51 protein-coding genes, 1 tRNA gene and 1 pseudogene (2 of these 53 running past the window's edge) are annotated in these 57671 nt (G+C 42.1%); 39 read left to right on the top strand and 14 right to left on the bottom strand.

Going from position 1 to position 57671, the window contains the following annotated elements; all coding sequences use genetic code 11:
• The 3 genes from GRQ40_RS09480 to GRQ40_RS09470 all read left to right on the top strand — a co-directional run.
• Positions 1–1339, top strand: the 3' portion of a protein-coding gene (locus GRQ40_RS09480) for a heavy metal translocating P-type ATPase (protein ID WP_159719848.1). The gene continues 1046 nt to the left of window position 1, outside the view; 1339 of the gene's 2385 nt are visible here — the last part of the coding sequence; its start codon lies off the left edge, out of view; it ends in the stop codon at positions 1337–1339.
• A 22-nt stretch (positions 1340–1361) separates the two neighbouring features.
• Positions 1362–1568 carry a copper chaperone CopZ gene (gene copZ / locus GRQ40_RS09475; protein WP_066149004.1) on the top strand — a complete coding sequence of 69 codons (207 nt, stop codon included), beginning with the start codon at positions 1362–1364 and terminating at the stop codon, positions 1566–1568.
• Positions 1569–1696: 128 nt separating this feature from the next.
• Positions 1697–2248, top strand: coding sequence for a DJ-1/PfpI family protein (locus GRQ40_RS09470; RefSeq protein WP_066149757.1), 552 nt, complete (start codon positions 1697–1699; stop codon positions 2246–2248).
• A 224-nt stretch (positions 2249–2472) separates the two neighbouring features.
• Here GRQ40_RS09470 and GRQ40_RS09465 read toward each other — a convergent pair whose 3' ends face one another.
• From GRQ40_RS09465 to GRQ40_RS09445, 5 genes are all read right to left on the bottom strand, one after another.
• Positions 2473–3381 (bottom strand): DMT family transporter, encoded by a 909-nt coding sequence (locus tag GRQ40_RS09465; RefSeq protein ID WP_159720837.1) that lies wholly within the window; start codon positions 3379–3381, stop codon positions 2473–2475.
• Between the two features lie 176 nt (positions 3382–3557).
• Entirely contained in the window at positions 3558–4055 is a 498-nt protein-coding gene (locus GRQ40_RS09460; RefSeq protein WP_159719847.1) for a DinB family protein, read from the bottom strand.
• Positions 4056–4164: 109 nt separating this feature from the next.
• The gene (locus GRQ40_RS09455) at positions 4165–5382 is read right to left on the bottom strand and encodes an MFS transporter (RefSeq protein ID WP_066149763.1); all 1218 of its coding nucleotides are present in this window, start codon (positions 5380–5382) and stop codon (positions 4165–4167) included.
• Positions 5383–5406: 24 nt separating this feature from the next.
• Complete coding sequence (locus GRQ40_RS09450; RefSeq protein WP_066149766.1) at positions 5407–5847, bottom strand: MerR family transcriptional regulator; 441 nt, start codon at positions 5845–5847, stop codon at positions 5407–5409.
• A 269-nt stretch (positions 5848–6116) separates the two neighbouring features.
• Complete coding sequence (locus GRQ40_RS09445) at positions 6117–7121, bottom strand: LLM class flavin-dependent oxidoreductase (protein WP_159719846.1); 1005 nt, start codon at positions 7119–7121, stop codon at positions 6117–6119.
• 528 nt (positions 7122–7649) lie between these two features.
• Between GRQ40_RS09445 and GRQ40_RS09440 the strand changes: the two genes are divergently transcribed.
• The 3 genes from GRQ40_RS09440 (at position 7650) to odhB (ending at position 12191) form a co-directional block, all read left to right on the top strand.
• A tRNA-Gln gene (locus GRQ40_RS09440) sits at positions 7650–7721 on the top strand.
• Positions 7722–8023: 302 nt separating this feature from the next.
• A complete protein-coding gene (locus GRQ40_RS09435) occupies positions 8024–10882 on the top strand; it encodes a 2-oxoglutarate dehydrogenase E1 component (RefSeq protein WP_159719845.1) in 2859 nt (952 codons plus the stop codon).
• A gap of 43 nt (positions 10883–10925) precedes the next feature.
• On the top strand, positions 10926–12191 hold the full coding sequence (odhB, locus tag GRQ40_RS09430; RefSeq protein WP_159719844.1) for a 2-oxoglutarate dehydrogenase complex dihydrolipoyllysine-residue succinyltransferase: 1266 nt from the start codon (positions 10926–10928) through the stop codon (positions 12189–12191).
• Positions 12192–12704: 513 nt separating this feature from the next.
• On the opposite strand, the gene GRQ40_RS09425 is transcribed toward odhB, so the two are convergent.
• Together GRQ40_RS09425 and GRQ40_RS09420 are read right to left on the bottom strand one after the other, a co-directional pair.
• The gene (locus tag GRQ40_RS09425) at positions 12705–14123 is read right to left on the bottom strand and encodes an amino acid permease (protein ID WP_159719843.1); all 1419 of its coding nucleotides are present in this window, start codon (positions 14121–14123) and stop codon (positions 12705–12707) included.
• Between the two features lie 249 nt (positions 14124–14372).
• Entirely contained in the window at positions 14373–14864 is a 492-nt protein-coding gene (locus tag GRQ40_RS09420) for a QueT transporter family protein (protein WP_080861187.1), read from the bottom strand.
• Positions 14865–15077: 213 nt separating this feature from the next.
• Between GRQ40_RS09420 and GRQ40_RS09415 the strand changes: the two genes are divergently transcribed.
• The gene (locus tag GRQ40_RS09415) at positions 15078–15830 is read left to right on the top strand and encodes an NAD-dependent protein deacylase (RefSeq protein ID WP_159719842.1); all 753 of its coding nucleotides are present in this window, start codon (positions 15078–15080) and stop codon (positions 15828–15830) included.
• Positions 15831–16038: 208 nt separating this feature from the next.
• Here GRQ40_RS09415 and maa read toward each other — a convergent pair whose 3' ends face one another.
• Positions 16039–16608: a maltose O-acetyltransferase gene (gene maa / locus GRQ40_RS09410; RefSeq protein ID WP_159719841.1), complete on the bottom strand. Its 570-nt coding sequence runs from the start codon at positions 16606–16608 to the stop codon at positions 16039–16041.
• Positions 16609–16927: 319 nt separating this feature from the next.
• Between maa and GRQ40_RS09405 the strand changes: the two genes are divergently transcribed.
• On the top strand, positions 16928–17665 hold the full coding sequence (locus tag GRQ40_RS09405) for an N-acetylmuramoyl-L-alanine amidase (RefSeq protein ID WP_159719840.1): 738 nt from the start codon (positions 16928–16930) through the stop codon (positions 17663–17665).
• A 215-nt stretch (positions 17666–17880) separates the two neighbouring features.
• Here the strand turns inward: GRQ40_RS09405 and GRQ40_RS09400 are convergent, their stop codons facing one another.
• Complete coding sequence (locus GRQ40_RS09400) at positions 17881–18756, bottom strand: LysR family transcriptional regulator (RefSeq protein ID WP_183186830.1); 876 nt, start codon at positions 18754–18756, stop codon at positions 17881–17883.
• A 128-nt stretch (positions 18757–18884) separates the two neighbouring features.
• Between GRQ40_RS09400 and GRQ40_RS09395 the strand changes: the two genes are divergently transcribed.
• The 23 genes from GRQ40_RS09395 to GRQ40_RS09290 all read left to right on the top strand — a co-directional run bounded on the left by GRQ40_RS09395 (position 18885) and on the right by GRQ40_RS09290 (position 43970).
• Positions 18885–19463 (top strand): DMT family transporter, encoded by a 579-nt coding sequence (locus GRQ40_RS09395; RefSeq protein WP_236546450.1) that lies wholly within the window; start codon positions 18885–18887, stop codon positions 19461–19463.
• Positions 19464–19510: 47 nt separating this feature from the next.
• Positions 19511–21069 (top strand): IS3 family transposase gene (locus GRQ40_RS09390; protein WP_370514155.1). Its coding sequence is split into 2 segments (ribosomal slippage): positions 19511–20153 and positions 20153–21069, totalling 1560 coding nucleotides; the frame shifts between segments, so codons are not numbered across the junction.
• 59 nt (positions 21070–21128) lie between these two features.
• Complete coding sequence (locus GRQ40_RS09385; RefSeq protein WP_255458409.1) at positions 21129–21308, top strand: EamA family transporter; 180 nt, start codon at positions 21129–21131, stop codon at positions 21306–21308.
• Between the two features lie 125 nt (positions 21309–21433).
• Positions 21434–21598, top strand: coding sequence for a hypothetical protein (locus GRQ40_RS18310; protein ID WP_183186832.1), 165 nt, complete (start codon positions 21434–21436; stop codon positions 21596–21598).
• 527 nt (positions 21599–22125) lie between these two features.
• Positions 22126–22266: a YrzI family small protein gene (locus GRQ40_RS09380; RefSeq protein WP_080861200.1), complete on the top strand. Its 141-nt coding sequence runs from the start codon at positions 22126–22128 to the stop codon at positions 22264–22266.
• Between the two features lie 136 nt (positions 22267–22402).
• The gene (locus tag GRQ40_RS09375) at positions 22403–24163 is read left to right on the top strand and encodes an ABC transporter ATP-binding protein (RefSeq protein ID WP_159719839.1); all 1761 of its coding nucleotides are present in this window, start codon (positions 22403–22405) and stop codon (positions 24161–24163) included.
• Positions 24160–26181, top strand: a complete 2022-nt coding sequence (locus GRQ40_RS09370) for an ABC transporter ATP-binding protein (RefSeq protein ID WP_159719838.1) — start codon at positions 24160–24162, stop codon at positions 26179–26181. Before GRQ40_RS09375 ends, GRQ40_RS09370 begins: the two co-directional genes overlap by 4 nt.
• Before the next feature lie 349 nt (positions 26182–26530).
• Positions 26531–27721 (top strand): N-acetylglucosamine-6-phosphate deacetylase, encoded by a 1191-nt coding sequence (nagA, locus tag GRQ40_RS09365; RefSeq protein ID WP_159719837.1) that lies wholly within the window; start codon positions 26531–26533, stop codon positions 27719–27721.
• Entirely contained in the window at positions 27708–28463 is a 756-nt protein-coding gene (gene nagB, locus GRQ40_RS09360) for a glucosamine-6-phosphate deaminase (protein ID WP_159719836.1), read from the top strand. The genes nagA and nagB overlap by 14 nt, the downstream gene beginning before the upstream one ends.
• Complete coding sequence (locus GRQ40_RS09355) at positions 28460–29182, top strand: GntR family transcriptional regulator (protein WP_044742512.1); 723 nt, start codon at positions 28460–28462, stop codon at positions 29180–29182. The genes nagB and GRQ40_RS09355 overlap by 4 nt, the downstream gene beginning before the upstream one ends.
• Before the next feature lie 58 nt (positions 29183–29240).
• Entirely contained in the window at positions 29241–30617 is a 1377-nt protein-coding gene (gene nagE, locus GRQ40_RS09350) for an N-acetylglucosamine-specific PTS transporter subunit IIBC (protein ID WP_159719835.1), read from the top strand.
• Between the two features lie 77 nt (positions 30618–30694).
• Positions 30695–31294 (top strand): SIS domain-containing protein, encoded by a 600-nt coding sequence (locus GRQ40_RS09345; protein WP_159719834.1) that lies wholly within the window; start codon positions 30695–30697, stop codon positions 31292–31294.
• Between the two features lie 26 nt (positions 31295–31320).
• Positions 31321–32471 (top strand): IS3 family transposase gene (locus GRQ40_RS09340; RefSeq protein ID WP_201295951.1). Its coding sequence is split into 2 segments (ribosomal slippage): positions 31321–31576 and positions 31576–32471, totalling 1152 coding nucleotides; the frame shifts between segments, so codons are not numbered across the junction.
• Between the two features lie 84 nt (positions 32472–32555).
• Positions 32556–32696, top strand: a complete 141-nt coding sequence (locus tag GRQ40_RS09335; RefSeq protein ID WP_159719833.1) for a hypothetical protein — start codon at positions 32556–32558, stop codon at positions 32694–32696.
• 748 nt (positions 32697–33444) lie between these two features.
• Positions 33445–34680, top strand: a complete 1236-nt coding sequence (locus GRQ40_RS09330) for an EAL and HDOD domain-containing protein (protein WP_159719832.1) — start codon at positions 33445–33447, stop codon at positions 34678–34680.
• Between the two features lie 351 nt (positions 34681–35031).
• Positions 35032–36765: a methyl-accepting chemotaxis protein gene (locus GRQ40_RS09325; protein ID WP_159719831.1), complete on the top strand. Its 1734-nt coding sequence runs from the start codon at positions 35032–35034 to the stop codon at positions 36763–36765.
• Positions 36766–37196: 431 nt separating this feature from the next.
• The gene (locus GRQ40_RS09320; protein WP_080861223.1) at positions 37197–38075 is read left to right on the top strand and encodes a GNAT family N-acetyltransferase; all 879 of its coding nucleotides are present in this window, start codon (positions 37197–37199) and stop codon (positions 38073–38075) included.
• A 106-nt stretch (positions 38076–38181) separates the two neighbouring features.
• Positions 38182–38985 carry a DUF2935 domain-containing protein gene (locus GRQ40_RS09315; RefSeq protein WP_066149832.1) on the top strand — a complete coding sequence of 268 codons (804 nt, stop codon included), beginning with the start codon at positions 38182–38184 and terminating at the stop codon, positions 38983–38985.
• Positions 38986–39133: 148 nt separating this feature from the next.
• Positions 39134–39361 carry an alpha/beta-type small acid-soluble spore protein gene (locus tag GRQ40_RS09310; RefSeq protein WP_044742520.1) on the top strand — a complete coding sequence of 76 codons (228 nt, stop codon included), beginning with the start codon at positions 39134–39136 and terminating at the stop codon, positions 39359–39361.
• Positions 39362–39915: 554 nt separating this feature from the next.
• Positions 39916–40737, top strand: a complete 822-nt coding sequence (locus GRQ40_RS09305) for an ABC transporter ATP-binding protein (RefSeq protein ID WP_159719830.1) — start codon at positions 39916–39918, stop codon at positions 40735–40737.
• A 105-nt stretch (positions 40738–40842) separates the two neighbouring features.
• On the top strand, positions 40843–41697 hold the full coding sequence (locus GRQ40_RS09300) for a 5'-nucleotidase, lipoprotein e(P4) family (protein ID WP_159719829.1): 855 nt from the start codon (positions 40843–40845) through the stop codon (positions 41695–41697).
• 323 nt (positions 41698–42020) lie between these two features.
• Entirely contained in the window at positions 42021–42914 is an 894-nt protein-coding gene (locus GRQ40_RS09295) for a DMT family transporter (RefSeq protein ID WP_159719828.1), read from the top strand.
• Positions 42915–43103: 189 nt separating this feature from the next.
• Positions 43104–43970, top strand: a complete 867-nt coding sequence (locus tag GRQ40_RS09290) for an oxidoreductase (protein WP_159719827.1) — start codon at positions 43104–43106, stop codon at positions 43968–43970.
• A gap of 69 nt (positions 43971–44039) precedes the next feature.
• On the opposite strand, the gene GRQ40_RS09285 is transcribed toward GRQ40_RS09290, so the two are convergent.
• Both GRQ40_RS09285 and GRQ40_RS09280 read right to left on the bottom strand, forming a co-directional pair.
• Entirely contained in the window at positions 44040–46139 is a 2100-nt protein-coding gene (locus GRQ40_RS09285; protein ID WP_159719826.1) for a DNA topoisomerase III, read from the bottom strand.
• Between the two features lie 441 nt (positions 46140–46580).
• Positions 46581–47078: a YhcN/YlaJ family sporulation lipoprotein gene (locus GRQ40_RS09280; protein WP_159719825.1), complete on the bottom strand. Its 498-nt coding sequence runs from the start codon at positions 47076–47078 to the stop codon at positions 46581–46583.
• Positions 47079–47537: 459 nt separating this feature from the next.
• Between GRQ40_RS09280 and GRQ40_RS09275 the strand changes: the two genes are divergently transcribed.
• The 4 genes from GRQ40_RS09275 (at position 47538) to GRQ40_RS09260 (ending at position 51364) form a co-directional block, all read left to right on the top strand.
• On the top strand, positions 47538–48158 hold the full coding sequence (locus GRQ40_RS09275) for a nitroreductase family protein (RefSeq protein WP_159719824.1): 621 nt from the start codon (positions 47538–47540) through the stop codon (positions 48156–48158).
• 24 nt (positions 48159–48182) lie between these two features.
• Positions 48183–48578, top strand: coding sequence for a DoxX family protein (locus GRQ40_RS09270; protein WP_159719823.1), 396 nt, complete (start codon positions 48183–48185; stop codon positions 48576–48578).
• Positions 48579–48737: 159 nt separating this feature from the next.
• Complete coding sequence (locus GRQ40_RS09265; protein ID WP_159719822.1) at positions 48738–49793, top strand: FUSC family protein; 1056 nt, start codon at positions 48738–48740, stop codon at positions 49791–49793.
• A gap of 311 nt (positions 49794–50104) precedes the next feature.
• Entirely contained in the window at positions 50105–51364 is a 1260-nt protein-coding gene (locus GRQ40_RS09260; RefSeq protein WP_159719821.1) for an MFS transporter, read from the top strand.
• 318 nt (positions 51365–51682) lie between these two features.
• Here GRQ40_RS09260 and GRQ40_RS09255 read toward each other — a convergent pair whose 3' ends face one another.
• Entirely contained in the window at positions 51683–52915 is a 1233-nt protein-coding gene (locus GRQ40_RS09255) for an MFS transporter (RefSeq protein WP_044742469.1), read from the bottom strand.
• A gap of 53 nt (positions 52916–52968) precedes the next feature.
• The gene (locus tag GRQ40_RS09250) at positions 52969–53190 is read right to left on the bottom strand and encodes a hypothetical protein (protein ID WP_159719820.1); all 222 of its coding nucleotides are present in this window, start codon (positions 53188–53190) and stop codon (positions 52969–52971) included.
• A 454-nt stretch (positions 53191–53644) separates the two neighbouring features.
• On the opposite strand from GRQ40_RS09250, the gene GRQ40_RS09245 reads away from it, so the two are divergent.
• The 3 genes from GRQ40_RS09245 (at position 53645) to GRQ40_RS09225 (ending at position 56552) form a co-directional block, all read left to right on the top strand.
• The gene (locus GRQ40_RS09245) at positions 53645–54706 is read left to right on the top strand and encodes a PQQ-dependent sugar dehydrogenase (RefSeq protein WP_159719819.1); all 1062 of its coding nucleotides are present in this window, start codon (positions 53645–53647) and stop codon (positions 54704–54706) included.
• A gap of 75 nt (positions 54707–54781) precedes the next feature.
• Positions 54782–54952, top strand: coding sequence for a hypothetical protein (locus GRQ40_RS09240; protein WP_159719818.1), 171 nt, complete (start codon positions 54782–54784; stop codon positions 54950–54952).
• Positions 54953–55535: 583 nt separating this feature from the next.
• Positions 55536–56552, top strand: a complete 1017-nt coding sequence (locus GRQ40_RS09225; protein ID WP_159719815.1) for a S66 family peptidase — start codon at positions 55536–55538, stop codon at positions 56550–56552.
• A 158-nt stretch (positions 56553–56710) separates the two neighbouring features.
• Here the strand turns inward: GRQ40_RS09225 and GRQ40_RS09220 are convergent.
• Positions 56711–57209: pseudogene (locus tag GRQ40_RS09220) on the bottom strand (NUDIX hydrolase).
• A 370-nt stretch (positions 57210–57579) separates the two neighbouring features.
• On the opposite strand from GRQ40_RS09220, the gene GRQ40_RS18990 reads away from it, so the two are divergent.
• Positions 57580–57671, top strand: the 5' portion of a protein-coding gene (locus tag GRQ40_RS18990; protein WP_370514154.1) for a hypothetical protein. 79 nt of this gene lie beyond the right edge of the window; the window shows 92 of its 171 coding nt (coding positions 1–92); its start codon is at positions 57580–57582; the stop codon falls past the right edge of the window.

The raw sequence follows: 57671 nt of genomic DNA, 5'->3' as shown, positions 1-57671 counted from the left end.
TCCTGTTGATAAAAAAGAAGGAGATGTTGTCATCGGAGCTACTATTAATCAACAAGGGGCACTAACGATTCGGGCAGAAAAGGTCGGAAAAGATACGGCACTTGCCAATATTATACGAATTGTTGAAGAAGCGCAAGGCTCCAAAGCACCCATCCAGCGCCTTGCGGATGTGATTTCGGGAATCTTTGTTCCCATTGTGGTCGGCATTGCTTTAGTAGCGTTTGTCATCTGGTATGCTTGGGTGATGCCGGGAGATTTGCCAAAAGCGCTTGAAGTAGCGATTTCTGTACTTGTCATTGCGTGTCCATGCGCTCTCGGTCTTGCTACTCCGACGTCCATCATGGTCGGGACAGGTAAGGGAGCAGAGCAGGGCATTCTTTTTAGAGCGGGAAAATCATTAGAAATGGCTCATAAGATCCATACCATTTTGTTAGACAAAACAGGAACCGTGACAAAGGGAAAACCGGAGGTAACCGATATCCTTGTGCTGCAAAACGAAATGATCAGCTATGCCGCTTCTGCTGAAGGTGTTTCTGAGCATCCATTAGCGCATGCTATTGTCGAATATGCGAAGCAGCAACAGATTTCGCTGAAGCATGTGGACTCTTTTTCCGCTATTGTCGGCCATGGTCTGAAGGCGTTGGTCGAGGGGAAAGAGGTAATCGTCGGAACGCGCAAACTGATGAAGGAATACGGAATTGCGTTTTCCATGTATGAAGAAAAGCTAGTTGAATTTGAAAAGCATGGAAAAACAACAGTGATGGTTGCCATCGAGGGACAGTTGGCTGGTGTAATTGCCGTCGCTGATACTGTAAAAGCAAGCTCAAATGAAGCGATTCAAGCACTAAAGCAGCTCGGTCTGGAAGTATGCATGGTGACAGGAGATAATCAACGGACAGCAGAATTCATTGCTCACCAAGTGCAGATCGATCATGTATACGCAGAAGTGCTTCCAGAAGAGAAGGCGGATCTTGTCGCGAAACTGCAAAAACAAGGGAAGCAGGTGGCGATGGTCGGTGACGGCATCAATGATGCGCCGGCTCTGGCGAGAGCGGATATTGGCATAGCGATTGGCACCGGTACCGATGTTGCCATTGAAACAGCGGATATCACATTAGTTGGTGGAGATTTGCGCCATATTCCGAAAATGATCCAGCTGAGCCGCAAAACAATGAAAAATATTCGTCAAAACTTATTTTGGGCTTTATTCTACAATTCAATCGGCATTCCGATTGCGGCGTCCGGTCTATTGGAGCCATGGATTGCCGGCGCCGCCATGGCATTCAGCTCCGTTTCAGTTGTGGCGAACGCGCTTCGCTTGAAGCGTGTGAACATATAAAAATAAAAGGGAGGAATTCATCATGACCGTTACATTGCAAGTAAAGGGAATGACATGCGCACATTGCAAAGCCGCTGTGACGAATGCTTTGCGCGAGCTTGAGGGCGTGCAGCGCGTGGAGGTACACCTTGAGAAAGGAACAGTGGATGTTGAATATGATGAAGCAACAGTGAAGCTTGAAGCGTTAAAAGAAGTGATTGAAGAACAAGGATATGATGTAGAATCATAATTTTGCGCGGCATCTTCTCATTTGAGAAGATGCTTTTTTATGCTATTATTAGGACATTTTTCTTTTTCTTTTTTTGTTTTTCTATTATGATAGAGATGTAAAGAAAAAAATGGTAAGGAGGAAGGATCATGAGCAAAAACGTATTAATTGTCGCAGGTGATGCGGTGGAGGCGCTAGAAATATACTATCCGTACTACCGGTTGCTGGAAGAAGGATATCAAGTAACGATTGCGGCTCCTAAGAAAAAGAAATTGCACACCGTTGTCCACGATTTTGCTAATTGGGATACGTATGTGGAAAAGCAAGGATATTTGATCGAAGCGCAAGCTGCCTTTGCTGATATTGACCCAAACGATTATGATGGATTAGTGATTCCAGGCGGACGTGCTCCTGAATATATTCGGCTTGATGCGGATCTTCAGCGAATTGTTCGCCACTTTTTTGAAGCAAACAAGCCCATTGCTGCTATTTGTCACGCTTCGCTTATTTTTGAAACGATGCCAGATGTGGTCAAAGGTCGCAGTTTGACAGCTTATATTGCCTGCAAGCCAGGGATGGAGGCATTAGGGGCAACCTATGTATCCGACCGTACGATTCATGTTGATCAAAACCTTGTTTCTGCTCATGCTTGGCCAGACTTACCAATTTTTATGCGCGAATTTATCCGTTTACTTCAATAGAAAAAGCAGGATTCTAGATTGTAGACAAAGCCAAAAGACAGGCTTTGTCTACAATTATACATATTCAGCATCCCGCATAAAAGCGTTTGTCAGAAGTCTGAATCCCCCTTATCTTAAAGGGGGATTGTTATGGGAAACCCATATCGTAACATCCAATTCGTCTGCTTTGCATGGTGATTGCGAAACAGAGCTTGATGCCGGGCGGCGTGAGAACTTTCCTTTTGTTAATGTCCAGATGAGACGGTTGCGTCTGTTGAACGAGAAGCTTTTGTCTTAGGAATAGCGGTTGCTAAATATACGCCTGTTAGCACAAGCCCGCCGCCGACAAGCTGTGGCATGGAAAGTGAATCGCCTAATAAAAAGGTGATCAGTGCGGTAAAAACGGCAATAAAATTTAAGTAGATGCCAGCATAGCTTGGTCCTACTTTTTTCACCGATACATTCCAAAACAAAAATGACAAGACGGATGGAAATAGACTAATATAAAGAATCCCGATGCTGCCGCCCTTGCTTAGTTCGTGTAATGAAAAAGGATGAAAGAACATAAAAGGAAGAAGCGTAACAATGCTAAAAAACACTGAGAAAGCTGTGGCTGTAATCGGCGGTACAGCTAATTTTCTTCCCATAATCGAATAAAGCGCCCAAACCACGCCAGCTAACAGCATCATTAAATCACCAAGGTTGTAGTTTGCTTGAAAAATGAACAGTAAATGTCCTTTTGTTAAAATAAAGAGGACACCGATCAGTGAAACAGCAAAACCAAATATGTTCATTAGGGTGATTCGTTCCTTCAATAAAAAATAGGAGAACATCACGATAATGGCTGGATTAAGGGCATTGACAATGGCCGCATTCATTGGAGACGTGTATTTAAGCGCCCCATATAAGAGCAAGTTATAGCCAATAATTCCGAGAATGCCGTTGACAAGCAGCGGTAGCCACCAGCGTTTCAACACCTCGATGTAACGTGGACGCTCCAACAGATAAGTAAGCGGAAGAAGGAAGATCAAGGCAATGCCCCAGCGAATAAATGTCAGCCATAAAGGTCCCGTTTCTTTAATCACCTGTTTTCCGACGACATAATTGCCCGCCCAAAACAAATTAGCAAGCAGCAAAAATAATTTTTCCCTCAGCGGATTTTCCTCCTTTACTATCTGTCTTATATCCTGTATTTTTCTCGTTTTACATATGTTTACATATACAAGTTGGAATGGCTTACTTAATAGATAGAGTCGACCGATCGTCAGGAAAAGGGATCATCGTCTGTTCACATTCCAATGATTTTTTTGTTCATTGAGACATTTTGGTGCTAGCCCTTTTTTCTTGGAATCGTTAATGTTTTCCATTCTGTAGATGTTAATTGCTTAGCGATATAAACAATCTGGCCGATATGGTACGAATAATGATACATTTGCCGTTCAATGGCTTCTATCACTGAATGCGGTTCATGGCGAATCGTAACCGTGCGCAGCAGATCGCTTTCGCTAATGGTGTTTAATGTAGTCAAAAAAGTATGCCATCCTTTTTCCCAACATATTAAAACCTCATCTCTGGTTGTGAACTCATTTATAAATTCGTCGTCCCGGTTTCTATTAGGTTTTTCACCGTCAGAATGAAAAAAATTCGTCCAGCGGGAAATCATGTTTCCGCTCATATGCTTGACAATGACAGCTACACTATTGGTTTCTTCATTAAAGGTGTGGAAAAGCTGATCGTCAGACAGCTGTTCCATCGCTTTCTCAGCTGTTTTTTTCATATCCATAAATCGGTCCTTAACTACTCGCAAATATTCTTGAGCAACGTTCATAGGCTCGCCTCCTTGGTTATTTTTATTCTCTTTGCATAAGCGATGTTCCTTTTTCACTTCGTTATGAAAATGTAAAACCCCGCTTCGCGATGGGGAAGCGGAGTTAGATTTAATGGGCAGCTGATGCTGTGTCGATATGCTGAAGATGTCTGCGCCCTGACAAAATAGCGGCGACCCCACAAGCGACCGCCAATGCTCCAACATAAAAAGGAACGTGCGGATTATACCATTCCGCTAGCTTGCTAGCAAGCCATGGACCGATTGCGCCAAAGACAAAGCGAATAAAGCTGTAGGCAGCAGAAGCAGTAGATCGTTCCACTGGAGCCGCCAGCATAACGGCCGTTGTCATCAGCGTGTTATTGACACCTAAAAACGCACCTGCGATAACCACAGCGCTGATTACGGTCATTTGCGAGGATGTCCAAATCCCCATAACCAAAAGCGTCAGCGCGAAACATAGTAGCATCGCACTCATAGAGCCCACAGTGCCAAAGCGGTTTTGGAGCTTTGGGGCAACGAAGACAGAAGTAATGGCGAGCAGCAGCCCCCAGCCAAAGAAGACGAAGCCGAGACCATGCTCATTTAAATTCATAACAAATGGTGTATAAGCCATTAAAGTGAAAAAACCAAAATTATAGCAGAGTGCGGCAATTCCTAATGTGAATAACGAACGATATCGCAGCGCTTTAAAGGGATCGGCTAGAGAGGTGCGTGTTTTAGGCTTCGGCAACTTTGGCAATAAGATGAGAATGGACAGAAATGCCAATGCCATTAAAACACCAACGCCTAAAAAAGGACCTCTCCATGAGATCGAACCTAATTCGCCGCCTAATAGCGGTCCGACCGAAATGCCGAGGCCAAGGGCTGCTTCATATAAAATAATGGCTTTAGCTGGTCCGCCGCTAGATAAGCCAACAATCGCTGATAAAGCCGTTGCGATAAATAGGGCATTTCCAAGTCCCCATCCTGCTCGGAATCCGACAAGCTGTTCAATCGTACTTGACAGCCCGCCGCAAACAGCAAAAATGACAATCAAGAGAGTTCCTGATAGCAATGTCCATTTTGTTCCTAAGCGGCTTGAAACGAACCCAGTAATCAGCATAGCCAGTCCGGTAATCAATGTATAGCTGGAAAACAATAATGAAACCTGGCTGGGAGAAGCATGCAACTTACTGGCAATGGCTGGTAGAATCGGGTCGACAAGACCTAATCCCATAAATGAGATGACACAGGCAAAGGCGACAGCCCATACGGCCTTTGGCTGGTCGAGCAGTCTGCCGCTTCGGGATTGAACCTCTGTTTCGATTGGCGTAGATGCGGATTTCATACTGGATCCCCCTTTATGAAATGACTATTTTGATAATTCTTCATCAATCTTTACGATCGCTGCTCGCGCCCGTTCGCGAAGCGTAACTAATTCCGTTTGAACAGACATGATTTTATGAATTTTCTCCTCGATCATTTGGAGCTGGTCGTCAAGAAGATGGATAATTTCTATTAATTTTTCTTTTCGCTCTCGCGGCTCGGTTACTTTTTTGTAATCCGCTCGCTGATTTTCTAGTGTGTCTCTGAGAGAAAGGAAGTGGTGCAACTCCTGCAATGAAAATCCGAGCACTTCTTTCGCTATCGTGATCTTTTTCAAAAACTCGACATGATCCTGTGTATAAAGTCTCGTACCTCCTTGGCTGCGGGGAGGAGGGGGCAGCAGCCCAATTTCTTCGTAATAGCGAATCGTTCGTTTGCTAAGCCCGCTTAATTTGGCCACTTCGTCAATTTTTAATAATTCCTCCATTTGAACATAGACCTCCTGTCAATTAGCCATTATATATAAATTTAACGTTAACGTCAAATTTATACATAAATATTATAGATAAATTAAGATGGATAGATATTAAAATATAATGTTAACGTTATATTTTATATAGTATGATGAGAAGTATGAGAGAATGCCCATAGTGAATGATTGCGCCCAAACAAACCGTCATGATGAATAGAAACCCCTCGCCGTTAACAGGAACAAAGGCGAGGGGAATGAATCATCTAGAAAATAGCGGGCATAAGCTATGACATCATTTCTTTGGCGATAAGCTCAAACGATCGAAGCTTGTCTTGAAAATCATAAGTAATGGTAACAAGCATAATTTCATCAGTCTTATATGCTTTGCTTAAATCGATTAATTGCTGCTTCACTTGACTTGGCGTTCCAACAATCATTCGCTTACGGTTTTCTTTTATGCGTTTGATTTCGAACGGGCTATAAGAATAGGCGGCAGCCGTTTCTGGGCTTGGAGTGCCTGTTGCTTTCATGCCTTGTTCAATCATTAAAAGAGAAAGGTCTAAGCTAGACGCGATCCGTTCCGCTTCTTGTTCTGTTTCGCCACAAATCACAAAAGTAGCGACCATGCTTAATGGCTGTGATAAATGGCGGGAGGGAATAAACCGCTCATGATAAAGCTGGGTATAGTACTCTCCTCCTTCTCCATTAATGAACCGTGCAAAGACAAACGGTAATCCTTTTTGGGCGGCTAAGATGGCACTTGCAGAACTGGATCCTAGCAGCCAGACGCTTGGAGATTCTTGAATATGAGGAGTAGCCTTTAACCCATAAAAGGGGTGAGCGCTATCAAGATCATCATGCAAGTAGCCGAGTAAGTCATCAATTTGCTCAGGGTAGCGATCGACATTTCTTGGTCTTCCATCATGCAAAGCCATGGTAGCCAGAGGCATGCCTCCTGGGGCTCTTCCCAGACCTAAATCGATGCGGTCTGGATAAAGACCTGCTAATACCTTAAAATTTTCCGCTACCTTATAGGCGCTGTAATGCGGCAGCATCACGCCGCCGGAGCCGACGCGAATGCGATTGGTTCTTGCTGCGATGTGAGCAATTAAAACTTCTGGAGAGGAGCCGGCCAAACTTTGTGTATCGTGATGTTCTGAGACCCAAAAACGAACATAACCCAGTTTTTCAACAAACTCAGCAAGCTTTGCTGTATTCGAAAGAGCCTCTTCTGCTTTCATTCCTTGTGAAATGGGTGATTGATCTAACACACTTAATTTTAAACGCATCGAATAGTTTCCTCCCTTAAAAGCTGGTATTTACTATTATTAAGCGGCTATAAGAATATGTCTATTGATCTGCTTAGCAAGCGGACGTCTTTACTGTATATATCATGAACGAATAGGAGTGGCAAACATTCATAAACGGAAGGAAGAGGAAGTTGAGTGATTTGCTTTTTCATTATCCATATGACGTCCAAATCGGTCATGATCTGCTCATTTTAGAGACAAAATTCGTGCATCAATTGATCGCTATAAATGACAATGGATTTCTAGCATTTGTTCCCTATTTCTTCTGATGACTCGAAATGTTGCTGCTTTTTCATTGATAGGGACTTGTCAATCTGAATCTGTATAGTGGCGCACTCATAGGTAGTTTAGCAAAAACGATAGGAGTCAATTTGTTACTTCCCCGTTTTATTGTATACGGTTATTCTAACTTGGTTATACTACAATTGAGCACGTTGGATATGCCAGTGGCACTCCAGCATATCATTACATAGCATAATCATAAAAATTTGTTCTCCTTTATATCAATGGGCTATAGCCAAGCGGTAAGGCAACGGACTTTGACTCCGTGATGCGCTGGTTCGAATCCAGCTAGCCCAGCTATCTCAATTGGAGCCATTGCGATTTTCTTCTTTACATTACATTTTGTTTGTAAATTTTGTTTCTAAAGAAGAAATAAGCATGGCTCTTTTTATGTTTTTTTTATATAATGAGTACGGACGAAAAGTTAGAAAAGTAATAAAAATCAAGTTATTTGGATTTTCGTCTAAATCGTAGTAAAATGGAAATGAAATCGGTTTATCTTCCATTTCAAGTGTGTAGATATTTGAATTCAAGAAATGGTTTTGTGTCTCGCTTGTTGATGGAAGAATTCGTAATCAGTGCTGGAGGGTTATCTAAAAATGAACACGCTTAGTGACAGTAGCAGAAGTCCATGGGAAAAATTTCACGGTCCAAATCTCGGATACGTCATGGAGATGTATGAGCAGTATGTGCAGGATCCTAACTTGGTTGACGAAGAGCTAAGGAGCCTGTTCGACCGTTGGGGACCGCCTGAGTTGGCGGACGCAGGTCGTTATGACAACCAAAAAAGCATAACGGTTGACTCTTATGTTTCGCCAAGTGCATTGGAAAAATGCGTCCAGGCTGTTAAGCTGGCGGAGCATATTCGCGTTTTCGGCCATTTGGATGGAAAAATCAATCCGTTAGAAACGGAAGAGCAACGTTCAAAGGCACAAATAGATCTGCAAAAGTTTGGGTTGACGAAAAAGGATCTTTTATCAATCCCAGCTTCCATTATAAGTCCATATTTGCCTACTCATATAAAAAATGCGTTTGAAGCCATTGAATATTTAAAAGAAGTTTACACATCTAAACTTACGTTTGAATTTGGCCATGTTCAGGATGAGGAAGAGAAGAACTGGCTTTTGCGGATGGTAGAATCAGGGGAGTATCGTCCGGTCGTTTCCAACGAAAAAAGAGTCGAAGTTCTTAAACGTTTGACAGAAGTGGAAATTTTTGAGCAATTTTTGCATCGGACATTTGTAGGACAAAAGCGTTTCTCCATTGAAGGGGTTGATACGCTTGTTCCATTGCTCGATGAAATCATTTCTGAGTCTGTACAAAAAGGCATCCAATCGATTAATATTGGAATGGCCCACCGCGGTCGTTTAAATGTTTTGGCACATGTGCTAGGAAAGCCGTATGAGATGATTTTTGCTGAATTCCAGCATGCGCCAAATAAAGAATTGATCCCATCTGAAGGATCGATCGGAATTACATATGGATGGACAGGAGATGTGAAATACCATTTAGGGCTTGATCGAAAAATTAAAAAAGAAAATACGGTTCGTGCCGTTATCACTTTAGCCAATAACCCAAGCCATTTAGAGTTTGTCAATCCAGTGGTGGCTGGTTATACGAGAGCTGCACAAGAGACTCGAAACAAGCCTGGCTTTCCTGAACAGGATGAAAATAAAGCGCTTGCTATTTTAATTCATGGCGATGCCGCATTCCCAGGTCAGGGGGTCGTCGCAGAAACGTTAAATTTAAGCCGATTAAGAGGCTATAAGACAGGTGGAACGATTCATATCATCGCTAATAATATGATTGGATTTACGACAGAAAGCGAAGATTCTCGCTCTACCAAATACGCGAGCGATTTAGCAAAAGGCTTTGAAATTCCGATTGTTCATGTGAATGCGGATGATCCGGAAGCCGTGCTGGCCGCTGCGCATTTAGCCGTCATTTATCGGCAAAAATTCAAAAAAGATTTCTTGATTGATTTAATCGGCTATCGCCGTCACGGTCATAACGAGATGGATGAGCCAGCTGCGACCAATCCATTAATGTATCAAATCATTCGCAAGCACCAGACGGCTCGCAAGCTTTATGCAGATCGTCTGGAACAGCTTGGAATTATCTGTTCGGCAGAAGAAGTAAATCGTTTTAGAAAAGAAGTAGAAACAAAACTGCAATCCGCTTATCAAAAAGTGGCCAATGTGAAAGAAGAGCTGGACTATGAAATGAATCCGCCGGAAGTAGCGGAAAAAGGCATTCCAAAAATTCATACAAGCGTACCAGCTGAGGTTTTGGAGCAAGTGAATCACGAGCTTGTACAATGGCCAAAGGGTTTTCGTGTATTTAATAAGCTTGAACGGATTTTGCAACGTCGCATTCATGCTTTTCAAGAGAATAAAATCGATTGGGCTCATGCGGAGGCGCTTGCGTTTGCAACCATTCTTCAGGAAGGCATTCCGATTCGACTATCAGGACAAGATTCAGAAAGAGGAACGTTTGCCCAACGCCATTTAATTTTACATGATGAAAAAACAGGAGAGAGATTCTCGCCATTGCATCAATTGTCTGAAAGCAAGGCCTCTTTTGCGGTGCATAACAGCCCGCTATCTGAGACGAGCGTTCTTGGCTTTGAATACGGCTATAACGTTATTGCCCCAGAAACGTTAGTGATATGGGAGGCTCAATTTGGAGACTTCTCCAACTCAGCACAAGTCATTATCGATCAGTTTATCTCGTCTGGAAGAGCGAAATGGGGACAAAAATCGGGGCTTGTCATGCTTCTTCCGCACGGGTATGAAGGACAAGGGCCTGAGCATTCAAGTGCTCGGTTAGAGCGTTTCCTTACATTGGCAGCAGAAAATAACTGGACAGTTGCCAATATGACGAAATCATCGCAATACTTTCATATTTTGCGGCGACAAGCACTTGTTTTACAAAAAGAAGAAGTGCGTCCGCTTGTAATTATGTCGCCAAAAAGTTTGTTACGTCATCCATTGGTCGTATCCGGAGCGGCGGATTTGAGCGAAGGAAGCTTCCAGCCAGTGTTGCCACAACCGGGATTAGGACAAAATCCAGCGAAAGTGGAACGATTAATTTTATGCTCAGGTAAAATCGCAATCGATTTAGAAGAAAAATTGGCGGAAGTTGCAGATCGGGAATGGTTCCATATTTTAAGAGTGGAAGAATTATATCCGTTCCCAATGAAGGAAATTGCTTCTTACATTCAGCAGTTCCCGAATTTAAAAGAACTAGTATGGGTACAGGAAGAGCCAAAAAATATGGGCGCTTGGAACTTTGTTGAACCAAGATTGCTTACATTAGCTCCAAATGGTGTACATGTTTCTTATATTGGCCGGAGACGTCGTTCAAGCACAGCAGAAGGGGATCCGGTCGTTCATAAGAAGGAACAAGCAAGAATTATCAATCAAGCTTTTGTGCGTTCATACGTTCATCATATTTAAATTAAAAATATTAAAGTGAGAAGGGCGAAAGGAGATAATCACGGTGGCAGAAATCAAAGTACCAGAATTAGCAGAATCAATAACAGAAGGAACGATTTTTCAATGGTTAAAAAAACCAGGCGATTTCGTTCAAAAAGGAGAACCGCTTGCCGAATTAGAAACAGATAAAGTGAACGTAGAATTAATGTCTGAGGAATCGGGAATCATCACGCAATTGTTGTTTAACGAAGGGGACACAGTAAGAGTAGGAGATACGATTGCGATTGTATCAGAAGGAGCAGAGGCCGCTGCGCCACAAGCAGTGGAACCGGCGCCGCAGCCAGAAGCGGCAGAGCCTGTTCAACCGGCAGCAGCCCAATCGGCCCCTGCTTCCGTTGAGGAAGGAGAAGCAAAATCTGTTCAGCGTCCAATTGCTTCACCGGCGGCAAGAAAACTGGCTCGTGAAAAAGGAATCGATTTGACTCAAGTAACGCCAGTTGATCCGCTTGGCCGTATACGTAAGCAAGATGTAGAAGCTTACGCAAGCCAGCCGGTTCCAACGATTCAGCCAGCGCCAGCCGTTGAAGCTGTCAAGCCGTCGCAGCCTAGTGCGGCAATGGATCCAGAGAAACCAGTCGAGCGAATGAGAATGTCTCGCCGCCGCCAAACGATTGCAAAGCGGCTTGTCGAAGTTCAGCATACAGCAGCTATGCTGACAACCTTTAACGAAATTGACATGACGGCTGTCATGAATTTGCGCAAGCGTCGGAAAGATGCTTTTTATCAGGAACACGATGTGCGTCTTGGCTTTATGTCATTTTTCACGAAAGCGGTTGTGGCCGCATTGAAAAAATATCCGCTGCTCAATGCGGAAATTCAAGGCGATGACATCATTGTGAAAAAGTATTATGATATCGGGGTAGCGGTATCTACCGAAGAAGGGTTAGTCGTGCCTGTGGTGCGTGATGCCGATAAGAAAAATTTTGCGGAGATTGAACGTGAAATTTTACATTTAGCGACAAAAGCGCGTGAAAACAAATTAAGTCTTAAAGACTTACAAGGCGGCACGTTTACCATCACAAATGGCGGTGTGTTCGGTTCGTTAATGTCGACGCCAATTTTAAATGGTCCGCAAGTTGGTATTTTAGGAATGCACAAAATCCAACTTCGTCCTGTAGCGATTGATGAAGAGCGCATGGAAAACCGTCCGATGATGTATGTTGCACTCTCATATGATCATCGCATTATCGACGGAAAAGAAGCCGTCGGTTTCCTAGTAAAAGTGAAAGAACTTCTTGAAGATCCAGAGCAGCTTTTATTAGAATCATAAGAACCACGATGGATGGGGTGTCTAATCAGTCGATTTTCCGGCTGATAGGCGCCCCTTTCTTTCATCTTTTTACGTCGTCCACCGAGAATCTCCCACCTCTTAAGTGTAAGCGGAGGAGGTTTATGATTTTTCATCAAGAAGGATGGGGGATAAAAGCAATAGCCGTGTTTGTTTTGTATGGAGCAACATAATCTACCGTCTGGATAAAGTTCTGAAAACGCCATGAACTCTATCATCTATGTCCATTAGCTAGTTTGTTGCAAAAATGAAGGATGTTTGATGACAAGGGAATGTTCTGCCGATAGAAAGTAGAGTGGTCTTTCCAGCAATAGAAGAAGGAAATTTTGACATCTGTAAATAATTGGATAAAATGGCGCTGAATTTTATTTGAATCGATAGGGAAAGGAGGAAATTCGACTACATGAAACATGAAGGCCGTTAAAATGGTTGTAGAACAAAGTCAATGTTGACTTCGTCTACAACACGAAGAGGGCCATTCATATTGATTCTCTTTTACGCTCCTTTTAATTTTGCCCGTTCTTGATGATCGTTTTTTGGTTTCATCAATAGCGGATATAGAAGTATTCCTGCCACAAATAAACCGATTCCTAAGAAAAAGGTGTGCCAGTCTGCCGTTCCTGTTTTAATAACCCAAAGCGAATAGAAAAGAGCTGCCAATGTAATCAAACCGTCACGTACGCGTTGTGCTGTTTCATTTTGATATGTTTCCCCTGTGATAATGAGCTTCAACTGATATAAAGCAGAGACAAGATATGGAACGAGATAAGCTAAGGTCGCTACGACAATCGCAAAATTGTACGCTTCGTTCATCGTTCCTGAGATAGTGGAAAATAGAAAAATTTGTGTCATTACATTAGTTATGAGCAACGAACGCACAGGGCTTCCGTTTTGATTGGTTTTCCCAAAAAAGCGAGGGAATAGCGCTTCTTTTGCTGCTTGATATGGAACTTCTGAACTTACTACAATCCAGCCGACTGTCGAGCCAAAAAGAGAAATCAGCGCTAAAATCGCCATCATATAAGCACCGCTGTTTCCAAGGACGGAATAAAGGGCATCAACAAGCGGCTTTTGCGATTCTCTTAATTCCTCTTGGGAAAGAACTCCCATTGTTAGTAATGTAATTCCAATATAAATCAAGACGGAAATGATCAGTCCAAGGAATGTCGCTTTCTTAACATCCTTTGGAGATTGGGCGCGGTTTGAGAGCATAACGGCTGATTCAATGCCGATAAAAGCCCAAAGCATGGTAATAGCCGCTCCATTAAGTTGGGACGGCACAGAAACCGTCTGTCCTTTTTCATTTATAAAAGAAAGGCTGTCTACATTTGCTGCATGAAACACCCATAGCGTACCGATAATATAAAGGAAGAAACCAATCACTTTCGCTCCGGTTGTGAAGATGTTTATTTTTCCAGCCTTTTGAAAATCTCTCACGAGAATCCAATGAATTCCCCACAATACACCAGTGCAAATCATAAATGTAAGTCCTTTTCCTGTTTCCAAGGAAAAGGAACCGATGGTTAATAAAGTTTGTTTGCTTTGCATGATTGGAAAAAAAGTGCTCAAATAACCAGCAAACGAAATAATGACGGATGCCGTTGCTGCCCAGTTTGCTGCCCAATATCCCCAAGCCATGCTGTAGCCGGCTACTTTCCCCATTTGCGGGGAAAAAAACAAGGCCTGCGCATAGCTCTGTGGTCCAGCTTTTAGCTCCGGTTTTCTTGTGACTAAATTGCCAAATACGAGCGCGATCATCCAAACTCCAAGCCCTGTTGTGATCCATGCCAATACGGCTCCGACAGGGCTAGATACTTGCGCAAGATTCGCTGGGATCATAAAAATACCGCCGCCGATCATGTTTCCGATAACAAAGGCGGTCAACACCCATAATCCCCATTTTTTTGCTGCCATTTATATTGCCTCCTTGTGTGCAACGTCTAGATGAATCAATAAAGGATTTCATTTTTCATCATAGCTGATCTTTTTAATTTGGTAAAGTGATAATATAATAAAGAAGTAAAGTTGTTTAATTTTGAAAAGTATGTATTTTCGACCGCTCATTTTCTAATCATTTTACATCAACTAAATTTAAATAAAACTATGTTCTAAATAATCAATAAAAATAAGAAAAAAATAAAAAATAGCGGCAAGATTGCCGCCTTATTTTTCCATTAATCGATCCAATCGAACTCGGCGATGAATGGCATACATAATCGGAGCGCCAATCGCCATCGTAACCAGCTCGCCAGCGGCCGTTGTCAGCCACGTCAAAAGAAATGGTAAATCTAATGCCAGCTTCAGCTCCCAAGCAATGATAAACATAGTCAACGTAAAAATGAGAGTATTAACAGCCATACGAGCCCACAAATTTTCGACGTAACGCGTGATCACAATGGTTGTTAATAAAGCGATGACCGATTGTCCAACTCCAAAAACAAGATCATACATGCCTAAAGGGGAAAAAAAGAAATTCGCCAAAAAGACACCTAATATAATTCCAAAGAAATATTTCTTATGAAACACAATGAAGTGATTTAAGATTTCTGATACGCGAAATTGCACATTTGTAAAGCCAAATGGCTGAATCAGCATTGTAACGATAATATACACGGCAGCTAAAATACCGTTAATGGCCATTGTTCGTACATTCATTTCTCTCCTTCTCCTTTTACAACATATCATGCAGCTGAAAGAAAACGCAGCAATTTATATTCTAACATAAACGGTGGAAAACGCCATTATGGTTTTGCGTTAAGTTTGTTGACCGCTCATGATGGGTTGCGGGCGTGCGAGAAAGAGCGTAGAATGAAGATATCCAAGCTCCTCGATTTTTGAGGGGCTACTTTGTTGAAAGGGGAGAAATCAATGGAGGAATATAAAGAATTAGCTGAACAACTAGCACGCGCGAAAACGATCGCGGTTTTGACAGGAGCAGGAATGAGCACGGAGTCAGGCATTCCAGATTTTCGCGGCCAAAATGGAATTTATGCGCAAGAAGACAATGTCGAATATTACTTGTCGGAGCACTATTTCACTTCCCACCCTGTTGATTTTTGGCATCGCTTTAAACGAATGTTTTCATTAAAAATGATGGGCACGTTCTTGCCTAATAAAGGGCATATCTTTCTTCAAGCGTTAGAAGCTGCTGGGAAAAAGGTGACGATTTTAACGCAGAACATCGATGGGCTCCACACAAAAGCAGGAAGCACGAATGTGATCGAATTGCACGGAACCTTGCAAACGGCCACATGTCCTATCTGTAGCCAAAAGTACGATTTATCGTTTATAAATTCACAAGACGTTCCTGTTTGCCGACAAAAGGGATGTGGTGAAATTCTAAAGCCTGATGTGGTTCTATTTGGCGGAATCGTACCAAGAATCGATGAAGCATTTGCCGCAGCAGCAGAAAGCGACGTCTTGCTGGCGATGGGCACAAGTCTTGAAGTAACGCCTGTCAATCACATTCCGTTTTATGTCACTTCCGAATCTCCTCGTACATATAAGGCTATAATTAATAAAACAGCAACGAGAATGGACCATCTTTTCGATCTTGTCATTCACCATTCTATTGGGGATACCGTTTCACAATTGCGGGCGTATATGGCAGAGCTGCGGTGAGTGATGGCAAAAAATACAACTTTGAAGGGTGAACCATCATGAAGCAGATACTCAAAACTAGCATGATACCAAAGATCAAGCTTGCCTTTTAAGCGAAAAAACGCATTGATCGACAGCCATTTGTCACGGACGCACGTCAATAGGGGATCGATATAACGCTCAATCCCCTATAGAGTCGTCTCATTCAATAAATATCAATTAGACTGTTTTATGCTTTTAAATGACTGATTGTTTTGATGATTCGAGCCGGATTTCCTCCTACTACAACATTGTCCGGGATATCCTTTGTGACGACGGCTCCAGAAGCGATGACAACATTGTTTCCTATTGTTACGCCAGGATTAATGACTGCTCTGCCGCCGATCCACACATTATGGCCAATGCTGACGGGCTTTCCGTATTCGGTACCGGAGTTTCTTTCCAAAGGGTCTAACGGATGGGTAGCAGTATAAATATGGACACCTGGAGCGATTAGGCAGTTATCGCCAATTTTTATCTCACATACATCCAAAAAAACACAATCAAAATTGGCGAAAAAATTTTCACCGACATGAATGTTATACCCATAATCACAACGAAAAGGAGGTTCAATGAAGAGATTTTTTCCTGTTGAACCAAAAAGTTCTTTCAATAAGGAAGTCCGTTTTTGATGCTCGGTTTCCAATGTTTGATTAAACAATCTGGTCAATCGACGGGCGCGCTCCCGCTCCGCCATTAGTTCGGGATCAGCCGCCATATATAATTCACCGCTTAACATTTTCTCTTTTTCCGTTTTCATATGGCTCCTCCTCATAGACACTGAAAATGATTTCTAATTTAACCTAAATTTATAATACTATAAAATGATGAGCATCACGACCGATTCTATCGACAGGAATTATATTTTAGGTGATATGGGGGGATCTGTATTTCGCAAGCACCCAAATTATCGAATAGATGCATATCCGCCGTTGCCCTTGTCCTGGATGTTGCATATGTTACTTTTGAAGCGGAAATTTTTGATGCAGGTGTATTCATGCAAAGAATCGAGTATATAAGGTACGGTGTCACATCAATGGTGTCGATCCATATACTCTCAAGAAAGGGGATGATCAATAATGGTGAAAATCGCACTTGATGCAGGGCATGGTGGAACGGATAGCGGAGCTGTAGGGAACGGTCTACAGGAAAAAAATCTGACGTTAAATATTGTCAAAAAGATCGGGGGGTTGCTCGCTGAATACGAAGGGGTCAGCATTATCTACACGCGGACGGATGACCGTTTCGTGGAGTTGTCGGAGCGTGCGGCCATCGCAAACAGGGCGGATGCCGATTTTTTCTTATCCGTTCACATCAATGCCGGCAGTGGAACAGGATTTGAGTCTTACGTTTACAATGGCAATGTGAGCCCGTCGACCATTGCGTATCAGAACACGATCCACAGCGAGATCATGAAAGCGATCGCCGGAGTGCAGGATCGCGGTAAAAAGCGAGCGAACTACGCGGTACTGCGCGAAACGAAGATGCCGGCATTGCTCACAGAAAACCTGTTCATTGATAATGCGAACGATGCGGCCAAATTGAAATCAGAACAATTTCTTTTGCAAGTGGCACATGGCCATGTCGAAGGGATTGCGAAAGCATTTGGCTTGAAAAGGAAAGCAACACAGCAAAAACAGGAGGAGCCAAAGATGCCAGCACCTGAAAAAACAGCGTATGACAAAGCGGTCGATGCAGCGTTTGAATTTTTGAAGCAACACGGAGTGGTGACACAGGATCGACGAGAGGAACCCGTGACACGAGCACAAGTTTTTTTGATGTTGCATCGATTAGCACAAAATATGTTGCAGAAATAGTAAAAGTAGTCCCTGCCCAAATAGCAGGGACTTTTTCTGTGAGTGAATGAACCTCCCCGCCTCCACTTCGATTAGCGGTAAGCGACTTCTCGGCGAATGTGTGAAAGATCCAGTCTAGAAATTTCTTTGGCTAAAGGAAGCCACTAGCCTGGCATGGGCTGATGCCTAATTGAATTCACAAAAAGGAACCAATCAATCTCACGGCATTTTTTCTTCTATTCTAAAAGAAGATGGATTAATTGTTTCATTGATTGCGATAGCCACTTCTTTTGGTGATACACCAACTGCAAATAAAGTTTAGGCTTTATGTCGGAAAGGGGAAGGAGCATTAATTTTCCGTTTGCGATTTCTTCCTTTACCGCCATGAGCGGTAAAAACGCGATTCCAAGCCCATAAGCCACACATCGTTTAATTGCTTCAATACTCCCTAATTCAATGGTTAATTCAAGCCGTACTGCATGGCGACGATATAAATTTTCAATCATTTCACGGTAGCTGCAGCCTTGCTCTGTCACAATGAGCTTTTCATTTTCCAAATCTCTCATATAGATATGATCCCGTTGGACGAAAGGATGATCAGGCTTTGCGACTAGCACTAATGGTTCTTCTTTGATAATAATAAAATGTAAATCTGGATCTTCTTGTTTTTGATCAAGAATAATAGCTAAATCGTATTTTCCTTCTTTTATACCTTTAACTAAATATTGGCATACTCCTTGCTGGAGGAGTAAATTCACTCGCGGATACTTATTTTTAAATGCTTGCAAATATGGAGGAAGATAAAAGCCTGCAATGGATTCAATAGTGCCAATCGATAAGCTTCCAGCCAGTTCTGCTTGCTCAGAAAGGCTTTGTCTTGCTTCATCAAGCAGATGGATCATTTTATTAGCATATTCTAACAATTCCTTTCCAGCGGGTGTCAATTTGATTCTGCCGCTCCAACGTTCAAACAAAATGACCCCAAATTCTTCTTCCAATTTTTTGATTTGTGTGGTGACGCTTGATTGAGCATAACCTAGCACTTCCCCAGCTTTGGTAAAACTGTTCCACTTTGCGGCTTCGCGAAACGTTTGCAAATAATTGATATTCATTGCAATCAAACTCCTATCAAAAATCTTGATGAATAGCATCAATTATTATCAATAACACCTATGACCAAATATTTGTAGAATTGATTATATCAGAAATTTTATCGATTATGGGAGGATTTTTTGTGCAAATGAATCATATAAAAACGTATATTTTGCTTTTCCTGACAGCCGCTATTTGGGGAGGCGCTTTCATTGCGGGGAAAATAGCGACGGTCAGCCTGCATCCTGTTTCAGTTGCTTTTTTCCGCTTTTTTGGGGCCAGCCTGATTCTTTTTCCGCTCATGCGTTGGAGGGAACGGCAAGCAAAGGTTCCTACCAAAAAAGACTGGGGGATGTTTGCACTGCTTGGCCTTACAGGTATTTTTCTATATAACGTTTGTTTTTTTATTGCGACTAAATATGCGCCGATTGTCAAAAGCTCTCTCGTTATTGCGGTGAATGCTCCGTTGATTACGCTCTTTTCGGGCCTGTTTTTAAAGGAAAAAATCAACGCTAAAAGCATATTAGGTATGGTTATGGCGCTCATCGGAGCTTTATATATTATCACAAACGGGCAGCTATCCGTTATTGTAAAGCTTGGGCTCTCTCCGATTGATTTTGTTTTAGTAGGCGCCTGTCTCAGTTGGAGCATATATTCTGTGATCGGGAAGGTGGTGATGAAAAAATATAGCCCTTTAGCGGCAACTGATATGCTCCCCCTAAGGTAGACAGATTAAAAAATAAAAATCTGTTTTCTCTTAGGGGGAGTTTTTCTGTGTCTGGCAAACATTATTCTGAAGAGTTTAAATATGAAGTTATGAAAGCTTATGAGAAGAGGGACTACTCCATTAAAGAGCTCTGTTCTAAATATCAAATATCTCAAAATTCATTAAGAGAATGGATTGTGGGATTTGAAAGGTATGGATCGGAAGGATTAAAAAGATCTACATCATGGAAACCTTATTCTAAGGAGTTAAAGAAAGCAGCTGTAATCGATTATTTGTCAGGTGAACTTTCTCAATATGAGATCGTTAGAAAGTATGAAATATCAAGCAGGTCCGTACTCCGAAGATGGATTAGCATTTATAATAGTCATAGAGATTTAAAGGATAGGTCGAAAGGAAGGACAAACTCTATGACGAAAGGGAGAAAAACGACTTGGGATGAACGGATTCAAATTGTCCTTGATTGCTTAGAAAACGGAAAAGATTATCAAGGAACAGCTGAGACCTATGAGGTCTCTTATCAACAAGTATACCAATGGGTGAGGAAGTATGAAGCAGGTGGAGATGAAGCACTAAAAGATAAGCGCGGAAGGAAGAAAGAAGAAGCAGAATTAACTCCAGAAGACATTATCCAACTCCAGATTAAAAAGTTAGAAAGAGAAAATGAACGGTTACGTGCAGAGAATCTATTTTTAAAAAAGTTAGAGGAAATCGAAAGGAGGCGAAAATAAGTCAAATCCGATATGAAGATATGTATACCGCTATCCAAGAACTTCATGAGAAGGAAGAGGTAGAGGTTAGTCTACTTTGTGAAATCGCTGGAATATCTAGGGCTGCATATTATAAGTGGTTGAATCGTACGCCTTCTGCTCGAGAACTTCAGAATGAAGAGATCATAAAAGAAATGAAAGCACTTCATGAGGAAGTTGATGGTATATACGGATACCGTCGAATGACATTGAACATGAATCGCAAGTTCGGCCAAAATTTCAATCATAAGCGAATCTATAGATTAATGAAAGTCGCAAGAATACAATCTGTCATTCGAAGAAAGAAAACCCCTTATAAGCGTTCTACTCCTCAACATGTGGCGGAGAATATATTGAATCGTGAATTCACAGCGGAAAAGCCGAATGAAAAATGGGTAACAGATGTCACGGAATTCAAATATGGCCCCTCAAAGAAAGCTTATTTAAGCGCTATTCTTGATCTATATGATGGATCAATTGTTAGTTATGTCTTAGGCCATTCTAATAATAATCAACTTGTGTTTAAGACGCTTGACCAAGCAGCAGGGCTTTTGGCTGGAGACCATCCCCTTATTCATAGTGATCGTGGCTTTCAATATACCTCTCATGGGTTTAAACGCAGGATAGATAAAGCGAAAATGACACAAAGTATGTCGCGAGTAGGTAGATGTATTGATAATGGACCAATGGAATCTTTTTGGGGAACACTCAAATGTGAGAAGTATTATTTAAATAAGTATGAGACATTTGAAGAGCTTTCTAAAGCAATAGATGATTACATTTGCTTTTATAATCATGATAGATATCAAAAACGATTAAATGGCCTTAGCCCTATGGAATATAGAGCTAAAGCCGCTTAGATCATTTTTATTATTTCCACTGTCTACTTGACAGGGGGCAGTTCACGTCAACCGCCTCCATTTTTATTAACGTGATGCCTATATCGGCAGCTGTGATGGGAACAATCGTGTTCCATGAACGCTTGACATGGACCCATATAATTGGAGCGTTATTCGTATTTGGTGGCATTTTGTTTAATATTTATAGTAAGAAAGAAAAAAAGAGCGTGCTAGTATCCAGAGAAGGGAAAGTGATGTAACTAGCGTGATCGATAGCGTCATCCTTCGTTTTCAACTACTTTAGAGTAGAATGAATGGAGGACTACCTTTATTTATCCATCCAAATGAAGGTATAATGATAAAAAATGAAAAAAGGATGGGAATCATGCATATTGGTGATAGCATTTTTCAATTGTTCGTGATCGTGATGCCGGCTTTGCTTATCGCAGGAGTGGCTTTGTTTGTTTATTCCGTCAAAAAACGCAAAGCGCAATTAAATCGAATTGAGGAAAAATTGGCGGAAATGTCAAAACTGCCGAATGAGCAATAGTTAGGGCGGAATCATCAACAACGAAGGCTATAGATTGAAAGTTTTCAACATGATCCGTCTCCCACCTATTAACAGAGTGTGGGTGGGAGAGGATCATGGGGAGCGTTTCAGTCTTCAGGCACATGGTATGGCGGGCATCTTTCGCTGGTTGGATATGTATAGAAAACGTAGAGCTTATTTTTCTTACGAATGATTTTGCAGAAAAAGGTTTACAACTTAGTTATCTTTGGATATAATTTACTTTGTAACATGATTTCGGAAGGAGGATGAACACAATGACTAACATGATGAAAGCTGTAGCATCTAAAAATGAATATGTGCGAACGATTCAACCTTCCGATTCTGTTATGGCTATCATTTTTTAACTGAAGAAGGAATGCCGCAGGGAAGGAGATCGTTTTTTCCTGCGGCTTTTTATGTAGATATAAAGCCGTGGGATGACGCTATTCCCGCGGCTTTTTTGCTTTTTTGAAGCCGCTGGATACTCTTTTTCCATGCGGCTTTTTTATGAAAGGAGGTGGGAAAGAATGATGGTTCATCTGTTGTTTGTAACCATTACGATTCAACGAAGAAAGTGGACAATCGAAGAGATTGAACATGAGCAATTAGTCAAGAAGATTGAAGAAGAAATGATGGATCGTAAATGCGGTATATATCCGAGATTTTAATATTTGTTTGATCATCAACTAAGTGACTTAAAGGAGGAATACAAAAATGGAAATGAAATGGATGATGCTGGCATTACAAGCGAGAGAGATCAACAGCGGTTAGATGTAAACAAACAGTGAAAGGGGATGATTTGGAGTGTTTTCAGTATTATGGAAACTTCAAGCGTTTTTTAAACAGCATTGGAAACGATACACGATTGCGATTGTGCTTTTAGTAGTGGGCGGAATGTTAGAAATGATTCCGCCCAGGATCATCGGAATCGCGATTGATGATATGTATGTGAACGGTTTAGATAAAAGCCAGCTGCTCAAGTACCTAGCTTTATTGTTAGGGTTAGCAGGCGTGATTTACAGCATCAACTATATATGGATGTATCAGCTGTTTGGCGGTGCGTTTTTGCTTGAAAGAAGCTTGCGTTCCCGATTTATGAAGCACTTGCTTTCCATGACACCGACCTTTTACGAGAAAAACCGTACAGGAGACTTAATGGCAAGAGCGACAAATGATCTAAGAGCGATATCGATGACAGCCGGATTCGGCATCTTAACTCTCGTGGATTCAAGTGTATTTATGCTTGTTATTTTATTGACAATGGGGGGGCTCATTAGCTGGAAGCTGACTTTGGCGGCTTTGTTGCCGCTTCCAGTGATGGCAGTGGCGATGAACGTATACGGAAAAAAAATCCACGAACGCTTTACAAAAGCTCAAGATGCTTTTGGCGATATGAACGACTATGTACTCGAATCCATTTCCGGTGTTCGTGTCATTCGCGCTTATGTGCAGGAAAAAGAAGATGAGGCACGATTTAAGCGACTAACCGAAGAGGTATATCAAAAAAATATGGAGGTTGCCCGTATTGATTCATTATTTGATCCTACCATTAAAGTGCTGGTCGGCCTGAGCTATTTAATCGGCATCGGATATGGATCGTATTTAGTCTTTCATAAAGAAATGACGTTAGGAGAATTAGTTTCCTTTAATGTATATCTAGGAATGCTGATTTGGCCGATGTTTGCCATTGGCGAACTCATTAACATTATGCAGCGAGGCAATGCTTCGCTTGATCGCGTCAATGAAACGCTTGCCTATCTTCCAGATGTTCAAAACCACCCGCAGCCGGTCTTACTCGAAAAGCCAGAAACAATTGAATTTCAACAAGTAACGTTCCGTTATCCGTCAGCAACCATTCCGCATTTACAACATATATCTTTTTCGCTCCAACGAGGGCAAACGCTGGGAATCGTCGGGCGAACAGGAAGCGGAAAAACGACGCTTATGAAACAGCTGCTGCGGCAATATCCATTGGGAGCAGGAAGCATAACGATTTCCGGTGTGCCGATTGAACGTATTCCAATGGAAGTCATTCAAAGCTGGATCGGATATGTTCCACAAGACCATATTTTATTTTCGAAAACAGTAAAAGAAAATATTTTATTTGGCCGAAAGGATGCGGACAGTGAAGAATTGCAGCGTGTGATTGAATTGGCTGCACTCCATAATGATATTCAGCTGCTGCCGCAGGGGCTTGATACATTAGTAGGAGAGAAGGGAATCGCGCTATCTGGAGGACAAAAGCAGCGGATTTCCATCGCTCGTGCGCTGTTACTCAATCCGGAGATTTTAATTTTGGATGATGCACTTTCAGCCGTCGATGCCAAAACAGAAGCAGCTATTATTGAAAATATTCGGCGCGAGCGCACCGGCAAAACAAATATCATTGTAACCCATCGCTTATCAGCCATTCAGCACGCGGATTGGATTCTTGTTTTGGAAAATGGAAGAATCATCGAGGAAGGCACACATGAGCAGCTATTAGAACAAAATGGCTGGTATAAAGAACAATTTATTCGTCAGCAAGCAGCAAAGGATCCAGAAAACAGCGGGGTGTTTTTATGAATACAGGTAAACGGCTAATCGCCTATGCGTTTCGGTACAAAAAAATCATTGTGGCGGCCTTGTTCATGCTGGCGATTTCAGTGGCCGCCGAATTAACGGGTCCGTTGATTGCTAAAAAAATTATTGATCAACACATTTTAGGAATTGAATCTCCATGGTATGAGGCTGATAAAAATGACGATCAAGCGGTTTTTTATAATGGAAAATGGTATAAACGAAGCGACGATTTCGCTCAAGGAGAAGCAAAAGGCAAAGAAGTGCGTTTGCTACAAATTGGCCGCGATTATTATTTTGTAGACCGCGCGATCACATTTGATGGCAAACGATCGATTCAAAATGGGATGTTAATGATTCAACATGGTGAGCAAAAAGCCGTATATCCGATTGAAAAACTGTCGAACAGCGAGCTGTTCCGTTTTTATCAGCCGGAAATTCGGTCGATTATTTATCTTTTGGCACTTTATTTTTCTTTGTTATTGGCGGCAACAGTGTTTCAGTATGGACAGCGCTACTGTCTGCAAATGGCGGCTAATCGCATTATTCAAACGATGCGCAAGGATTTGTTCGCTCATATCCAACGCCTGCCAATTCGCTATTTCGACCGCCTGCCTGTCGGAAAAGTTGTTGCCCGCATCACGAATGATACCGAAGCCATTCGTGAATTGTATGTGACGGTGCTGGCTACTTTTTTTACAAGCACTATTTACATGACAGGAATTTTTATTGCCTTGTTTCTGTTAGATGTGCGCTTAGCGCTTCTATGCCTCATTCTTATTCCGATTTTAGCCGTCTGGATGAAAATTTACCGCCAATATGCGTCTCGCTATAACCATATTATTCGTTCACGGCTAAGTGACATTAATGCAATGGTCAATGAGTCTATTCAAGGCATGCCGATTATTCAAGCGTTTCGCAGACAAAAAGAAACTGAACGGGAATTTGAAACACTCAATCGCGAATATTTTGTGTATCAAAACAAGCTTCTAAACTTAAATTCGCTCACCTCCCACAATTTAGTAGGGGTGCTGCGCAATCTTGCCTTTGTCGCATTAATTTGGCATTTTGGCCACGATTCATTCAATCACCAAGCGATTTCACTCGGCCTTCTCTATGCGTTTGTTGATTATTTGAATCGCTTATTCCAGCCCATTACAGAAATGGTCAATCAATTGGCCAACCTAGAGCAGTCAAGAGTAGCAGCTCATCGTATTTTTACGCTTCTTGATGAAGAAGGGGAAGAGGTATATGATGGAGAGATGCCTCGCTATCAGGGAAATGTCGTATTTGAACATGTGTTTTTTGGATATAAAGAAGGGGAATATGTGCTAAAAGACATTTCTTTTTCTGCTAAGCCGGGCGAAACTATTGCACTTGTCGGCCACACTGGGTCAGGAAAAAGCTCGATCATGAATTTGCTGTTCCGTTTTTATGACATCGAAAAGGGACAGATTTTCATTGATGGGAAGGATATAAAAACCATCCCGAAACAGCTGCTTCGAAAACATATGGCGATCGTGTTGCAGGATGCGTTTTTATTTACAGGAACGATTGCTTCAAATGTCGGTTTAAATGATCCTGCTATTTCCCGACAGAAAATAGAACAGGCCCTTCGAGAGATTGGAGCCGATCAACTATTGGAAAATTTGCCAAATGGATTTGATGAACCAGTCGTGGAAAGAGGCAGCACCTTGTCATCGGGACAGAGACAGCTGATTTCGTTTGCACGGGCGTTGGCGTTTGATCCGGCTATTCTAGTACTGGACGAAGCGACGGCCAACATCGATACAGAAACGGAGGCGACGATTCAAAAAGCGCTGGAAGTTTTAAAACAAGGACGGACAACATTTATTATTGCTCACCGTTTGTCAACCATTAAAAATGCGGATCAAATTCTCGTGCTAGATCGCGGGATGATTGTTGAACGCGGAACGCATGAAGAGCTAATGAAAAAAGAGGGAATCTATTATCATATGTATCAGCTGCAGCAAGGGAACAAAGAAACAACGAAAGCGGGTTAAAGGTAAAGGGGGCTAGCATTAGCCTCCTTCTAGATTATTGACAAACGTCAATGGATCTCGTTCGTCCGCTCAGAACGTCCCTTGTTCGATTCTCGTCCGCACTCGGCTATGTTCCTTGTTCACCAAGTTTAAGCCCATCTGATGCGAAACCCATCACAAACAATGAAGGATGGTTAACATATTAGCCTTTTTATTTTATTTGCGCTATTTCCATGCCTATGAAGACGGCCAGATTCGTTTGTTGATAGCGAATCAATGTCCTCATACATATCTATAAAAATATCAAATTGGTATAGACAACTATATAATATAATGTTAAGATGACCTTAAGGAAAGAAGGGGTGCGAGAATGGATCAGTTTTTACTAAAAAATGCGACGATCTATGCGGAAAACGAACAGATTCAACGAGGATATTTATTAATTGAAAATGGCAAAATAGCCTACGTCGGCCCAACCCCTCCGCCATCCAATGCTAAGGAAATTGAATTAAGCATTCATGATTGTGTGCTTCCTGGTTTTATCGATCTTCATATTCATGGTGCTGCTGGTGCTGATGTGATGGATGCCACAGTAAAAGCTTTACAAACAATGGCCTCCGTATTGCCAAAGGAGGGAACCACTAGCTTTCTAGCAACCACGATGACCGCAGCTTCCAGCGAGATTGAAAAAGCGGTGAAAAATGTAGCGAACTATATGGCACATGACAATCGGCCCGGAGAAGCAGAGGTGCTCGGAATTCACTTAGAGGGGCCTTTTCTTTCGCCAAAGCGGGCGGGTGCCCAGCATCCCCGCAATATCATCAAGCCGGATATTGAACTCTTCAAAAAATGGCAGAAGGAAGCCAATGGACATATCCGTCTTGTCACATTGGCGCCAGAGGAAGAAAACGGGCTGTCTCTTACTGCATATTTAAAGGAGACAGGAGTGATTGCCTCCATTGGCCATTCTGATGCGGTTTATGCTGAAGTGAAAGAAGCCATTCAAGCCGGGGTGACACAGGCTACGCATTTATTTAACGGTATGCGCGGACTGCATCATCGGGAACCTGGGGTGGTCGGCGCGGTGTTGATGCATGAGGAAGTATTATGTGAAATTATCGCAGACGGCATTCATGTAGCACCTGAAATGGTTCGCTTTGCTTATCGCAACAAAGGAAGCGAGGGATTGATTGCGATTACCGATGCAATGCGCGCCAAATGTCTCGGTGAAGGGCAGTATGATCTGGGAGGTCAGCAAGTCACCGTTCGGGGAAAACAAGCTACATTAAAAGACGGGACGCTTGCAGGAAGCATACTCAAATTAAAGGATGCTGTGAAAAATATAATGGAATTTACCCGGTGTTCGCTTGAAGAAGCGATCCGCATGGCGAGCTGGAACCCTGCTAGACAATTAGGCATTCTTGATCGAAAAGGAAGCATTCTCCCCGGTAAAGATGCTGATATAGTCGTGCTGAATCAAGAACGGGAGGTTATCCTGACTTTTTGCCGGGGAAGGCTAGCCTATGCCAAACAGGAGGTGTTGCGCAGTGAAAATCATTGAAGTACGCGACTACAAAGAGATGAGCCAAAAAGCAGCGGAGTGGATCATCCATCAAGTGCGAATCAATCCGCATTCAGTGCTCGGACTAGCCACTGGAGGAACGATGCTTGGAACTTATGCGGCGCTTGTGGAAGATTATCGAAATCACCAAACAACCTATCGCCATGTTCATACGGTGAATTTAGATGAATATATCGGACTGGATGGCGATCATCCTAACAGTTACCGGTATTATATGAATCATCATTTTTTCCATTTCATTGACATCCCGCCATCGCAGACGCATATTCCGAATGGGCTTGCGGAGGATGTCGAAGCAGAATGCCAGCGTTATGAGGAGATGATCCAAGCAGTAGGAGGAATAGATTTACAAATCGTGGGGATTGGCCAAAACGGTCATATCGGCTTTAATGAACCCGGCACTTCATTTGATTCTACTACTCATGTAGTGAGGCTAGCTGAATCAACCCGAAAAGCCAATGCGCGCTTTTTCTCTTCCATAGAAGAAGTGCCAACCCATGCGATTACAATGGGAATAGCGACCATTATGAAGAGCAAGCAAATTCTTTTATTAGCATCAGGAGAGGAAAAAGCCACGATCTTATCTCAGTTATTAGAAACAGAAGTAACACCAGCGATCCCGGCCTCCATTTTGAAAACACATGACAATGTCACCATCATGGCTGATCAAAAAGCGCTCGCTTTAGTTAGTGAAGAACAGAGAAAGGTGTATGCACAATGATTAATAAGCATTCGCCGCTTCCGATTTACTATCAGCTTGAACAGGGAATTAAAGAAATGATTGAAAAAGGACAACTGCAACCAGGAGAAATGATTCCCTCTGAACGGGAATGGTCAGAACGATATGACATTAGCCGAATGACAGTTCGGCAGGCAATCAACAATCTAGTGAATGATGGCTATTTAGTGAGACAACGCGGCAAAGGAACGTTTGTGGCGACGAAAAAAATTGAGCAGCCGCTAAAAGGACTTACCAGCTTTTCAGAGGATATGCGGGCAAGAGGAATGGAACCGGGCACAAAGGTATTAAGCTTTAGTACCATTCCGGCGAGCTCTTCATTAGCAGGACAGCTTCATGTTTCGGAAGGAGAAGAAGTCTACGAAATCAGACGCCTTCGCCTTGCTGATCAGCTGCCGATCGCCTTGGAGATCGCCTATGTTCCATGTTCGCTCGTTCCTCATTTAACAGAAGAAATTGTAAGCGGTTCCTTTTATGAATTTATTGAACAGAAACAGTTACTGACGATTCGATCCGCTACACAAATATTAGAAGCATCTGTGGCTCGAAAAGTTGAGGCCGATCTTTTGCAAATTAAAGAAGGGGCCCCCGTGCTACTGATCCAGCGCAACAGCTATTTAGAAAACGGTCAGCCGCTTGAGGTCGTGAAGTCGGTGTATCGAGCCGACCGCTATAAATTTATGATTGAAATGGAACGATAATCGATTTCGTGAAGTGTACGTTATGAAATGATAGATGGGAAAAGGAGAGAGGATGCTTATGTTAGGTTTTTTACAAAGGCTTGGCAAAGCGTTAATGCTGCCGATCGCTGTTTTGCCGGCAGCGGCCTTGCTGCTTCGTTTAGGTCAGCCCGACTTACTCGATATTCCTTTTGTCGCCGAGACAGGAAATGCTGTGTTCGCCAATTTGCCTTTGCTATTTGCGATCGGGATTGCAGTAGGACTAGCAAAAGATAACAACGGTGCTGCTGCTTTAGCTGGGGCGATCGGATATTTCATCTTAACCAAAGGAGCCGTTTCCATTAACAAGGATATTGATATGTCTGTGTTAGGCGGGTTTATTTCCGGGATTGCAGCCGGTTTGCTGTATAATCGCTATCATAATATCAAATTACCGGATTGGCTTGGTTTTTTCGGCGGCAAACGGTTTGTGCCGATTATCACTTCGCTGACAATGCTAATCGCAGCGCTTGTTGCTGGCTATGTTTGGCCGCCGATCCAAGACGGCATTAATGCGGTCGGCGAATGGATTGTTGGTCTCGGTGCGGTTGGAGTCGGTATTTTCGGCTTTTTAAACCGTCTATTAATCCCGGTTGGTTTACATCACGTCTTAAATAGTTTAGTATGGTTTGTGTTTGGAGAATTTGCTGGAAAAACGGGCGATCTTAATCGCTTTTTTGCGGGGGATCCAAGTGCAGGAATTTTTATGGCCGGGTTTTTCCCGGTGATGATGTTTGGTCTTCCGGCGGCAGCGCTGGCTATGATCGCTACCGCCAAAAAAGAACGCCGCAAAATGGTAGCAGGCGCGTTGCTTGGAGTTGCGTTTACTTCCTTTTTAACAGGTGTGACGGAACCTATTGAATTTTTATTTATGTTTTTATCTCCGCTGCTTTATGTTGTTCACGCTGTGTTGACAGGCCTTTCGCTCGCGATTGCAACGATGCTTGGCATCCATCACGGTTTTGGTTTTTCAGCTGGCGCGATCGACTTTTTCTTAAACTGGGGAATTGCGCAAAAACCGCTCTTATTGCTATTACAAGGAATGATCTATGGCGGAGTTTATTTTATCGTCTTCTATTTTCTTATCAAAAAGCTTGATTTAAAAACACCAGGACGTGAAGACGACGATGAAGAAAATTTAGCATTCCATGATGAACCAACCACCTCCGCAGCCACCAAATATGAGGCATTAGCAGAGAAATATATGGAAGCGCTTGGCGGAAAAGAGAATTTAACAACGATTGATCATTGTGTGACGCGCTTGCGTCTAAAAGTAAAGGATATGTCAAAGGTACAAGATAACCAGTTAAAACAACTTGGGGCTAAAGGGGTCATCCGCCTCAATCAAACCGATCTTCAAGTCGTCATTGGCACCGATGTAGAGTTTATTGCGAATGAAATGAAAAAGCAGGGATAGAGAAAGCGAACGGACCATTGCTGCAAAAGAATGGTCCGTTATGTTCGGAAAGTACCGTAAAGATGGGAGATGGGAATATGCTTGGCAAAAGATATGCACAACGCATCAAAGAACAGCTTCAGCTTGTAGAAGAAACTCAATGGAAAGAGGTGGAGAAAGCAGCGCGGCTTATTGCTCATTCCATTAAAGAAGGAGGACTTGTGCATATTTTTGGTTGCGGCCATTCTCACATGCTGGCAGAGGAGATTTTTTATCGTGCTGGAGGGCTTGTTCCGGTTAATCCCATATTCGAAACAAGTCTCATGCTTCATGAAGGGGCTGTTAAAAGCTCGATGCTTGAAAAAACGGAAGGCTATGCTTCGATGATCCTGGAACGTTATCAGCCCCAGCCTAATGAAGTGATGATTATCGTTTCCCATTCTGGAGTGAATGCTGTACCAATAGAAATGGCGATGGAAGCAGTAAAAAAAGGACTAAAGGTCATCGCCATTACATCGTCTGCTTATTCGCAAGTACCTTCCCGCCATTCTTCAGGCCAAAAACTGTATGAATTGGCGCATATTATGATTGACACCCATGTCCCCTATGGCGATGCGCTGATTGCGATTCCACAGTTAAAAGTCAACATTGATGCTAGACTAAATAGTGGACACCGAGAATCGAGAATGCGACAATAAATCTAGCAAAATCGAGGTGTCCGAAGATGAGTCAGAAATATGACAAAGAGTTCAAAATCCAAACCGTAAAAATGATTCAGGAACAGGGGAAGCCGGTGGCGCAGGTCGCCCGAGAATTGGGCGTATCCGACAATACTCTGTACCGCTGGATCAACGAATTCAAACAGGATCCGGTCCATGCGTTTCGCGGCAGCGGCAACCTGAAAATCGAGGAAAAAACCCTTCTCGAAATGCAGAAACGAATCCGCCAACTCGAGATGGAGAACGAAATTTTAAAAAAGGCGATGCACATCTTCGCAAAAGACCGGAACTGATCTTTGCGTTTATCCACAAACACCGCTCCAAGTATCCGGTATCGGAGATGTGCAAGGTTTTGAACGTATCCCGGAGTGGTTATTATCAATGGACCAGGCGCCAGGAAAGCGAGCAAAAGAAACGTCGCCGAGAACTAGAACAACAGATTAGCCGTATCTTTGTGGACTCGCGTCGCCTGTACGGCAGCCCGAAGATCGCTCAAGTCTTGCGCCAGCAAGGTGTTCGGGTATCCGAAAAAACGGTCGCCCGCATCATGAAGGAACTGGGGCTTAAGTCGCGCACCGTCAAGACATACAAGACGACGACGAACTCGAACCACAATCTGCCAGTGCATGACAATGTGCTGAACCAGCAGTTCAGGGCACAAGCTCCCAATCAAGTCTGGATGGCGGACATCACTTACGTTCCGACAGACGAGGGATGGCTCTATGTCGCGAGCGTGATGGACTTGTACACGCGCAAAATCGTAGGCTGGCACGCCGATGAGCGAATGACCAAGGAATTGGTCCTGCAAGCTCTGGATCAGGCTTACAACCGTCAACGGCCGAAAGGCGAAGTCCTGCATCATTCCGATCGCGGCAGCCAATACGCATCTCATGAGTACCAAAAACGGCTCTTGAAATACGGGATGAAATGCAGCATGAGCCGCAAGGGCAACTGCTATGACAATGCCTGCATCGAATCGTTCCACAGCGTGCTCAAAAAGGAACTCGTCTATCTGGAGAAGTTCAGAACCCGCAAGGAAGCCCAAAGTCGGATTTTTGAATACATCGAGTTTTTCTACAACCGGAAACGCGTACATTCCGCTATCGGGTATCTTACACCTTTTCAATACGAACGAATGTACGGTCAAATTGCGTAATTTTCTCGATTCTGGCTGTCCAATCTATTGACAGAGGTCCACATAGCCCCAAGTTCTACTGTGGTGGGAGCGTTTATCTTAAATATGCTCATTGCAGAAGTTATCGAAGAGCTGCTTCATTTAGGCATCATCCCACCGGTTTTTGTGAGCGGAAATGTGGAAGGTGGATTTGAATATAATCAATCATACATTCAGCAATACCGTTCCCGTATAAGACACTTGTAGATACAAATCCAACGGCAATGAACAGCCCGCCCCCATCTCTAATAAAAAGAGAGGGGGTTTTTAATTCTCTAGGAGGCGTAGCGATCACTACATCATTTAACCATCCATCGAGAAGTCTCCCACGTCTAAACGAAGTGAATGGTTTGCCGACTACGGCAGAAAGGTGAGGAATCAAGCCATGTCAATGGGGTGTTATTGGATCATCAACACCCCCATCATACAATGAAAAGCATTCGATTGAGCCGGAAGCAGTGAGCCTCAGTTCCCCGTGATGAAGCAATCTTTTTAAGTTTTTATAGAAAGATATCATCTGCCTGCAATCTATGGTTATTTTTTGTAAAAATTTATGTGTTTTGTACAGATATATGGTAAAATAGGACTATATTATGAACCTGTGGTGCTAGTTAAGCATAGTGCACAACTAGATGAATGCCTCAACATTTGTCCACATGTAAGTAAGATCATGCCTCAATTCTGGCACTTGGCTGTTGTAAAATCATCATCATATAAAATGAGCTTCATTCATCTATCTGTAAATACCACTATTGACGATCTAATTATTTTACTTAAAAAAAAAGCGTATGCTAAGAGCAACCAGCTTTGCCTACTGTGGCAGAAAAGCGGGGAAATCAAGAAATGTCAATAGATTTTTCTTAGATTATCGACATATTTGATCTGTAGAGATCAAATATGTCTCATGGCGAACTTTATATTGTTATATCATTATGATGTTAATGGGGGATCAGTGATGGACATTTATGTGGGACGGCAGCCTATTCTCAACAAAAAATACGAATTGTTTGGTTACGAATTGTTATATCGAAGCGGCGAGCAAAATTTTTATGACTCCATTGATGGAGACCATGCCACAATAGACGTCCTTATTAATAGTTTTATGAATATTGGAATTGAAAAATTGACAAATGGCGCGCGCTGCTTTATTAACTTTACGGAAAAACTGCTAGAAAAAAACATTCCTCTCTATTTTCCAAATAAATTGATTGTCGTTGAAATTCTTGAAACTATTCCATATTCCGAGAAGTTGCTTCATATATGTAAAAATCTTAAAGAAAAAGGATATATCATCGCTTTGGATGATTTTGTTTTTCAAGCAGATTATCGTCCTCTTTTTCCTTACATCGATTTCATTAAGATTGATTTTTTTGATTTAAATATCGAACAAGCTCGTTATATTCAAAACATCATCAAGCAATACAACATTCAGTTTATTGCAGAAAAAATTGAAACGCACGATCAATTACAATTGGCGACTCATCATGGATTTTCCTATTTTCAAGGATATTTCTTCAATAAACCAGTCGTTTTAAAAGAAAAATCTTTACCAAAAATAACGAATACTTCCCGTTTAACGTTGCTAAAACAAATGAACCAAGCGGAGTTCAATTTTGATAAAATTGTCAAAACAATTGAAAATGATCCAGCGCTTGCGTATCGTTTGCTAAAAGTGGTGAACTCATTTTTCTTATACTCCTCTCCTAAAATTAAATCCATTCGTCATGCAGCTATTTTGCTTGGTGCCAGCTATTTACGCAGCTGGCTAACGATATTAACGTTCCAAGAAGCCAGCAATCCATTTGAAAATGAGGTGATTGTCAACTCTTTAATTCGGGCAAAAATGTTGGAACAAGTTGCGGTTCGTTTAAATATGCATGAGGAAAAAGACAGCTTGTTTTTTATGGGGATTTGTTCTTCCTTGCACATTTTGCTTGAACGTCCTTTAGCCGATATTTTAGATGAATTAAACGTAGATGAGGCGATTAAAGATGGACTATTCAAAGAAAAACACTTGTTTTTTGGTTTATATCAATTTGTGTTGGCCATTGAGCTCAATGATTTGATGAAAGCGAAACAATTGGCGGAAGAATTGGGCCTTTCTTTGTCAGAAGCATTATTATGGTATCAACAATGTATTGAATGGGTAGTTCAATTGCAAAGAAACAGTGTCAACAGTGAGCAAAGGTAATTTGGATGGGAATCTTGAAGAAATCTAATTTCAGCTCTTGACGCTAGTTGGATCTTACGCGCAATGAATATATAGATTCGGATAGAAAAAGCGACATCCAACTTGATGCGCCACGATTTGTCATCAAATGGGCAGATGATTCCCGATTTTGGCGGTCGGACGAATAACACCGCCTATCGACAAGTGGATTTGTCGATAGGCGGCTTGTTGCTTAGCGCTCTGTCACTGTTGTGACTGGGATCTTATTTACATATTTTTTAAAACGAATGATAAAAATAAGAAAAAAGGACTAAACTTGCAGTATAATAGAACTACCTTATATATTGTGACAAAAGGTGAAGGGGGGATTATATGCTGTTAAAATGGCTACAACCAAATGTGCAAGAACTCCTTGAACAAGGAACAGACTATTCTTTTGAAGGTCGTTTTGCTGACACACTATCATTTAATCATTTTACTAAGGAAGATTTCCGTCAATTGCAGGACGTTTATCAACTACTCGCTTCTCATCAGGATGAACTTGTGCAGTTTTTTTATGAAATGCTCCAACAAATTCATGCAAAAGCAGCGCAATCCATTACTCAAGCTCGCATTACGCAGTACGTCCATGCATTTTTTACGATGGAGCGCAATCGCGCATATGTCAATGAAATTCTGTCCTTTTTCCATTTGCTGCGCAGAGAAAAAGTGAATATTGGCAAATTGATTGTCGCTTTTAATCAATTTAACTTTTATATGGGTACCCTTCTACTGTCAAAAGGGTTTTTGTCCCCTAAACGACATTTAACACTAACGAGGTCGCTACAGCGTGCTTTTAATATCGAATTGGAAGTGCTGGTTGAAGCCTATACGGAAGCGATGCTTGAGCAAATTGCCGACGGCACGGCCCAATTAATGGAGAAAAACGCAGAAATTATGTTTATTAAAGATTTACTGCGCTCTCTTGATGAACAAAATGCAGATGTCCAAATGGTAACAGCTGCAACCGAAGAAATAAACACATCCGTTTCCGAAGTGGCTAATGCAGCAATGGCGATTGCTGAAAAAACTACCTCATCGGTTGAACGAGCGGAAAAGGGCCAGCACATGATGACTTCTGCATTTAACGAAATCATTGAAACAGATGAAATGTTTAACAACATGGTAGAGCGCTTTGAGCATTTACAGCAGCATTTGAGTGCTATTGAAAAAGTGATGCAGCTTGTCAACGGCATCGCGGACCAAACCAACCTTTTAGCGCTGAATGCCTCCATTGAGGCGGCGCGTGCTGGAGAACATGGCAGAGGGTTTGCCGTTGTAGCTGAAGAGATCCGTAAACTAGCGGATCACACCGTTCAGTCGCTTAGCGAAGTACATAAAAACGTAGGAGAGCTGCGAAATATTTCGGCTGAAGTCTCTTCAGCTATTCATTCCACCTCTTCTGTTATTCGCCAAGCTGTTACACAAGCTCAGGAAGCGATGCCATTGTTAAATGAAATCACGCAGGCAATGAATGACATTCAAGATCACACCAGTACGAATGCAGCTGTTGCTGAGGAGCAATCGGCAGCTGTCGATGAAATTGCTCAACGCATGTCCTCGATTGCTTCGCTAACAGAATCTGTGCGTGAAATTGGCCAAACAACAGGAAAAACGGTGCATCAGTTAAGTAAAGCCATTGACCAATTTCGCTTGCAGCTCGTTCAAGATAGTGGTGTTCATCTTTCTTCAAAAGCACTTCTTTATTTGGCCAAAACAGATCACCTTCTTTGGAAATGGCGAATTTATAATATGATGATCGGCTTTGAGCATATTCGTGCCGAAGATGTGGCCTCTCATCGCCACTGTCGTCTTGGAAAATGGTATTTTGATCCCGAAATACAAGCCCAATTAAAGGGAGTCCCGGCCTTCGATCAGCTGGATGAGCCTCATCAGCGTGTTCATATCGCGGCAAAGGAGGCAGCAGAATTTTATGCCCAAGGACGCCTCGAACAAGCAGAAGCAAGTTTACGCCGATTGGAGAAAGCCTCTGCTCAAGTCATCGAATGGCTCGATGAGCTGATTCATAAAATCGAACAAGAGCGCACTTTTGAAACCCGTCTCTAGACAGAGCGGGTTTTTTATAGATTGATTGAAAAACTTTTTCCTGTCTAAATAGCGTATACTATTTGTGGAGTTACGTTCATGTGTAAAAATACATATAGAATGAAGAAAAATTTGATTAAAAATGATCATGTTATTCATTGCTTTTAATGAATAGAACGGAAAGAGCTTATGGATGGAAGGCGGATAGGTGAAAAAAGGGTGATTTTTAAAAATTTTCCATCCATGCTTTTTTCCGGACATTATTCGTTCAATCTGTATCCATAAGCAAAAAATGCTCATCTCGGTTCCATGGTGGTTCATATCATAAAAGAAGAGGCAAAACCCAACACGGTCTCAGACAGCAGCAATTGCCCTTTCTTCTTCGCTGAACAGAGTGACAGAAGCCACAAAACATTGAATAATTGAGAAGAAAGCAGAGAGGAGACAGATGTATGCTACATATTAAACGATTATCACAATGCACGTTAGAGGAAGCAGTCACGGCTTGGAATACGGGTTTTGAAGGATACTATTTTGATGCTACGATGACCGTTGAACGATTTTTAGAGAGGCTCGTACTTGAAGGATTATCTCCAACGCTATCAATCGTTGCTTTTCAGGATGAGAAGCCAATTGGCATCATCAAAAATGGCATTCGTCTGTTCAATGGGATGAAAATTGCTTGGAATGGCGGAACGGGGGTGGCGTCTGCATTTAGAAAAAAAGGCATTGGAAAAGCGATGATGGAAGCTGCCCTTTCTATCTATCAAGAAGAAGGTGTCCAGCTAGCCACATTAGAGGCGATCCGTGCCAATCAAAGAGCAATTTCTCTTTATGAACAAATGGGATATCAAATGGTCGATGAGCTGGAGCATTTGGAATGGAAGGGAGCTTATCTACATGCAAAGTCAGCTTCCTATCCTTATCTAGTGGAAAAGACTATTCCGCAACAAGTGAGTGATTTGTCCTTTTATAAAGGATTAAACCCTTGGCAAACACAGTGGCAAAGTGCAAAAGATGGAGAGGCGATCATCGTAAAAGACGAACAAGGACTTCCCATCGGATATGCTTATTATCGCAGAAGTTTTCATGGACATGGAAAACATGAAAAAACGATCTTATTTCAATGTGAGGCTCATCCTGAGAGAAACGATGCAGGAGATCTCGTTCGTTTTATGATTGATCAAGTGCTCGCCTTCGCTGACGATTCGGTCGTTACGATCATTCCCAATCTGCCTGTCAATCAATCTAAACAAACCTATTCCATTTTAAAGGAAATTGGGTTTCAGACTATCGTCCAGCAAGTATTTATGGTGAAAGAGCTGAAATAAAGAAAAAATTAGAATCTCTCCTTTATGAACGGATTGGGGCATAGGCCATGCCATTTGGGAATACATATTGAAGTGGTTTCGATTTTTTTAGAAGGAGAGGGCATTCATGAGCAGTACGCTGGAAGAGAAAGCGAGATTTGAACATCGATTTTGGCTTCAGGTTTTAGGTGATCATGCCCGATTTATTTATGAGGCTTTGGCTCCAGTAGAAAAAGAGGATATTGCGACTGCCTACCAGTTTATCCAAGCATTTGACCGTCTTCTTGGCAAAACGGATTCGGAAAATTGGTCTCAATTAACTTTAGCGGCAGAAGCGGAAGCGCTGCGACTGCGCGAATTTAAGCTGCATCTGATCAGAAAGCATTTATTGGGACAAATCAAAATACATCTTTCACCAACCTTTCTTAATCATATGGTGAATGAGCTGGAGGAATATTTGCGACTATTGAGTTATTTTAAAGCTAACCAAGTGCCGCCTGTTTCTCATGAGCTTCACCATCATTTAATTTGGCTGTTAGACGCTGCGGGGCATGCCGGTATCATATCTTCTAATTTAGATGACGTCGAAAAGTCATTAAAGAAAAAAAGCAAAAAATATCAAAAGAACTTTGAAGCTTTTTATTTAAAAGCGGTTGAACTTACCGGATATTTGCGTACGAATTTATCTAGCTTTCCTGCATTAAAAAAGATGAATTCGGATGCCGCATTAGAGATTAAACTGTTCCAGCAATTTCTTCAAGAATTAGAGGAGCTTGAACTTAGCGCCCAAGCTCTTGGCACGTTCACCGCGCTTATGGCGGATCATATGTTTCGCGAAGAGTGTTATTATTTAATGAAACTGGCTGAATCCGCTGACTTAGAAAGTCCGCATTGCGATCCGGCCAAACCTCGAATAGAAGAACGAACCTAATTTCTTTATGCGGTATGCGTGCTGCTTTTTTTGAATGTTTGATTCGCAATTTTCATCATTCCATAAATTACCTGAATTAATGATGAATAAAACACTTTTTTTAATAAATATTAATAACAAACTATTAAAGGAGATGATGATATTGCCAATGTCACAACAACACGGAAGAAGCAGCCAATCAAATGAGATTTTAATTCCTCATGCCGCGGCTGCGATTGAACAAATGAAATATGAAATCGCTCGTGAGTTTGGTGTCGAGCTTGGTCCTGATACAAGCTCTCGAGCAAATGGCTCTGTCGGAGGAGAAATTACAAAACGTCTTGTCTTAATGGCTCAAGAAAAATTACAATCAGCTTTTCGTCCAACGATCCATTAATCGCTATATAGACACAAGGTTTACATCCAGGAAGGGTTATAATTCGACCCTAATCACAGTTTCATTTATTAAATGTATTAAATGGATCATCGACATTCCTAAAGTCGTATCTTTTCGTAATGGAAAAAAAGCATCTTAATCTTCATCATGAATGATTAGGATGCTTTTATTTTTTAACTGTGGTCAAATCATCGGACCACATTTCTATAAACATTTTGATTTCTTCCTATTTTTCGATGGTTACATGATGAAGAGAAGTCTATAACCTACCTTGAACCTTCGAAAAACATCTATCTCTTTCCTTATCGGATGCTGCTCTGTTCATTTTCCAAACGATCATTTACAAAAAATAGAAAGGGAATTATAATAAAATGTAATATTCAGAACTTTTTAATTGAGTTGTTCGGACTGCTGTTATCCAAAGAACATTCATACAACTTACAGCGCCGTTCCCTATGAACCCGATACATGTTTAGAGCGATGGGCTTGTAAATGTCGCGATGTTGGCATGTTTTGCGGTGTGGAAAGATTTTAGAATAGAGGTGTACAATAGAATGGAAGCAATTATCCAGATGAACAATGTATCACTGATTAAAGGAAATCGGGTCATTTTGAAAGAGCTGAACTGGGAAGTTAATGAGAAAGAGCATTGGGTTATTTTAGGTTTGAACGGTTCAGGAAAAACCTCTTTATTGAATATTGTGACAGGCTATCAATATCCAACAAAAGGAGAGGTAACGGTTTTAGGAAATGTATTTGGCAAAACGAATTTGCCGAATCTTCGAAAGCAAATCGGTTTTGTGAGCAGCGCTTTAGACGCTTTTCAATCAACGCTTGCCTCTGAATCAGTAGAGGATATTATTATCAGCGGCAAATTCGCCAGCATTGGTTTATATGAAAAAACGACGGATGAAGATAGGAAGCAGGCAGAACAGCTGATGCATATGTTTCGAATGAACCACCTGCAAGGAAAAGCGTATGATACATTATCGCAGGGAGAAAAGCGGAAGACGCTGATTGCCAGAGCCTTGATGGCCCAGCCTAAGCTGCTCATATTAGACGAGCCTTCTGTTGGATTAGACATTTTAACGCGGGAGGAATTGCTATGGTCTATTAAAGAGATTATCGCTAGTCAACGCTGCCATATTCTCTATGTCACTCACTATATCGAGGAGATTATTGAAGAAATGACACATGTTTTAGTATTAAAGGAAGGGAAAATCATTGCTTCGGGAAAAAAAGAGGAAGTGCTGATCGATCAACATTTATCTGAAGCCTTTCAGCTAGACATCAGCGTTCGTTGGGAAAATAAGCGGCCATGGGTTTCTATTCACCACAAAGCAGAGACACTTCATTCCAGCTATAATAAAAGCTGATGGTGCGATGCGGTTGAAAAAGAAAGATGCATGATCAGCAAAAAAAGTGTAAAAAATACAAGAGGACATGCTTCAAAACACAAGGCAGCTTAGGAGGTAAACAGCATGAACAAATGGAGCAACACATTAAGCGGTCTGATTGCTGCAAGCATTTTTTCTTTTTCCGTCTTTGCAGTGAGCGCCGAGACGGCCATAGCGCCGCAGTCAGTAGAAAAAACGGTGCCATCCACATCCAACAACGAACATATGCTGATGGCTACCCTTTGGTATCAGAAATCAGGAGAGATGCAAGCACTTTATTATCAAGCATACAACTTGGGGAAAATGGTGGTTGACGACGCTCTTAAACAAAAGCGCAATAGTCATTCAAGGAAGAAACTGGCCATCGTGCTCGACATTGATGAAACCATTTTAAATAATAGCCCCTATGAAGCTTATATTATTCAAAAAGGAGTGCCGAACTTTACCGACTGGCATAAATGGGTGATGCAAGCACAAGCAGAAGCTCTTCCAGGTGCTGTTGAATTCCTTACATACGTTGATTCAAAAGGAATCGATATTTTCTACGTATCCAACCGCGATGAAAACGAGGGAAAGGCAACGATTAAAAACTTGAAGGAAAAAGGATTTCCACAAGCAACAGCGGATCATATGCTGTTTCGCGCCAAAGAAAATAGCAAAGAACCTCGCCGGCAAAAAATCCAACAAACCCACGAAATTGTAGCATTGTTTGGCGATAATTTAAGCGATTTTACAAAAGAGTTTGACCAAAAGCCATTAGAAGAGCGCAATGCTAACGTGGATCGCTTCCGTGAAGAATTCGGCCGCAAGTTTATTGTTCTCCCGAATCCGATGTACGGCGACTGGGAGAATGCTATTTATGGCTACGACCTTGACCAAACGTTTGCTGAAAAAGCGAAAGTAAGAAAACAAGCATTGAACGCATATCCCTTGAAGTAGCCGTTGATCAGCTATCTTCCCCCTTTTTCATTTGCTTCGAAAGGTTGTTCATGGTGGCAGTGATTTTCACCAAGAACGACCTTTTTCTGTAACACGATGCCCCCAATTTTATAGATAGTCTTGAACAATTCTCTATTATATACTGAAAATAACGTCTGATTATTTCTCCTATTGTTTAAGATTTCAAAGTGATTATAATTGTATCTAGGATGCTATATGATTTTGCGATAACCCATTCACCCCAAAAAAGTAAAGATGGGGAAGAGGTTTTAAAGGATCGCAGCATTTCGTTTTAGATTTTAATGATTTGAGGTGCAAGCAATATGTGGAAAGGATATGTGCTCGTATTTTTATCAGCAACGGGATTTGCCTTCATTCCCATCTTTGCATTATATGCGTACGATAGCGGTGTAACAGTCACAACTTTGCTGTTTTTGCGTTTTGCGTTTGCTGCACTTTTCTTTTTTATGTATTTACTTATCAAAGAAAAGCATTGGAAAGTGTCATGGTCCCATCTTTTTTATCTGTTTTTGCTAGGCGGCATTTGTTATACTATGCAATCTACTTTTTATTTTAATGCAGTGAAATACATCCCGTCCTCACTAGCGGCTTTATTGCTTTACTTAAATCCGATCTTTGTCGCTATTCTTTCATTTTTCATCAATAAAGAGAAACTAACCATGCGAATCATCACCGCGATAGGTATTTCTTTAATAGGGATGATAATGGTGTTAGGGGCTCCGGCGGGAGGGATTCAACCAGCCGGTGTAGGACTGGCGATCGGAGCAGCGGTGATTTATTCGATCTATATTATTACGGGTAGCAAAGTGACGGCACAAGTACAGCCGATTACGACTAGCGCCTATATTGCGTTATTTGCGGCGATGTCCTTTTTTATATGGGGCACATTGACGCAAACGCTTCATTTCCGTTTTGATCATATCGGCTGGCTTCCCGTCATCGGAACCTCTTTCTTCTCTAGCATTCTCGCTATGCTTACATTTTTTGCCGGAATGAATATGATCGGGCCAACCAAAGCATCGATTCTAAGCATGATTGAGCCAGTCATTACGTTTCTCCTATCTATGGTATTTTTGCATGAAACAATGTCCATGATGCAAATCATTGGTGGGCTGATTGTACTAAGCGGCGCCATGTTAGTCGTAATGGCAAGAGAAAACAGGACCGAAAAGAAAGTAGCCTCCATCCGTTCATGATGGGGGTTTTTAACATGATCCGCCGAGAAGTCTGCCCCCTCAGGGAAGGAGGTTTATTTCTGCAACCATAACAAAAGTGAGGAAAGCAGGAATGATCGCTATCCTTATCCAATTGAATATAGGCACGTTTAACACATTAATCAGGAATATGACGGAAGAAGAAACAAAACGTCAGGAGGGGATGATTGTATGAATCAAAATTTACATAAATCTCCCGTTGCGTTTGTGACGGGGGCATCAAGCGGCTTTGGATTACGGACAAGCCTGGCGCTTGCTCGTGAAGGTTATCAGGTAGTGGCTTCGATGCGAAACGTTCAGAATAAAGGAGGACTAGAAACGGCCGCTCAAGAAGCTGGGGTCATCGATCGGTTAGAGGTTATTTCATTGGATGTCACCGACTTTTTCGCTGTGGAAATGGTCATTCAAGACGTAATCAACCGTTATGGGCAGATTGATGTATTAGTAAACAACGCAGGCTTTGCCGCAGGTGGCTTTACAGAAGAGCTTGATATCGAGGAATGGCAGCAGCAATTCCAAACGAACTTTTTTGGACTAGTCGCTGTCACAAAGGCGGTGTTGCCATCGATGAGAGAGCGTCGAAATGGCAAGATCGTCAATATCAGCAGCATTAGCGGACGAATCGGGTTCCCTTCGATGGGCCCTTATGTAGCATCAAAATTTGCCGTAGAAGGGTTTAGCGAGTCGCTTCGTTTGGAAATGTTGCCATACGGAGTTTATGTCGTGTTAATCGAACCTGGCTCTTACAAAACGGATATTTGGTCAAAATCGCTAGGAAGAGTAACGATCTCTCCTCATTCCGCTTATGCCAAGGAGATGAACGCCGTTTTAAAATACGTTAATCGCGTTGCAGAGACGGCACCTCCTCCAGACGAAGTCATTCGAAAGATTGTCGAGGTAGCAAAGTCCCCAGCCCCAGATTTACGATATCCGGTTGGCAGAGGGGTGAAACTAACGATAGCGCTAAAAAACCGACTTCCGTGGAAGTGGTGGGAGCGGATGGTCATCAAGCAGTTTCACAAAGAAAAAAGATCGTGAGGAGAGAGTGTCTAAAAAACGGGCGCCTCTTTCGTAAAAAGAAAAGAGGCGCCCGTTTCTAGTCTTATGTTAGCTTTCCTTTTTGTCTAATGCTTGTTTAAGCAATTCTCCTAAACTTGTGCCAAATGCGTCGTTTTCCGCGCTATACTTTTTCAACAACGCCCGGTCTTGGCGGTTAATCGCTGTGCTTTTCTTTTCCTCGGCTTTTTCGACCATGTTGCAACGGCGGCATTGAAAATAAACGCCCGCTTTTCCTTCATGGATTTCCATTCGTTTTTGACATTGCGGGCAGCGCCGTTTCGACAGCTTCGCTTCCTTTTTATGCTTGCGATAGCGGCACTCCGTGTTAGCACAGATGAGCACTTTGCCTTCTTTCGTTGTCCGTTCCTTTAAAAACGAGCCACACTCTGGGCACATTGAGCCGGTCAAATTGTGCGCTCGGTAGGTTTGCTTGCTTTGTTTAATCTCAGAGACAAGCTGTTCTGTTTGCCGGCGGATGTTTTGCAAAAAGGCTTTCGCATTTCCTTTTCCGCGAGCGATGGCTTCCAGCTCCCGTTCCCAGCGAGCTGTTAGTTCAGGTGATCTCAGCTCTTGATTAACGAGTTCGATTAGCTGTTTTCCTTTTTTTGTCGGATATAAGCGGCTATTTTTTCGTTCCACTGCCTCCGTTTCGAGAAGGCGCTCAATAATATCGGCTCTTGTGGCAGGTGTACCAAGGCCGTATTTTTCCATGTGTGATAAAATATCAGCTTCTGAATAACGAAGGGGCGGCTCTGTAAGTGCTTCTTTAAGTTCTAGCTCATTCAATGTCAACACTTGTCCTTTTCTTATGATCGGCAAATGTGGCCGGGATGGCTCATTGTCGCTTTTTCCTAGCACTTTGCGAAAACCGATATCCACGATTGCTGTTTCGCGAGCCACTAGCTGCTCGCCTCCGGCATCAAAAACAACATGAATCGTTTCATATTCATAAGCAGGATAAAATAGCGCCAAAAAACGGCGAGCAATTAAATCATATAGTTTTCGCTCTTCGTCAGAGAGCTTCATCAGATGGAGCGGCTCTTCCGTTGGAATAATAGCATGATGGTCCGTTACTTTTTCTTGATTAAACACCCGTCTGGCGATGACCTTGCTTTTTTTGGCCAGAAGCGGACCAACTTCTTCCTTATAGCTTCCTGCCATCGCTTTCAGCCGCTCAAGCATCGTTGCTTCCATATCTGGTGTTAAATAGCGGGAGTCTGTACGCGGATAGGTGACAAGCTTATGATGCTCATAGAGCCGCTGCAAGATATTTAATGTTTTCTTTGCGGAAAATCCAAACCGTTTGTTGGCCTCGCGCTGCAGCTCAGTTAAATCATAGGGAAGCGGCTGTGGTTCTGTTTTTTTCTTTCGTTCTATAGAAATAACGGATGCTTGGTGTATTTGCAGCTTTTGATATAGCTGATGGGCCGCTTCTTTTGAAAAAATTCGCTTTTCGCCATTCTTCTCCCAAACCGCTGAAAACGGGCCGATGCGGGCATGAATGGTCCAATACGGCTTAGGGACAAAGTGTTGAATTTCTTTTTCACGCTCTATAATCATGGCGAGCGTCGGGGTTTGAACGCGTCCGGCCGACAGAGGTTCATTATACTTTGTCGTTAACGCTCTTGTGACATTTAAACCGATCAACCAATCCGCTTCTGCGCGACAAACAGCCGATTGATATAAAGAGTCAAATTGTGCTCCTGGTTTTAGCTGTTTGAATCCATCTCTAATCGCTTTGTCTGTTTGCGAAGAAATCCATAAGCGCCAGAGCGGCTTTTGCCACTGGATTTTTTGCAAAATCCATCTGGCGACAAGTTCGCCTTCGCGTCCTGCATCTGTAGCAATGATGCAATCCTTAATATCTGGGCGTTTAGCCAAATGGGCAATCGCCCTAAATTGCGGACTTGTTTGTTTAATAATAGTTAATCCCATTTTCTGTGGAATAATCGGCAAATCCTCGAGTCTCCATGTTTTATATTTCGGATCGTAATGCTCCGGCATTTTTAATTCAATTAAATGGCCAAGCGCCCATGTGACAATATATTTGCTTCCTTCAAAGTAGTGCTTATGAGGCTGTTTGCAGCCAAGCACACGGGCAATTTCACGGGCGACGCTCGGCTTTTCAGCAAGAACGAGAGATTTCAATGCTATTCTCCTTTCCATCCATCAACAGATTACTTGATTAAGTATAACGGAAAGAACACCGTTTTGCATCTTAGAGGAGAAAGGGAATTAAGTTTTTATGTTGAAAATGACTATCAGACAGAAGAAAATGGTTTCTATTTTTTGTAATGAAGGATGTATCGTAACCTGAATCACGGTATAATGAGGCTGGTTTTCCTTTTTTATGTTTATGTAAAACCTAAAATTCGCCCTTGTTTCAGTCTGCCAGGAGAGATGTTAAGCATACGAACCATTTTGCATAAAAGCATCATTCGAAGATCGATTAGAAAAAGAAAAAACGGACTAAAGTTAAACAAGGAAAAAGCTCAATCAGCCAAATAAGACTCAGGCTGATTGAGCTTTCTTACTATGATCGATTATTCTTGTGCTACTTTTTCCATTTAATCTTGACTGCTCGTTTGATTAGCGCGCTGTTGGAAAGACGCGTCTGACCATTTCGCTAAATTCCTCGAAAAGTCCGGAGACCGGTCTCCCTTGCTGCAATTTTTGTGAATAATCAGCCATGCGTTCGACAAAATCAGGATTTGTTGAAACAAACACATTATCGATTTTTGGATCTGTCTGTTTCACTGTATTCGCAATTTTTCGCTCAACATCCTTTGTCATTTTGCCTTTTAGATGATTGCTGAGTATAACCGCGACATACGCTGTGCGATTAGCGACAATCACATTTGCATCGCTTACTTCTTTCAAGTCCGCAACGCGGTCAGCTGCTATTTGGGCGACTTCCATTCTTGTTTCTTGATTCGTCGGACGGTTGCGGTCAGGCGGATTATACCGGACATTTTGCACGCGGTTATCGTTATTTCTTGCTTCATTGTCATAATTATTAGCAGCACATCCAAACAAAAGTGGAATGGCAAGTGCCAAGGTCATGATTAGCTTTGCATATTTCAGCATGATTAGATCATCTCCTTTCAAGAAAAATCATCTCTGTTGTTAATGTGTCTCCATTTCCCTTTTTTATACGGTTAATCCGAAAAAATAAGCGCCGACTGTTCATGTATGTGAAGGAAGATAGAATGAATCATCTGTCGATGAACAATTAAAGATGTAAAAACTAAAGTGTTAAGTTTCATCACGATATAAAAAAATTGACAAAATGAAAAAAAGCGTAGTATATTTATCTTGAATTAAAAATAAATTAATTCGAGATATTTCAAAAATCTTTAAGAGCATTCAATATGGATTTGGTTTTAGGACTTGCCTGTCACACATAATTTATAGAAAGAAAAAAGATCTTAGCACAGTACCGGCAGATCCTCCTATAAGCCAGCCGTTTTGTGAGGTGAAGGGCAAGTGAGAAAGTATCTCGAATTAACAATATTTGAATTAAGTATAAAAACTGGAGGAATCGAAATGGAATCTTTCACACAATTAGTCAAAGAACGTCGTTCTGCTCATAATTTTCTTGAAAATCATCCCATTAGCGAAAAAGAGCTAAATGAGATCTTCGAGTTAGTAAAGCTCGCGCCATCAGCTTTTAATTTACAGCATACTCGCTATTTGGTGGTTCTTCATCCTGGCTTAAAAGAAAAAGTAAAAAAAGCTGCTTACGGACAACACAAAGTGTCGACAGCGTCTGCCGTCATTGTAGTCTTAGGAGACAAAAAGGCTTATCGAGAAGCAGCTCACATTTATGAAGGGCTTTTAGCACTGGGAATTTTAAATAAGCATGAATTCGAGCAAATGGTAGGGGATACCGTTTCTTTTTATGAAAACAGGAGCGAAGTCTTTCAGCGGGATGAAGCGATTCGAAACGCGTCGTTATCAGCCATGCTGTTTATGCTCGCTGCTAAGAGCAAAGGATGGGACACTTGCCCAATGATCGGCTTTGATCCTAACGAACTGAAGCAAACGTTAAATATTTTAGATCCATATGAGCCTGTGCTGATGATTACAGTAAGGAAAGAAAAAATTCAAAGCAGAAGGCCAAGAGGATACCGTAAACCGGTATCTGAATTTGTTAACTATTTATAAAACATCTTAGGGAGGGACAGAAAAATGATGGATGTAGGTTTATTGATTATTCGATTGGTGGTTGGTTTAACATTTATGGGACATGGCGCACAAAAATTATTTGGATGGTTTGGCGGTTATGGGATCAAGGGAACAGGAAGTTGGTTTGAGTCCATAGGCATGAAACCGGGGGTGACGATGGCCTTGTTGGCTGGATTAGCCGAGTTTATTGGCGGAGCTTTATTTGCTGCCGGCTTATTCACTTGGATCGCAGGATTGCTTCTCGCGCTTACGATGCTTGTGGCCATTGTGAAAGTCCATCAAGCGAATGGGTTTTGGGTTACACAAAATGGTTTTGAATACAATTTTGTTCTGCTCGCTGTTGCGATAGGAGTTGCCTTAATTGGACCTGGACAGTACGCAATGGATGCCCTTTTCTAAACAATAAACTTCTTATTGGGATTGAAGGAAAGCAGCCTTCAATCCTTTTTTACGGTTTAGGGGATCTAAAATCGTTTGGTTGTCATAATTTATTCGTTCCCGTTCATAATAACGATACAAATCGAAAGCAAGGAAGCCAGTTGGGATAAGGGGATTGTTATGAAAAACAACAAAAGCAGACAACAGCGCGATCTAATAAAAGGAATCATGCTTATCGTCAAAATTGCATTGGCAGCTGGCGTATCATGGGAGGTAGCGAAGCTGCTGGGATCCAAACATCCTTACTTAGCACCGTTAACCGTCATTCTTTCTATGCAGGAAACCGTTTGGCATTCAGCTGCCTATGCTTTTTACAGAATGATTGGCACTGTTTTTGGCGTGGCTGTGACGGTCTTTATTGTCAGTCGTTTGGCGGTAAGTGGATGGACGATTGGCTGCTTGTTGCTTGGAGGGATGCTGCTTCCCGTCATACTAAGAGTACATAAAACCATCATTCATCAAGTGGCCTTGACCATTTTGTTAGTGTTTGTCTTTGCTCATCAAACAGCCAGTTATCCCTCGGATCGGGTGAGAGATACCATCGTCGGAGCATTTACCGCCATTTTCATTCACATGTTGCTTTTTCCACCGAGCTATGTGAAAGAAGCCGGACAAACCTTAAATCAATTTGGTTTTCATCTTATCCAGCTATTTAAGAGAAGTGCTGATTGGGTTCATGGTCACTGTGATCCTCTTGAGGGACAAGCGTTAAAAAAAGATGTAGCCGACCTGCTGCAGGAGCTGCATCAAGTGCAGAAGGATTTACAAAAAGCAGAGAAAAGCCTTAAATTAAACATTTTCTCAAAAAATAAACAGCAGTCATTAAAGCAATATAAGCACATCCTTTCGCTATTGACAACAGGCTATCTGTATATTTCCAACATTCTTCCTCCGTTCCACGACTGGACCAAAATGGGAACGATGTCAGCAGATGAACGAGAGCAATGGACCATGCAATTAAAAATGCTGGGGGAATACATGGGAAATCAGCTCCATCAAGCAATGGAGAAGCAAAATTATTCAGGAGCTTCCGGGCGGATGCCTGACTTGCTTGACTTATCTGCGCTTTCCCTACAAATTAGTGTTCCGTCAGAGTTAAAATGGTACCGATATCCATTAAGTCTGTATCAGCAAACCGCCCAACTCATTCAAGAATTAAAAATGACACGGCAATAACGGAGGAGAAGTAAGCCTCCTCCTTTTCCTTTGCCATGCAAAGCCAATCAATTAGTAAGCTTGATATCGCATCTATACATATTAAAGAGGAAAATTTTTATTGGTAAGGCTTGCTTGAACCAATAAATTAGATTAATATCTAATTAGATGTATATCGAATTAAAGAGAAAGATAATAACGCTTCCGCATTTTCATCAGATGATGGAAAAATCAATTAGTAAAAAAATGATGAGCAAACAACGACGATATCCATCATTTATTATTTTTTGCTCATCTAATTAGATATATATCAAATTAGAGAGGGGAATTGGATGGGAAGCATAGCTTATCTTTTGCAACAAGAAAAGCATTATCTGCGGCTATTTGGAGCGGGAATTGTGAATGGAATCGGCGATCGCTTTAGTCAAGTGGCGCTGTTATCGAAGCTTTTAGAATTAACGGGTTCCGGATGGGCTGTTGGTGCTGTTTTAGCCATTCGTGTTTTTCCTTTTTTATTATTCGGTCCTTTAGGAGGAAAGCTGGCCGATCAGTTTTCACGAAAAAACATCCTAATTATAACCGATCTATCTAGAATCATTTTTGCGATTTCATTGGCATTTGCCAATAGCGCAGATGATATTTGGCTGATTTACATGAGTACGTTTATGCTAGCCGCAGGAGAATCCATTTACGCTCCTGCGCGAAAATCGTGGATTCCGTTGCTTGTCAAAAAAGATCATATCATCAAAATTAACAGTTTAGAGCAAGTTATGCTTGGCATTGTTTTAATCGGAGGATCATTGTTCGGGGGAATCGTGGCTTTTTATTTTGGAACGGATTTGACATTTTGGCTGAACGGGCTTTCATTTTTGCTTGCGGCTTTTATGATCGCTTCCATTCCATTCGTCCATCGAAAGAGAGAGTCAGATAAAGAAAAAAGAACAGGCATCTTTCACTCGATCCAAACAATCAAAAAGTTAGTAATAGCTTCTGCCGCTTTGTATATTGTCTGCTTGTTTGAACTGATTGTGCCGCTGTTTAATGGCATTGATAATGTTCTCATTAGCATCTATGCCATTCAAGAGTTTCATCTTGGTGATATAGGAGTCGGTCTGTTTTACGGGGCTCTTGGAGTGGGATTAATGTTAAGCTTTATGATTTCCCAGCGAATCACTCAGCATCTTTTATTCATTGGGCTGGCGGCACTTATAATAGAAGGGATAGGTCTTATGGTTTTAAGCCACGTCTACTTAGCATGGATCGCTTGTCTGCTTTATATTTTCATCTCTTTTGCATCTGGTATTTGCAATACATGTATGGATTCCATCGTTATGCAAGAAACACCTGTTGGCCAGCAAGGCTTCGTATTTGGATGGCTGGTAACCGTGTCAAACACCTTCATCGGAATATCCATGTTCACAGCTGGAATCATATTAGAAGCCGTCAGTAATCGAATGCTTGGTTTATTGGGAGGACTCGGCTTTGTGCTAACAGGGCTATTTCTTGCTATGGTATATTGGACTAAACAAAAGAAACGAATGATGAGAAAAGAATCATTTGATACGAATAGTCGAGGAGAAGATACGCGATGAACAAGCGATTGGTTGGTGCGGATATTTACCATGAATTTGTATAATATATTTTCACGGTTCACGGCCGCATTGGCATAGTGACAGTGAAAACGAAAATGTCGCTTCTTATCAATGGAGGTTGATTTTTAACACATCTACCGAGAAGCTCCCCCTCTAAACGGAATGAAGGCAGGAGAGGTTCATAATGCTAATGAATGAAAGTTTCTGTTTTTAAAGGAGGCAAAAAAGCTGTTGAACGTATGACTTGATTCATACGCTCAAACAGCTTTTTGTTTCAGGCTGCCTCATGCCGCCCAGCCGTCTGGGCTTTGTGAGCTGTCATGATTTAGCTTTAGCAGGATGAAGCATTCGAAACATCGGAAGCATGATGATCATCCCAATGAAAAACAGCGCGGCGGAAATCTGATAAATAAGAAATAGAGATAGCTGTTCCTTCAAGAGACCAGACAAGCTCATTGTAATGACCATCGCTCCCATGAACATCGGTGTCAATATGCCGTTGACACGGCCTACGAACGCTGCATCCGTTTGATTCATAATAATAGTGTTCATACCGATATGAAAAGCCGGCATAAACAAACCAATAGAAAACTCTGCCAATAGGGTGAGCCAAAACAGAGTGGACCAGCCGATCACAAAAATCCCTATGGCCATACTGCCCATTCCCATCATGAGTAAAATATGCGGCGCCACTCGATGGGAAAATGCCATAGCTAAACCTCCACCGATCATCATAGCGGCCCCGTGTGCGGCGAACAGCCATTGCAAATAGCTTTCTTCCATCCCAAGCCGCTCAGTCACAAGAAAGATAGACAAAGGCTGGATTAATCCCATCCCGAATCCAGCGGCAATAAATCCTCCGCCAAGAATCACAAGCACTTTACGCGACCATACATAGCGAAAGCCTTGCTTCATTTCATTCCAAAGGGGGACAGAAGAATCAGCTTTTTCGATTCGATCCGGCGGCAGCAGGGTTAGCACAAGAGCAGAGAATAAAAAAGCGAGACCGACGATCGCCATGGAAATATAAATTCCAAATTGTTGAAATACAAATGTTCCTAATACAGGGCCAATCACAACAAAGACGGCCATCATGGTTTGGAATAGCGACATGCCTGCTTGCATCTGTGCTTCGTGAACGTGCACTTTAAATAATTTCATTCCCGAAGGCTGAGAAAACTGCGATAAAATGGCAGAAACAAAGGTTGCGAGAAACACTGCTTTCCATGTGCTAAATAAAAGTGCAAGAAGGATGGCAAAGATCGATAGGGCACTTAAGAGATCACACCAGATCATCGTGCGTTTAGGCCGCCAGCGGTCGGCAAACGTTCCGCCGATAAATGAAAAGATAAAAATGGGGGCAAATTCAGCCACTGAAATAAGTGAAACAGCAAGTGCGTTGCCATTCGTTTTTTCGGTAACAAACAATAAAATCGCAAAGTTGCGAATCCAAATGCCGATTTGGATAAGCACTCCTGCTGTCATAATCGTTTGAATAAAGCGGTTACGCAATAGCGAAGCCATAGATGGATTTGTATGTGTTACGGACATAACATAACCTCTCTACTTGTATTTATTTTCAAACTGTTAAGGCTTTGCAAGATTTAGCTGCCATGACGCTCCAGCTGTTGGCTGAATGGAGATGGAGCAACCAGCATGAGAACTGTTCTTCTCTGTGCCAACTGTTCAAATGTTTGCTTGCTTAAAAATATGGCCGGCGTAAACGAGTGAGGATGACTGCTGTTAATCGCATCATCGGCTTGTTCCTTTAAGAGTTTAAGAGGAATGCCGCATATCAACCCCCCATTTTCATGATGAAAAAACATGCTTGATTTCTATTGGTTTGAACCCTTTTCCAATTCTCTCCTTTATCAAACGTGTAAAAAACAATAGGAGAAAATATGCGAATATATGTTCTATATCCCTATTATCAATCATCAGTGGCCATTTGTCAACTAAATAATAAATTTTTGAATTGATAGAAAAAGGGGGATTAAAAAGCGAAAACATCCGCCAAAAGGGATTTTCATGTTTTTGCCGAAATGAAAAATAGAAACCAAGCTTCTCTAAAAAATAAATACTATCTGATTCTCCACATCACATAAAAGAGAAAAAGTCGTTCAATAACATTTTTGTCCCTCGTTTTGCTGCATCAACTGTCCGCGGGTAAAAAAATGGATCGTGATAAAGATAAGCGACATGATGAAGTGATGATGATCAATATAGCGACGAAGGAAGATTGACAAAAACGAAAACTATTGATGATGGGGGAAAAAGCGAATGAAGAAACGCTTAGCAAGCATCACCTGTATCATGATTTTTCTAGCAAGTTGTTCAAATCAATCGGAAGATAACGAGCAAAATGACTCCCATACTGTTGAGCACGAAAGCATCATTGCGCAAGATTTAAGCGCGCCATGGGCGATAGAATGGGACGGCACCTCCTTTTATATTTCAGAACGGACAGGTTCCATTGTCAAAATAACAGGCAAGCAGAAGGTAAGACAAAATCTTCAATTGGATAAAAGGCTTGCGACGGCAGCTGAAGCAGGAGTATTAGGTTTTGCCCTCCACCCAAAGAAAAAGAACCATGCTTTTTTATATTACACATACGAGGATGAACACGGACAATTTAATCGGGTAGTGGAACTGCGTGAAAGGAGTGACGGATGGACAGAAGAGCGAGTGTTGTTAGATCGCATCCCAAGCGGCAATTTTCACCATGGCGGTAGAATCAAAATCGGACCAGATCGCAAGTTATATATTGCCACTGGAGATGCAACCGATCCAATGCTGGCGCAGGATTTATCGTCAATTGGAGGAAAAATTCTGCGGATGAATTTGGATGGGACGATACCAAGAGACAATCCTTTTTCTGACTCATTTGTTTATAGCTATGGGCATCGCAACCCCCAAGGTCTGGTTTGGGATGAGAACGGTCAGCTGTATAGCTCTGAACACGGCTCCAGCGCGCATGATGAGATCAATACGATCCAACCTGGGGGCAACTATGGCTGGCCTTTTATTCAGGGAGACGAGAAACAGGAAGGAATGATCAAGCCGTTATTCCATTCTGGCGGTCATACTTGGGCGCCATCTGGACTCGCTTATAACCGAGGGATTTTATACGCTGCCCAACTGCGTGGCGAAGGAGTTTTAGCGTTCAATCTTGAAACGAAAACATATAAGCAAATCGTGAATCATGTGGGCCGGGTACGTGATGTGTTTATATGGAAGGATTATTTATATTTTGTCACGAATAACACGGACGGCAGGGGGGTTCCCAGTCATCACGATGATAAGTTCATCCGCATTCCGTTAGCGAAGAGTTTTTCACACTAGCTAAAAGAAGATTTCTGCGTTGCTTTATAAAAACATGTCGAGGTTTACGGAAGTCGAGAAAAAGGAGAGAGGTTTGTGAAAGAAACGAAAACGATTTTCATGACCGATCCCCTTGTTTTCTCTATGCCTGTTGAGCCATCACAAGAACCATTTGTTGACCTTGCTTACTTTGATCCAGATATTGCAGTAGATCCGGTTTTTGCAAACAGAAGCGATTACTTTTCGTTTGTGTCCGCCTGTCGATAGCCAAGAAGCTTTCTATAGCCAAAGCCTTGCTTCCAAAGGGCCTGCGCTTTTTGGTTAAAGAAGGATACAGACCTTTGCATATTCAGCAGCGTGCTTTTGATCGTGCTTTGCAACGGGCAAAGCTCCAGTTTCCAAACAAAAATTCAGCTGATCTTATAGCAGAGGCATCTAAATATGTGGCTCCGCCAAATATAGCTCCTCACCCAACAGGAGGGGCCATCGATTTAACTTAGGTTGATGTGAATGGCAGCGAGTTGGACCTTGGTACACCGTATGATGCTATACCGCAAGAGACAGACAACGCCACTTTTTTTGACGCAGCCAATATTAGCGAAGAAGCTCGAAAAAACCGGCAAAACCTCGCTCATGCTCTTCAATCTGTCCGTTTTGTGAATGATTTTACAGAATGGTGGCATTGATTATATGGCGACCGATATTGGGCGGTGATGACCCAAGCCAACCCCCGCTGTTTCCGAACAAGAACGGATCGATTTATGTAAACATTCATAAATCAATAGTGGTGTCGTTATCCAAAGACTAAACTGCAAAATTTGAATGGTTAGACAGAACAGGAGAGAGGCGAATGATCGAATATCCATTTTTACGAAAAGGAGCAACAATTGGTATCACCGCACCTTCCTCAGGCGTCAAGCCCGCTTTGCATCCGATGCTTCGAGGGGCTTGCGAACGCATAGAGAAAAAAGGGTATAAAGTCGTTTGCGGTGAAACGGTTTGGACGCAAGAAAAAGCCAAATCGGCTCATGCAAAAAAGAGAGCGACCGAATGGATGGACATGATGCAAAATGAAAAGATTGATTTGATTATCCCGCCTTGGGGAGGGGAGCTATCAATTGAGATTCTCGAAGAACTCGATTTTGCAAATATTAACAAAAAATGGATTTTAGGGTATTCTGATACAAGTGTTCTACTATTAGCGATTACGCTAAACACCGGAATCGCCACTGCTCACGGAACGAACTTTGTAGATATTAGAGGTGAATATGTTGATGAGACAACAGCCATGTGGGAGACGGTTTTGTCGACGCAGCCAGGTGCAGCTGTGATTCAATATTCTTCGCGAAAATATCAAAAGGAGTGGCAGCATGACAACCCATCTCCATGCGTGTTCCATCTTACAGAAGAGACATATTGGAAAACCATTACAAATAGACCTGTCAACCTGCAAGGCCGATTGCTCGGTGGCTGCATTGATGTCATTCGGCATTTGATTGGCACACCTTATGGCCGTGTCCGTGATTTTCGTCAAACCCATCTCAACGGCGAGCCTATCATTTGGTATTTAGAAAACTGCGAGCTTTCCACTACAGATTTGCGGCGTTCTCTTGTGCAAATGAAATTGGCGGGTTGGTTTGATCATTGTTCGGGAATTTTGTTTGGGCGCAGCGCTGCCAATAAACCGATTGATGGCTATACAGCAGAAGATGTGTATCAAGATTTGGCGCAAGAGCTGCAAATTCCCATTGTGTACGATATCGACTGCGGACACGTTCCGCCGCAAATCACTTTTATTAACGGAGCGTTGGCTGAAGTCAAAGTGAACAACGGAAAAGGGATCGTTATCCAACATTTCAAACCGTAAATGTAAGCAAAAGAGACATGAACATCGCTCCTAAATTCAGGAGGGTTCATGTCTTTCAAAACGGTTGCTCTGATGGACAGCTATTGTTCAGCAAACAGGATGAAAGAAGCTAAATGTGGCGATAGGAGCCCATCGAACCCTTTACTCTTGCTTGAAGGTTAATGTCTATGATGGTTTATAGCACGATAAAGGATTTCCTGATAAAGTTCGTTCCAATCATGATAATAGTCTATTACTTCATTTGGATTAATAAAAATTCTTTCAACTGATTCGTATTTTCCTTCAAAGTCCAATACTTGCTCAATATCCATACGATAAAAAACCTGATAGCCGATTTTGGGATAAGGACTGCTTTCATCCCATTTCGGATTGGCGCTATGATCAACGACAATATGCCCTAAAAGAAAACAGCTTCCTCTCACATAGCCTTCCTCATATGCTTCACGTTTGACACATTCTGTAGGAGTTTCTCCTTGTTCCATATGTCCACCGGGAAAGTCCCATCCCCTTATGGTTAAGATTCACCAGCAGCAGCTTGCCATCTTTAAAGCAAAAAGCATGGGCACTTGTTATTAAATGTCTTGGCGGAAGCTGTGTATCCGAATTCCACGTTAATCTTACTTTTGCCTCTCCCCATTGAACAACTTTCGTGATCATGTTTTTTCCCTCCATTTGTATCTTATACTATAAAGGTTTTTAAAACAGGAGTAGTTCAAATGAACTGAAATCTTCCTCGTATCTTTACTTTTCAATGTCATGCTCGTAACGATCTTATCAACGGGGCTCCGTTTTTATTTGTTGAATAAGGGGGAAACAGATATGAAGAAAACGATCTATGATTGTAGTATTGCTTATAAGAAGCCTTATTACTGGGGCGATGTAGTACCATTATAAATTATGAGAAGTTGGTTTGGGAAGGGGGAGCGAATAAGGCGTTACCGCCGCCGCAACACGCAGGCATTTACTATTTTTAGCTTGGGCGTCTTTCGTTTTATCATGCGCGTTCATATTTATTGGACTGTACAATATGGATGCGCCGCTTGTTGAAAAGGATCATTACGCCGTCTGCGCCTGTTTTTTAGTCATGTCCTCATTCGTGCTGCAAAAAAAACGATCCGC

The organism is Anoxybacillus sp. PDR2 (assembly GCF_009834045.1).
Taxonomy (GTDB): Bacteria; Bacillota; Bacilli; order Bacillales; family Anoxybacillaceae; genus Anoxybacteroides; species Anoxybacteroides rupiense.
Note: the sequence above shows the minus strand (reverse complement) of the source record. Positions and strands in the feature narration are given on the sequence as shown.

Coding starts and splice junctions, on each gene's coding strand:
- copZ (WP_066149004.1), top strand. CDS start 1,362: ATGACCGTTACATTGCAAGTAAAGGGAATGACATGCGCACATTGCAAA.
- GRQ40_RS09470 (WP_066149757.1), top strand. CDS start 1,697: ATGAGCAAAAACGTATTAATTGTCGCAGGTGATGCGGTGGAGGCGCTA.
- GRQ40_RS09460 (WP_159719847.1), bottom strand. CDS start 4,055: ATGAACGTTGCTCAAGAATATTTGCGAGTAGTTAAGGACCGATTTATG.
- GRQ40_RS09455 (WP_066149763.1), bottom strand. CDS start 5,382: ATGAAATCCGCATCTACGCCAATCGAAACAGAGGTTCAATCCCGAAGC.
- GRQ40_RS09450 (WP_066149766.1), bottom strand. CDS start 5,847: ATGGAGGAATTATTAAAAATTGACGAAGTGGCCAAATTAAGCGGGCTT.
- GRQ40_RS09445 (WP_159719846.1), bottom strand. CDS start 7,121: ATGCGTTTAAAATTAAGTGTGTTAGATCAATCACCCATTTCACAAGGA.
- GRQ40_RS09435 (WP_159719845.1), top strand. CDS start 8,024: ATGAACACGCTTAGTGACAGTAGCAGAAGTCCATGGGAAAAATTTCAC.
- GRQ40_RS09425 (WP_159719843.1), bottom strand. CDS start 14,123: ATGGCAGCAAAAAAATGGGGATTATGGGTGTTGACCGCCTTTGTTATC.
- GRQ40_RS09420 (WP_080861187.1), bottom strand. CDS start 14,864: ATGAATGTACGAACAATGGCCATTAACGGTATTTTAGCTGCCGTGTAT.
- GRQ40_RS09415 (WP_159719842.1), top strand. CDS start 15,078: ATGGAGGAATATAAAGAATTAGCTGAACAACTAGCACGCGCGAAAACG.
- maa (WP_159719841.1), bottom strand. CDS start 16,608: ATGAAAACGGAAAAAGAGAAAATGTTAAGCGGTGAATTATATATGGCG.
- GRQ40_RS09405 (WP_159719840.1), top strand. CDS start 16,928: ATGGTGAAAATCGCACTTGATGCAGGGCATGGTGGAACGGATAGCGGA.
- GRQ40_RS09400 (WP_183186830.1), bottom strand. CDS start 18,756: ATGAATATCAATTATTTGCAAACGTTTCGCGAAGCCGCAAAGTGGAAC.
- GRQ40_RS09395 (WP_236546450.1), top strand. CDS start 18,885: ATGAATCATATAAAAACGTATATTTTGCTTTTCCTGACAGCCGCTATT.
- GRQ40_RS18310 (WP_183186832.1), top strand. CDS start 21,434: ATGCATATTGGTGATAGCATTTTTCAATTGTTCGTGATCGTGATGCCG.
- GRQ40_RS09380 (WP_080861200.1), top strand. CDS start 22,126: ATGATGGTTCATCTGTTGTTTGTAACCATTACGATTCAACGAAGAAAG.
- GRQ40_RS09370 (WP_159719838.1), top strand. CDS start 24,160: ATGAATACAGGTAAACGGCTAATCGCCTATGCGTTTCGGTACAAAAAA.
- nagA (WP_159719837.1), top strand. CDS start 26,531: ATGGATCAGTTTTTACTAAAAAATGCGACGATCTATGCGGAAAACGAA.
- GRQ40_RS09355 (WP_044742512.1), top strand. CDS start 28,460: ATGATTAATAAGCATTCGCCGCTTCCGATTTACTATCAGCTTGAACAG.
- nagE (WP_159719835.1), top strand. CDS start 29,241: ATGTTAGGTTTTTTACAAAGGCTTGGCAAAGCGTTAATGCTGCCGATC.
- GRQ40_RS09345 (WP_159719834.1), top strand. CDS start 30,695: ATGCTTGGCAAAAGATATGCACAACGCATCAAAGAACAGCTTCAGCTT.
- GRQ40_RS09335 (WP_159719833.1), top strand. CDS start 32,556: ATGCTCATTGCAGAAGTTATCGAAGAGCTGCTTCATTTAGGCATCATC.
- GRQ40_RS09330 (WP_159719832.1), top strand. CDS start 33,445: ATGGACATTTATGTGGGACGGCAGCCTATTCTCAACAAAAAATACGAA.
- GRQ40_RS09325 (WP_159719831.1), top strand. CDS start 35,032: ATGCTGTTAAAATGGCTACAACCAAATGTGCAAGAACTCCTTGAACAA.
- GRQ40_RS09320 (WP_080861223.1), top strand. CDS start 37,197: ATGCTACATATTAAACGATTATCACAATGCACGTTAGAGGAAGCAGTC.
- GRQ40_RS09315 (WP_066149832.1), top strand. CDS start 38,182: ATGAGCAGTACGCTGGAAGAGAAAGCGAGATTTGAACATCGATTTTGG.
- GRQ40_RS09310 (WP_044742520.1), top strand. CDS start 39,134: ATGTCACAACAACACGGAAGAAGCAGCCAATCAAATGAGATTTTAATT.
- GRQ40_RS09305 (WP_159719830.1), top strand. CDS start 39,916: ATGGAAGCAATTATCCAGATGAACAATGTATCACTGATTAAAGGAAAT.
- GRQ40_RS09300 (WP_159719829.1), top strand. CDS start 40,843: ATGAACAAATGGAGCAACACATTAAGCGGTCTGATTGCTGCAAGCATT.
- GRQ40_RS09295 (WP_159719828.1), top strand. CDS start 42,021: ATGTGGAAAGGATATGTGCTCGTATTTTTATCAGCAACGGGATTTGCC.
- GRQ40_RS09290 (WP_159719827.1), top strand. CDS start 43,104: ATGAATCAAAATTTACATAAATCTCCCGTTGCGTTTGTGACGGGGGCA.
- GRQ40_RS09280 (WP_159719825.1), bottom strand. CDS start 47,078: ATGCTGAAATATGCAAAGCTAATCATGACCTTGGCACTTGCCATTCCA.
- GRQ40_RS09275 (WP_159719824.1), top strand. CDS start 47,538: ATGGAATCTTTCACACAATTAGTCAAAGAACGTCGTTCTGCTCATAAT.
- GRQ40_RS09270 (WP_159719823.1), top strand. CDS start 48,183: ATGATGGATGTAGGTTTATTGATTATTCGATTGGTGGTTGGTTTAACA.
- GRQ40_RS09265 (WP_159719822.1), top strand. CDS start 48,738: ATGAAAAACAACAAAAGCAGACAACAGCGCGATCTAATAAAAGGAATC.
- GRQ40_RS09260 (WP_159719821.1), top strand. CDS start 50,105: ATGGGAAGCATAGCTTATCTTTTGCAACAAGAAAAGCATTATCTGCGG.
- GRQ40_RS09255 (WP_044742469.1), bottom strand. CDS start 52,915: ATGTCCGTAACACATACAAATCCATCTATGGCTTCGCTATTGCGTAAC.
- GRQ40_RS09250 (WP_159719820.1), bottom strand. CDS start 53,190: ATGTTTTTTCATCATGAAAATGGGGGGTTGATATGCGGCATTCCTCTT.
- GRQ40_RS09245 (WP_159719819.1), top strand. CDS start 53,645: ATGAAGAAACGCTTAGCAAGCATCACCTGTATCATGATTTTTCTAGCA.
- GRQ40_RS09225 (WP_159719815.1), top strand. CDS start 55,536: ATGATCGAATATCCATTTTTACGAAAAGGAGCAACAATTGGTATCACC.